Genomic DNA, 40,981 nt, shown 5'->3' with positions numbered 1-40,981 from the left:
CAGCAAAGCAAGTAGATTTTTTAGAGACAGACGAATAGAAACATTAGAGTAAAACAGTTAGTGTTCATGACACTAGCTGTTTTTTTGCCTTCAGGCTATAATGTAAGAGGAAATCGACATATTGGAGGACTACACAGATGAAGACTATGGATACAACAGAAATAGTAGAACTATTAGATGCGAACGAAGACCTATACATTATTGATGTTCGTGAAGATGATGAGGTAGCACAAGGCATGATCCCTGGTGCTCAACACATTGCTCTTGGGACAATCCCTGAGCGCTTAGGTGAATTAGATGCTTCAAAGCCATACATTATCGTTTGCAAAGCAGGCGGTCGTTCAGCAAATGCTTGTGCATACCTAGAAACGCAAGGCTTTGACGTAACAAACCTTGAAGGTGGCATGCTTGCTTATGATGGAGAGTTAGAATTTAAATAATGGCATACTAAAAAAGAAAGAGCCTTTCAATATTCGCTCTTTCTTTTTTTGTGCTTATTTTTTTAGTGAGTTGATGATAAGGCTAAAATTTTTTTCGAAATTATTGTACGGATTATCATTTTTTAGCCCCTGAGTCTTTAAATTATAACTGGCAAAGTTTAATCCGGCACCGTAAACTTGTAATGCGCCATTCGCAAGATCACCTTTCTGAAGAAGTTCAATACCTTCCTTTAGGAAGTTTTCGCTTTCATCGAAGTGACATTCAGTAATGTTTTTATCCCCACTGTGAAATAATTTTAAGTTTTCGATGATTTTATTCGCTGTCTCTTCACTTATTGAAGCGTCTACATTGATTAATATTTGGTTTATCGGTTTTACTAGCTGAGCATATAGGCTGTCATAATTTTCACATGTTTCAGCAATTGCGTTTCTTAGCTTTTTTGTGTCCATCGTCTCTTCGCCTACCTTTTTAATTTTGTCCTACCTTACATTGTATTAACTCCAAAACTTATCTAGCATGCCAGTTTTAATTTTCTTCGTTTTGGGTACTTATCAAAAGATCGCATCTAGCATTGATATTCTTACGCGTGAATATTCAGAAATGTGTTACAATTAAATCTATTAAGGAGGGATAATTATGTACCAAACGATTGCACCCCCAAAAATGTCTTTACAGTAGAATCGACTGTTAAGGCATTCAATAAAAGCTTGCTAATTCTCAATAGATTCTACTGTATATCGAAGACTATATACATGTAGAAAGTAGGAATTAGAAATGAGCGGAAAACTATCTTTTATTTTATCAATGATGATTTTTGGCGCTGTCGGTGTTTTTGCAAAATACATTAAGTTGCCTTCGAGTGAAATTGCCTTTTGGATGAGTCTCATCGGCTCTTGTTTTTTACTGTTGATTTTCCTTTGTAAAAAAGAAAGGTTTACGAAAACAACTATTTTGCAAAATAAATGGCCATTGTTACTTTCGAGCTTTGCCTTATGCGGTAATTGGATTTTCCTTTTCCAAGCGTACAAGGAAACAACCATCGCAAATGCAGCGCTAAGTTACTATTTTGCTCCAGTACTAGTGATTTGTTTATCACCTATAGTTTTGAAAGAGAAAATAGTAGTAAGAAAAATTTTTTACGTTTGTGTTGCTCTTGTAGGACTGTATTTTATCGTTCAAAGTCAAATTACCGAAACGAGCGAACATTATATCGGTATTGTATATGGGCTTATTGCAGCTTGTTTCTATACAATAGTTACATTTACCAATAAGTATATTCATGGATTAAAAGAGCCTGATAATACGATTATTCAACTTGCTTTAGCTGCGCTATTCCTTGCTCTTTATCTTATTGGGACAAATGGGTTTCAAGTCATGCAAATCGATATAAAATCAATTAGCTTACTTATAGCATTGGGCATTGTCCACGCGGGGATCGGCTTCTATCTGTTCTTTTTCGGAATGCGTCATCTAAAAGGGCAAAGTATAGCTATTTTAAGCTATATTGATCCACTGACATCATTAGTGATTTCGACGATGATTATAGGAGAAAAAATGACGAGCCTACAAATAATAGGCGCTATTCTTTTGCTCGGTGCAACATGTCTGAGTGAAATAGATAAAACAAAGCTAATGTTACAGCAATAATGATTGTAGGCGTTTAAGCAGACATTCGACTTAATAGAATATTTGACGAATGTCGAACACGCCCTTGTGAGTGATGTTTACGTAAAAGTTAAACATTGACACAAAAACCACTTTGCCGTAAATTTAAAATAATTGCATAAAAGCATTAGGTGCCCATTGCGGGAGAATAGGGAATAAAGTGAAAAGCTTTAGCGGTCCCACCACTGTAAAAGGGAGTTTCATAGAGAATACCACTAGCATCGCTGGGAAGGTTCTATGAAATGTTGAAATTGAGCCAGGAGACCTGCCTATCTGCTTCCGTTATATAGACGATGGAAAAGTCTGTAGTTTATTTGTTATGGAATAAACTACAGGCTTTTTATTTTTTTCTCTAAATCATTCTTCGAGTAACAAGGGCAAAAAAGAAAGGGGAAATTTTCATGCAATTATTACAACAAACGATTCAAAACATTCAAAGTGCTGACCACAAAATGATGGAGAAGGCAAGGGAACGCATAGATGCACTTTGCAAGCCTCCTGGAAGCTTGGGGAAACTGGAGGCTCTTGCTGTACAACTATCCGGAATTACAGGAGACCTATTTCCTGCGATTGATAATAAGACGATAATTGTCTGTGCAGCAGATCATGGTGTTTGTGATGAAGGGGTAACACCTAATCCACAAAATGTGACGGTCTTTCAAACATTAAATTTTCCTAGAGGAGGAACAGGTGTCTGTGCTATCGCAAAAATCACAAATGCAAAAATTGTCACAGTAGACGTTGGTGTAAAAGAGGATATTCCACATGATGCTGGTGTTATCATAAAAAAAATTAAATATGGCACGGACAATATGGCAAAAGGTCCTGCTATGTCAAGGGAAGAAGCCATTCAATCTATTGAAGTAGGAATTGAAGTAGCTACGGAAGAAATAAAAAAAGGGGCGAATGTACTTGGGACAGGCGAAATGGGTATTGGTAATACGACGCCAAGTGCTGCAATATTATCGGTTCTTCACGAATGTCATCCAAATGAAGTGACAGGCTTTGGTGCAGGAGTAGGACCAGGGGGGATAGCACATAAAGTAGAAGTCATTCACAATGCTATTGCATTAAATAAACCAAATCGCGATGATGCTATTGATATTCTTGCAAAGGTTGGTGGATTAGAAATAGGCGCTATGGCTGGAGTGATACTTGCAGCAGCTGCACATCGTAAACCAGTTGTTATTGATGGCTTTATTTCTACTATTGCTGCACTTATTGCATACGAACTCGAACCAAACGTAAAAGACTATATCATTCCATCTCATGCCTCTGAAGAACCAGGTGCAAAAATTGCTGCTGAAATGCTCGGAGTTGAACCGATGTTGCAGATGAATATGCGATTGGGCGAGGGCTCTGGTGCAGCTTTAGCCTTTCCTATTTTGGACGCAGCTTGCTCTATGATGAAAAATATGACTACTTTAGAAGAAGCTATGATGCTATTGAAAAAGTGATTTATTACCATTTCATTAGGTGCGCACTGCAAAAAAAGGAAGGATGTTAGTGGAATTTGGAGATTCCATTAAGCGGATTGAACATTTTAAGAAAAAATATTTAAAACAAGCCCAAATCTGATATTTGGGCTTGTTATTATGCAACAGTATAACTATGCTCGACTCAACTTCCGTAACGGTAAACGCCATTTCTTCATGTATGAAAGTATTCTTAGTACTGTGATCACTCCAAATAATACATATAAAAAGATATCCCCTGTAAAAAGTTGAAGTCCGATGATAAGCCCGGCTATTGCTGCCCAAACACCATAGATTTCATCACGGAGGACTAATGGTTGTCGTCTAGCTAATAAATCGCGAATAATTCCACCACCTGACCCTGTTAAGACAGCAGCTACAATAACGGCACTAATAGGCATGTCGAGCTTCACAGCATAAAGGGCACCTTGAATCGCAAATGCCGATAATCCAATAGCATCAGTGAAATTGCCCCAACGATGCCAATGCTGAATAAGCCGATGTGGAAATAAGAAAAAAATTGTGATGGCTGCAATGGCAATTTGGAACATCATATCCTGCCCCCACAGTGTTGTTACAGGTAACCCTATGAGTAGATTTCGTATAGCTCCACCGCCGAAAGCAGTTACGATACCGAGTATATAAACACCGAATAAATCGTATTCTTCCTCCATTGCAATTATTGCCCCGGAAATAGCAAAGGCAATTGTTCCAATGATACTAAAAACCTCCCAAGCCAACCCTTTCACCCCTTAAGTGAATAAATCATTTCATGTAGTTTTAAATTAGATTCCATACTAGGAATCATTAAAGTCTCCTTTTTTGTATCTAAGAGTATTTACAAAGGAAATCATCGACTTATGATTTAGAATTATCAGATATTAAATATCAAGAGTATTGATCAGGAAAAAATAGGTTTATTATTGAGCGATAAAGGATTTTTTTGTTTCTATTTTGCTATTATATTCCTATTTTAACTGATTGTAGCGTAGGGCTACTCGACGCTCGCCCGCAGGAAAGCGAGTAGCCCGTAGCGGAAATCAGCCTCTTTGAATTAATTCGGATGTATAAAAATGGTTAATCAACATACCTAATTAAATATCTTATTATAGCAGAAAAAATAGATGTAGTTTGTAATTTAGCTTAGCGCCAAAATGCAATTAGAAACACAAGCAAATTTTGCAGGCAAGCTCACAAATTGTTAAGATAAGATTTGAACAAATGTGAAATGGAGAAGAACATAATGACTTTTACAACGAATTTATCAGAAGAAACACTAGCATTAGCTGCTAAAATAGAAGAAAAGGTACGCCCTTTTCATGCAAAGGTAGAAGACATGGCGTTCTTCAATCAACAAAAAGTGCTTGCTGCGTTCCGTAAGCATCAAGTTAGTGATTATCATCTGCACCCGTCTAATGGTTATGGCTATGATGATGAAGGGCGTGACAATCTAGAACGTGTTTATGCAGAGGTCTTTGGAGCGGAGGCTGCTATTGTACGTCCGCAAATTATTTCTGGTACACATGCAATCACACTTAGCTTATTCGGAGTGCTACGTCCTGGTGATGAATTACTTTATATTTCCGGGCAGCCGTATGATACATTGCAATCAATAGTCGATGGTGGCGATAAGGATACTGGCTCGTTAAAAGATTATAAAATCGGTTATAGCCATGTGGATTTAATCGATAATCAAGAGATCGATTGGGAAGGTGTTGCAGCTGCAATTACAGCAAACACAAAAATGATTGCTATCCAACGTTCGAAGGGCTATGCAACACGCCCATCCTTTACCATTTCGCAAATTGCAGAAATGTGTGCAAAGATCCGTGGATTAGCACCGAATGCAGTTATTTTCGTCGATAATTGCTACGGAGAATTTGTTGAGGCACAGGAACCAACAGAGGTTGGGGCTGATTTAATAGCAGGCTCGCTCATTAAAAATCCTGGTGGAGGCTTAGCAAAAATTGGTGGTTATATTGCGGGTCGTGCAGATTTAGTAGAGAAATGTGCTTATCGTATGACATCACCAGGTATTGGTGCTGAAGCAGGAGCAACATTAAATACGCTTAGTGATTTCTATCAAGGATTTTTCCTTGCTCCACATGTTGTATCTCAAGCATTAAAAGGTGCCATTTTCACGGCTGGTATGCTAGGAGAAATAGGCATGAATACATCACCAAGGTATGATGCTAATCGTACAGATTTAATTCAATCGGTTTCTTTCCAAACGGTAGAACAAATGATTGCTTTTTGCCGTGAAATTCAAGCGAACTCACCTATTAATGCGCATTATGCACCAGAGCCAGCGTATATGCCTGGCTATGAAGATGATGTCATCATGGCAGCTGGAACTTTCATTCAAGGTTCAAGCATTGAGCTTACAGCAGACGGTCCTATTCGTCCGCCATTTACAGCATTTATTCAAGGTGGGTTAACATACGAGCACGTAAAATTTGCAATTTGTAGTGCTGTTCAGAAAATCCAAAAATAAGTAACGAAAAACTATTCAAAACTTCCATTTTGAATAGTTTTTTTCTTATGGATGAAAAGTTGAAGATGACATTTGTTAAAGTGTATTCCATTTATATTAGTTGATTGGAGTGAAGCGGCTCATCGGACGCCCCCAGGAAGCTCTGCTCTGCGCGAAAGCGAAGCGTCAGCGGCAAATGTTTTATCTGTGCGAAAGCGAAGCGTCAGCAACAAAGCGCCAAGCCGGGACGGAAATCAACCCCACGTTAGGATATTAAGTTTAGTTTTTTACAATTTTTCATCATTTCAAAAAAATATTTTAATCCATGTCAGGAAACCTTACATGAACGGTTGACAGTGTAAATTTTTCGTTATATTATTAGCAGGTATTGGAGGGGACTTAAATGAGTCGTGAAATTAGACGAACTATGCCGTTATTATCTATGAATATCGTAATGCAATTGACAGAGCTTTCGGCACGTCAGATTCGTTATTATGAAGAACACCATTTAATTGAGCCGCACCGAACAGAAGGCAACCGTCGAATGTTTTCATTAAATGACGTCGATACACTGCTGGAAATTAAAGATTATTTGGATCAGGGTATGAACATGGCGAAAATTAAAAAGCTGTTCGCTAAAAAGAATGAACCTGTTTCAACAGAAGAACGTGATTTAAGTGACTCAGAATTACGTCACATCATGCGTGAAGAAGTGCGTCAAGCGCAGCGCATGCAAAAATCATCCATCCGACGTGGGGATTTATCTCGATTCTATTAATAAAAAGCAACATCATTCATTTCTTTATTAATAGAGTAGAGTAATGATAAAAAGCTAGACAATTTATAGGAGTGTGGAAAACTGTGGGTAAATACACTAAAGAAGACATTAAACGTCTAATCGAAGAAAAAAACGTAAGCTTTATACGTCTACAATTTACAGATATTCTTGGCACAATCAAAAACGTTGAGATTCCTGTAAGCCAACTAGACAAAGCACTAGAAAACAAAATGATGTTTGATGGCTCATCCATTGAAGGCTTCGTACGTATCGAAGAATCAGATATGTATTTATATCCTGATCTAGATTCTTTCGTAGTGTTCCCTTGGACTTCTGAAAAAGGGAAAGTAGCACGTTTCATCTGTGATGTATACACTGCTAAAGGCGAGCCATTTGCTGGTGACCCACGAAACAACTTAAAACGTATCCTTAAGAAAATGGAAGATATGGGATTCTCAAGCTTCAATTTAGGACCTGAGCCAGAATTCTTCTTATTTAAATTAGATGCAAAAGGTGAACCGACATTAGAAGTGAACGACCACGGTGGTTACTTCGACTTAGCACCAACTGATCTTGGCGAAAACTGCCGTCGTGATATCGTATTAGAGCTAGAAGAAATGGGCTTTGAAATTGAAGCGTCTCACCATGAGGTAGCTCCTGGACAACATGAAATCGACTTCAAATATGCAAACGCAATCACAGCTTGTGACAATATTCAAACGTTCAAATTAGTTGTTAAAACAATTGCACGTAAACACGGTCTACATGCTACATTCATGCCGAAGCCATTATTCGGTGAAGCGGGTTCTGGTATGCACTTTAATGTTTCGTTATTTAAAGGTAAAGAGAATGCATTCTACGATGAATCTACTGAATTAGGCCTTTCTGAAACAGCAATGCAATTCATGGCAGGTGTGCTTGGCCACGTTCAAGGCTTCACAGCTGTGACAAATCCAACAGTTAACTCTTATAAACGTCTTGTACCAGGTTATGAAGCGCCATGTTATGTAGCATGGTCAGCTCAAAACCGTTCACCACTTATCCGCATCCCATCAGCACGTGGTCTTTCAACTCGTGTAGAAGTACGCTCTGTGGACCCATCTGCTAATCCGTATTTAGCGATGGCTGTTATTTTAGAAGCTGGTCTTGAAGGGATCCGTCGAAACTTAACACCACCAGCTGCTATTAATCGAAACATCTACGTGATGTCTGATGAGGAGCGTAAAGCGAATGGTATCGCAAACTTACCACCAGCACTTGATGATGCTTTAGCATTACTTGCTAAAGATGAAGTAGCTCAAGCAGCTTTAGGTGAGCATATTTATGCAAACTTTAAAGAAGCAAAAGAAATCGAGTTCGACATGTATCGTACAACAGTACACCAATGGGAACGCGATCAATATTTAAAAATGTATTAAAAATATTAACCGAGTACCTAGTAAAGGTGCTCGGTTTTTCTTATGAAATGAGCGTAAATAGTAAATAATAGAAATAGGCATTTTCATAAGAGAGTGCTATTGAAAAATATGCGATGAGGTATTTTTAACCTCATCGCATATTTATTAATAGCCCATATGATGATGACCCATATGATGATGGTCCATGTGATGGTGATGATGTCCCATATGGTGGTGGTGATGATGCGGCATATGGCAAGGTTCAGGTGGCATTTCACAAAGTGTATGAGTTTCGCAACATTCATTCACTACAGACTCAGTGCATGGGAAATGATACTGATGATCAATCATATGTTTATTAACTGTTGTTACATGTGCTGGCTGTATATGTGGTACAACTGTATGGATGTAGTTAGTGCGTACAAAATCCTCTGGTGGACAACAATGTGGTGGCTCAAATTGAGTTGGACATGTAATCGGTGGACAACAATGTGGACCTTTTGCATGATGATGGTGATGCATATGTTGCATGTGATGCATATGATGCATACGTCTATCCATGGTAAAACCTCCTGTTTTGATAAGTTGTGGTTCATAATTAACATATGAGATGAAAGACAGTATGGTCTATTTGTATGCCTATTAAGGGCTGGTTAAATCTCTTAGGCAATTAAAATAGGTATGATTAATGGAGAGTTTCGCCAAATTTCAACTTCTTTTAGACTTCAGCTACTGTAAAATTGAGCTTTGTTGAAAGGGAATGGTGCAAAGAAGAAAGGCTGATAATATTAGCAGAGAATAATAATAATATTAAAATTTTAGATTGAATAAAAATGCATTTTGTTGTAGAATTAACCGATGTATTGTAGGTTTACGATATTTTTTAAGTTCATAAAAATGAATGATAGTAATTATTCTAAAAGACTTAATGCATAGAAATTTTGCATTGCGGATGTTAATTATAAAAAGTAGTGTTTGGGCATTCCTTTATTACTTTTTAAAGGAATGTTTTTTTTATTTTACCCTCCATTAACTGCTCGTAAATGCCAGATTGATGAATGAAACACTTTATACTGATATACATTTCTTGGTGGTTTTACAGTACCTAACAAGCATGATGTATAAAACTTCGAAAAAATCTAAAGAAATGAGGCTTTAAATGATGAAAAAATATCCTACTTCTTCATACTTTTTCTTCATAATTCCGTCTATTATTGGTGTCCTATTATTTATGACACCAGTCTTAACGGAAGATGGATGGAAAATTCCAATAGCTATTTTAGCAAATTTATTAGCAGGTTTTGTTGCGCCTATTATTAGTTACTTCACTATAATTATATTTGCGATTTCGGCAATTGGTTCACTCGTTGTCAAGTTTATTCCTCGAAATCATGCAAAAGAGCCTAGTATTTTAGATGCGTTATTTTATGTAAATTGGTTTTGGACAATAATAAGAGTTATCGGTTTAGTATTTGCTTCAATGGTTGTCTTTGATTTTGGACCATCAGCGATAAATAATGAAAATACGGGTGGATTATTGATGAATCCAGACGGTGGTTTAGTAACATTTTTATTTACGATTTTCTTATTTGCAGGCCTACTATTACCGTTTTTAACAAACTTCGGCTTGCTTGAATTTTTTGGAACGATGATGGTGAAAATCATGCGTCCTCTCTTTAAAAGCCCAGGTCGTTCATCGGTTGATGCACTTACTTCGTGGGTTGGTGATGGAACAATTGGTGTTCTGATGACGAGTAAGCAATATGAATTGGGGAACTATACGAAAAAAGAGTCAGCCATTATTGCAACGAGCTTCTCTGTAGTATCTATCACATTCTGTATCGTAGTATTAGATACAGTGCATTTGTCACGCTATTTTATTCCATACTATTTAACGGTTGTACTTTGCGGTCTTGTGTTAGCGATCGTTATGCCGCGAATTTTTCCGCTTGCTAACAAAGAAGATACTTATATCGACGGTACACCAGTTGATTTATCACGTGAAGAGTTACCAGAAGGCTATAATTCTGTGTCTCATGGCTTAGAAAATGCTTTAGCCGTTGCGCACGCCAATCGTGACCCACGCCAATTTTTGAAAGATGGAACTAGAAATGTCTTGGATTTATGGGTTGGTGTAGCACCGATTGTTATGGCATTTGGTACGGTTGCTCTAATGCTTGCTGAATTCACCAATATTTTTGCATTTTTAGGAAAGCCGTTTGAACCTATTTTAACAGTACTTGGTTTACCAGAAGCAGCTGAGGCAGCACAAACGATGGTTGTTGGCTTTGCTGACATGTTCTTACCTTCAATTTTAGGAGCAGGAATTGAGGCTGACTCTACTCGATTTGTGATTGCTGTCGTTTCTGTGACACAACTTATTTATATGTCTGAAGTTGGCGGCCTTATTTTAGGTACAAAAATTCCACTGAAATTTTTAGATCTAGTTGTTATTTTCTTAATACGTACGATTATTTCACTACCAATCGCAGCATTAGTTGCACATATACTCTTTTAGACTAAAAAGGCAATTGTTCGAATTTTACTAACGCGAACAATTGCTTTTTTCTATAGTAAAGTGCGCGCGAAAAAGGAGAATATCTACAAAAAGAATAAATAACAGTGAACAAAATACAACTTGCACATAAATTCGTGGAGTTGGGAAAAACTACGTTTAAAGTGATACCGAGGTGACAAAATGGACAAAATTTTTTCTCTCTGCTTAAGTTCCTGTTATTTGTTATTTTCTCAACCAAGTGATGCCTATATCAATGATTCGCTCAGTCCTTATGAAGAAGTTTATCCTGAGATAGGCTATAAAACGGTTGAAGCAGCTGCCTCCGATTTTGAACGGCACTTTCATCAAGGACTAAAGCTACCACTTCGAGTACCTCCTATTAGTTTTACACATCATTTTGGTCGGTTTAATGATCTTGATGGTGACACGAACGATTTTTTTGAAGTTACATTTATTAATCATCAGCTTCCAGAGCATCATTATAAAATCACAGTTCGGCCTATTGAGTTTAAGTTACCTTCTAAAAGGGAAAATATAGTAAAGACATTTAAGTTGAAAAATGGAACGACTTCAATCTATATGGAAATTTCAGGTTTCAATGTACTTACTTTTGAAAGAGAAGATTGGCAATATATGCTATGGGTTGATAAAAGGGTTTCAAATAAGGTGACACCTGAAGTGTTAGTTGACATTGCCAATTCCATTGACTATACAACGCAAGAGGATGAACGGGGTTAATATAAAAAATGCCAAGACCTTTAATGTGGGCTTGGCATCATTTTCTTTTTGAAAGCATTCCGAAAAGCCTCTAGAATTATGCTGCATTGACAGAAGCATTTCGAATCGCCATTGTTATGATAGAGTAGAGTAATGCACTAAAAACTAATAAACCACTTAATAGAGCAATGCTAGATATATTTGATAGTAGGTCAAACAAAGGAGAATACCACTTGAAAATGATTGTAACAATCGGAATTAAGCCGAGTAACCCTATAAAAATGTAACCGCCAATAGTTCCTAATCGATAAAAGACAACATTCAATAAAAGGCCTGAGATTAGGAGGAACAGCAGTAATGCAGTGTCGAATGCCATCATTTGTAAAAAAGAAGGGGAATGGTCAAATAAAAAAATAGGATGGAGAGTGTAAATATCTTTTACATTTAATAGATTAGAAAAGTAAGCAGCTATTTTATGTGTACAAGTAATAATAAAAGCGCCTGTTAAACTCCATAAAATGAAAAATATTCCTATGTTGAACGTATATTGCATTCGACTTAAACCAAGCTTTAGAAAATAAGGTAACGTTATATTTAGTAACTTTGTTGCCATTATACAGTAGAAAAAATAAACAGGGAAAGAAATCGAGAAAGCGAAATAATAATTATCTAGTTTAAAAAAGGCATTTATGAAAAAGGTAAATCCAATAATGAAAAATAAATTGCACCAAAAAATTATATTTCTTTTTTTATAGCTTTGAAAAAGTACATAAAAACTACCTTTTACAGTGTTCATTTAGTTGACCTCGCTTTCTGCTGTTTACTCAAATACACTAACAGATCTTGTAGTGAAACACGTTCAGTGCTAATTTTTTCCCCATCGATGCATCGACCATTGGAGTAGATAATGGCTGTTTTTTCATTCATAAATGTATGTTTGTAAATAACCTCTAGACCATTAATTGCTTGCTCAACATCAGAAGAACTACCTTTTACTGCAACAATATGCTCATGCCATTCCTCCGCTGTTTTCTGAAGTAGTAATTGTCCTTCGTGTAAAATAAGTATTTCTTCAAATAGCTCACTTGCCTCATCAATTAAATGTGTAGATAAAATAAAAAGTCTTGGATTTTCAGTTTGTTGTTCAATCAATAAATCATAAAAAGTATTTCGGCCAGCTACATCAAGTCCGATATAAGGTTCATCAAAGATTGTAATCCCTGCGTTACTCGCAAAACCTGTAATAATGCCTAACGCAGACACCATTCCTTTTGATAAACTGCGAACCTTATCTTTTGGATTTAGAGCAAAAACTTCTAGTAGCTCCATTGCTAGATTCCCATCCCATTTTGGATAAAAGTAGCTATTCGCCTTTAACGTTTGTGCAATAGTCATTTCCTCTTGAAAATTTCCACTCTCTGCAACAAAACAAATATCACGCAGAGTTAAAGGTACATTGAAAACATTTTCTCCATTGACAGAGATGTTCCCATTAGTTGAAGCAATAAGCCCTGATAATAAATTTAAGAATGTTGTTTTACCAGCGCCGTTATGGCCCAAAAATCCAATAATTTTTGGTCCTTCAATTGTAAAAGAGATATTTTTTAAAGCTTCCTTATGTTTATATGATTTACTAACATTTTTCACTTCAATTTTCATAGGTTAACTCCTTTGAAACATATTTTGTAATTCTTCATCCGAAATACCTAATCTTATTGCTTCTTTTTTCAATGGCTCAATATGTTGCTTGAAAAAATTTTCCTTACGCTCCGCAATTAATATCTCACGAGCGTCAGTACTAACAAACATGCCGACGCCGCGTTTTTTATAAATTACGCCTTTGTCCACTAATTCATTCACGCCCTTTCCGGCTGTTGCAGGATTAATTTGATATTCCTTTGCAAATTCATTTGTGGATGGAATGCGATCTTCGACTTGTAGGTGTCCATCTAAAATTCCATCTTCTATTCGTTCGCGAATTTGTTGGAAAATGGGCTTTTCATTGTTTAAAGAGTGAATCACAATCCACCTCCTTGTGTTGATTGGTTAATTACTTGTGTAACTAACTATATAACGTTAGGATATTTTTGTCAATCCCATATTATGAAAAAATTAGTTGACTGAATGCATTCTTTAAGTTAATATAACTAGCGAATAAGAAAGAGGTTCATAGCGCATACCCTCTATAAAAAACTATGGATGACGTCATCTACGCCATATCCCAAAATGCGGATATGGCGATTTTTTTTATTAGGATTCACGCATAATGAACTTCTCACAACTTGAGGAGGCATTTTTATGGCAGGAAGAAATGAAGAACAAGGCTTACAGGATTTAACACTCCTTGGCAACCAAAATACAAAGTATTTATTTGAATACTCACCGGAAATACTTGAAGCGGTCGATAATTTGCATACGAAAAACGATTTTTTTGTGAAATTTAATTGTCCGGAATTCACGAGCCTATGTCCGATGACAGGGCAACCTGACTTCGCAACAATGTATATATCTTTTATTCCAGATAAAAAGCTAGTCGAGAGTAAATCATTAAAGCTCTATTTATTTAGCTTCCGTAACCATGGGGACTTTCATGAAGATTGTGTTAACATCATCATGAATGATTTAATTAAACTGATCGAGCCTCGTTATATTGAAGTGTGGGGCAAGTTTACGCCGCGTGGTGGCTTGTCCATTGATCCTTGGTGTAACTATGGTCGCCCGGGCACAAAATATGAAAAAATGGCGGAGCATCGTTTGATGAATCACGATATGTATCCGGAAAAGGTAGATAATCGCTGATGCTTTACTATTTAAATGGATTGTTTGTAGGCTTTTTAATTTTAGCTAATGTTTTAGCTGTTAAAGTGTTTAGTATAGGCGAATGGATGATGCTTCCGGCCGCGGCGATTTTAATCATTTTCACGTATCCGCTTATTGATGTAATTTGCGAGGTATATGGTAAGGAAGCGGGTGGGCGCACGGTCCGAACAGGGCTTATTGCACAAGTGTTTGCGGCATGCTTCATCGCTATTGCCATCGAACTACCACCTGCACAAGCCTTTGTTCATCAGCAGGAGTTTGAGACAATTCTCGGCGGGAGTATGCGTGTCATTATTGCAAGCCTTGTAGCCTATTCGGTCAGCGTTAATTTGGATGTAGTCATATTTAGTAAATTTAAAGAAAAGCATGGTAGCGGAAAGCTTTGGCTTCGAAACAATGTGTCTACGATGCTAAGCCAACTCATCGATACGGCATTATTTATATCGATAGCCTTTTATGGAATAATGCCAATTAAGGTGTTACTGACATTATTTATTACACAGTATATATTTAAATTTTTGGCGTCCATTGCTGCAACACCACTTGTTTATGGGTTAGTTTTCGTTGCGCGAAAATTTGATAAACGTAAAGGCTTAGAGCCATCTCATTATTGAGGTGTTCGAAGTGATGAAAAATTCCACGTTATTGTGATGAATTCATTTTTATATGAATACTTTGAATATTTATCGGAACAAAATCTTATTTTATCGGAACAATTTTAGCTTTTATCGGAATATTTTCTCGTTTTATCGGAACAATTTCAGTTTTAGATTTCTTGGGGATTAGTCACAGATGAGACCCTGGAGCGAAGCGGCTCATCTGATGCCCCCTGAAGTTTATTTCATTAACATAATAGATTTTCAACATCAAAAAGCCATCTCAGTACTGAGATGGCTTTTTGATAAGGTAAAAACGAAATGATTTTTATAATAGAAATAGTGTAAGAACTTGAAGAAAGGTTGAAGGTATTTGTGCTGTATATGGGACTATATATTCTTGAACAAGTCAATGAATCAAAAATATCCCGAATGAATATTGACTTACTAAATTAATGATTTTGGCTTCAGAAAGTTATTGAAATAATAAGCGGTCATGTCTAAATTGATGTGATTTTGGTGTCTCCTAAATAAAACTGAATGTTAATTTTATTGTAGAGAACGAAAATCTTGTTCGTTTACTATTTGTCGGCTGGCTTCCTTGCTTTGTAATGCATATTTAATCGTTGAATATTGTCAATGGGTTGCCGCAAATAGTATTTATCGCGCTCAAAACATTCTACTCATATACCATTTCAATCCCCCACATTCACACATGTTTGAAGGCATCCATCAACGAGATGCACCCTAACTTTTTTATGAGTAAAACCTTCGTAGTAAAATAAAATTGATATATAGGTTTGGTTATTTTATTAATAACTTGATGGGAGAGATGCGCATAATTCTTCTACGGAAGTTAATGGAACTCTCTTAAAAAAATCCCTCTTATTCCACGTTTATAGCTCCATTTTTGCATATGTGCCACGTTACGGCGATGCATATACTATGGATGAGAAGGGGGGAGGTGAGCGGTTATGAGAATTAACTGGATGATCCGTTTTCAGCATAAACCATTTTTACTTGCGCTATTTTCGTTGATTTTATTACTCGCACAACAAGTAGCAGCTATTTTTGGCTACGATTTAACGAGTGCAATGAGTGATCAGGCAATGACCATCTTAAATATCGTATTATCAATTTTCGTTTTATTAGGAGTTGTTGTAGATCCAACAACGCGGGGAACCAGTGATAGTCAACGTGCTTTAATGTATCGAAGACCTAGATAAACAGGGGAGTAAAAATAAATCAAAAGTGTAATTTTACATTTTGGATAATTGTGTTACAATGATAAAAAATTGATAAAGTAGGGAGGATGATTGAATGTCGCTTGAAATGGAGCAGAGGATTGCCAAGCTCGAGCAGGAAATGAAGGATTTACGGCATGAATTAGATGGCTTAAAGCGTCAGCAACCTGTTGAAAAAACAAGTGCCATGAGTGCCAAGAAATCCATGGTTGATCAATTTGCACCAAAACCAGCGCAAAACCTTAAGCCAAATTCAAACTTGGAACCAAAGCCAAAAATAATGACAAATCCAGAAAAAAAGGTGCAGCCACAGCGAACATTGGAAGAGCATATTATGTGGGCACTGCCAAAATTATTTATGGTCATTTTAGTGATGGGGGTGCTTTGGGGTCTTAAGCTCGTGAGTGATTATGGCTATTTATCAGACATGGTTAAAATTATCCTCGCCTACGCATTATCGCTTGCCCTAGCAGCGATAGCTTATGTGTTGGAGCGTAAAAAAATAGGGTCATCGGCCATAACAATTTCTTTATATGGCGGGGCGTTTATTGTTGGGATATTAACAACAGCCGCAAGTGCGATATTGTATGAAATCCTAGGTTTAACGATGGCACTTGTCATTGCCGTTGTTTATATCGGCTACGGTATTGTTATTAGCTATGTAAAGAAAAACGAAGTACTAACAATATTTGTAGCGTTTACTTCATTATTACTACCATATTTACTGGAATATATGGAATTTAGTCCTGTTATTATCTTAATCTATGTGGTTGTACTATTTATGATGCTACAATTTGTCATTCATCAACACAAGCAGAAATTGGCACTTTATATAGCAACCTTTTTCTCGGTGCTAGCTGTCAGTATTATAGCGTTTATGAACCATGACAATCGAGTTGTTTTTGCCATAGGTTTCCTTGTTGTTCTAACTATTTTTTACACGAGTTGGTGCCGTTTATATAATGCAGAGTCTAAATTGAAATATATTCATGTCGGACTCCAATTCAGTCTAGGAGCCTTTAGTTTATTGCTCTTGAACTTTATTATTAGACCAATTGAATATAGCGAAGCACTTTTACTCATAGTAGTCAGCTTGTTTGCGGCTTTAGCGGGTTATGGCTATAAGCAAAAATGGCAGGAGGCATTTGATAGTGCCGTAACACTCGCATTTATTACACTATGTAATACGCTACTAGTTATGAATTTACCAGGGGGAGTAGATCAATTGCTCATCCCGTTCATCACCTTTGCAGGCGTTATGATGAGTTTACGATTACGAGCAAGTATGATGAAGGTTGTCGGCTCATTTTCATTTACAATTACACTCGCTTTAAATTTTATTATTCATGAGCCGACACCATTCTTCAGCATAGATCACGTTAGCTTGATCATGCCGGGAATATATCTCCTAATTATTTATGTATATGCGAGACGTCCAAAAGAGACACTGACATCCTTTGAAAAGTTTATGAAGGAAATGTTTATGGTTGATATTGTAGCAGTTATTACGGCTGGTTATTTCTTATCCTATATCGGAAAGCTGGATGGAATTTACTTTGCAGGTGCTGGTAATATCCCACATCTAACGTATATGATCCTCGCTTTACTTTTCACGGGATCACTTTTAGTACCAACAAAATACAAAGGGCGTGCATTAACGCCAGTCCTTAGTGTATTTTTCGTTTTCTTCACAGTAATACTTGAAATTATTCCGTACAATATGCAGGGTGTCGAGTGGCTAAATATAGTAACAAGAATCGTGTATATTGCTGTAATCGTAGCAATTATGATTGATTTATTGATGAAGGGGCGCATTTATCAAATCTATCAAGAGCAAATAGAGAAACTTTTGGACCTGATTGTAAGTGCTGGCGTTGTGCTGACGATGATATCCATTTGGGGCCTCATATACCAACTTTCCTATAATATGTTGCTTGATTGGAAACTAAGCATTGCTTTTTCAACGATTACATTATTCCTGACAGCCAGTATTTCACTATGGCTTAGCACGGTGCGTAACTTACGAACATTACGCCTAACAGGTTTTGTTATCTTAGTGATAGCGTTTATTAAGCTTATATTCTTTGATTTATCAGCTCTAGACTTATTAATACGAGCTGTCCTGTTTATTTCGATAGGTGGGATTGGGATGTTGTTGTCGGGTAGGTTGTTACGGAGATAAATAATATAAATCTAAAGTATAGTATTTCAATAAAACAACATTAAAGCCGTTTACCTTTATTTTTGGTAAACGGTTTTTTATATTTTATGGTAACTTAAACGTAGTTCGCTTTACATCTTTTAGGGATGGGAAAATTTAAAAATAAATACAAATTCATGGGGAGAAGCGGTATTGTAAATGCTGTTTACATATGAAATAGTATAATTAGCACAGAAAAGAATCGATGAATGGGGAATTATAGTTACTATAAGTACTATTGTTTTAGTTTTTAAGACTAATATATTTTTTAACTTACTTACTAAAAAGTATGATCAGCATAAGGAGGGAGAAAATGCAACGTAAAAACAGAAAATTATTTAACAGTCAAGGGGGGTTCTCTTTAATTGAGGTTGTTGCTTCTTTAGTAATCATAACTATCATCTTATTATCCTTTTTCGGCTTACTCATTCAATCGAATAAAACAGGGAAAAGCTCTGAACAAATTATTGATGCTACCTATTTAGCGCAAAAGGAAATGGAGAAAATGTATAACTACTTTAAATCCACCACAATCGAAACTTGGGAATCTAATTTTCCGTACCTAGCTGAAAAGGATGAAGTGAATTCAATCGGTAATATCACTCAGTATAAAGTGACACCCTCTAATGCTAAAAATAAGGAAATCATAATAGTGAATGCTGAAAATATGTCGCATGATAATACCATTAGGATTACTATTGAAGTTTATGATTCAAGAGCGGAGATATTAAAAGCGAAAGTGCAAAATATCTTTAGTTTATAAGAAAAGAGGTGATTCGTATGTCTAGATTTCATAATGAGAGAGGCGTAACCTTACTAGAAGTTTTGGCTGTTACTGTAATAGCTACGCTCGTATCTCTTGTTGTTATGTCTATCTTAATGAACAGTAAGACTACAAGTGATAAACAAATGGAATCGACTATTCAATTATCTGACACAACCTATATTTTGAAAGTCGTTACTAAAGATACACGTAAATCTACGGAAATTCATAAAAAAGCTCTAGATGAGTATACAGAATATACATTAATAAGTAATCAAAATAATCAAAAATATACTTATGTCTATCACGAAAAGGATCGGACGATTACGAGAAATGATGAAATGATTGCAGCAAATGTGCTTGATTTTAACATTGAAGATAAACGGAGTCATGTAATTATTGATATTACAACGCCAAATAGTAAGCCTTTTTCATCAACTATCTATTTTAGGGGAGGCAGCTAGATGTTTAAGAATTTAAAACAAGAAAATGGCTATTCGTTACTTTTAGTAATTTTGACAATCGCTTTTATCTCAGTTCTTGGAATTACGCTTTTAACACTTACTGCTAATTCATTAAAGACGTCTGCTAATGAGCGAGATGACCAATCTGTATTTTACATTGCAGAAGGAGGGTTAAACAGTACGAAAAGTAAAGTAGAACAATTAGTTAAAATTACATACGATGAAAACAGAAAAAAATTCAATAAGCTACCTCTTTATAAAAGAAAACCGGAAAGATTTAAGTTAGATTTTATAGATGCATTTGAAAGTAGCTTAGAAAAAATCTTTGAAAAGAATCAATCAGCATATAATGATACAGTGACTTTTGATGAACAATTTAATGAAAACCCTATTGCAAATGTAAAAGTTATACAAGAAAACACAGAGCCGTTGCAATATAAAATAACGTCCGTTGGTACTATTGGAAAGAAAACGAGAACCGTAGCACAGACAATTACAATCAATTTAGGAAGCGGAACGGGTTCTGGTTTTTCGAATTCCGCTGCTATCCACGCTATAAAAGACATCGAACTTGGAGGCGGTAAACTTAATGGGGATGTTGTTTCTGACAGTGGAAAAATTAGTATTACACAAGATAGTACTAAAATTACTGGTAAGATTGGAACAACTCCAGATAAGTTTTCAAAGCTGGACTGGATGAATGTTACGAATGAGATTATAGGGAATATTGCATTTCCAAAGGATGTATTACCACCTTTCCCGGATAATGAATTTACTAGTTTAAGCACAAAACCATATACAAATTCAGTACAAGTTACCATCGATGGAATGCAAACTCAACTCTCATTAGATGATAACTCAATTATGATTGATGGTGGAGAAAATGGAAACATAAATGGGTATCAAAACTTTAGTGGTACTCTCCCGCTTACTCAAGATATGTACTTGAAAACGCTTTCGGTTTCTTCGGACAGAAAGTTAACTATAGATGTAGGTAATTCAGACAAAAATTTATATATAGATAACTTTGACTTCTTTCAAGGGCATTTAAATATTACGGGAAGTGGTAGATTAACTTTGTATATTAAGAATGCTTTTAATTTAAAGGGAAGTTCGAGTATGAATAATACAGGAGACATAGGGCAGTTAAGTGTATATTATACAGGTACTTCGTTAATGGATTTTACTGGTGATACAAAAACAAAAGGCTCCATATATGCTAAGTCGGCCGATATAAACATAAATGGTTCTGGTAGCGTGCAAGGGAATCTGTATGCAGGTGGATCAAATATCACTGTAGAAGGAGGAGCGTATAATCACGGCTTATATATTTATGCACCCGACGCAAAAGTCACAATGAAAGGATCAGGAGAAGTTATAGGAGGAATAATGGCTTATACAGTAAATACCAGTGGAGGTTCAACTGTTACTTACAAACAAAAAATGATTGAAGATACAATATCAAATGGTGGTTTAGTATTTGAAGAAAATGATAATTTAACAATTTCTAATAGTATGCTTGAAGTAGAATAAATATCACGGAGCATGAATAGGCATATTTATCTCATCTATCAAGGACGAATTTGAGCTATTGTAAGTAAAGGCGTTGTATAACGCTGTTTAGAATCCGATTTCTGACTTTTATACAATATTATACTAAGTTTGTCTTCTTAGTAATGACATTATTTCTACAACTAAATAATTAGCTTTAGAGAAGTTTATAGAGCAATGCTGCCTATGACGATTAGTGGAATGGGGTTCATACTAGTGAGGCGGTATTGAGAAAGTAATAGAAAAGGGTTATTTAGAGAGTCTGTAATCAAATCAGATTTTCTAAATAACCCTTATTTTAATTTTGGTTAAAACTTTTATGAATATAATTTAGGCTATTACCACGGACTGCAGTTAGAATTGTTCGTTTGCAGAAATGCCGTCATAATTATGTTTTGTTTTGAATAGAAAAAGCTTTTAAGCATATTAAGTGTAGTACTATCTCTTGTTGAAAATAGAAAGGGTTTACTATTTGAATTCAACTGCAACCATTCTAATGATTTATCTTTGATACCCAAACTTAATAGTCTTTTCTGTCTAGAATGGCTGATTCAAAAAGCGTGTATCGAAAGTTGCGTAAGGATATATACCCTGATTTTATAGTCCATAAAACACATTAACAACATTTCAATAGTGATTACAATTTCATACTTATAAAATGCAAGTTCACTAAATTTTAACTATTTTCGGGACGTAAGACTCATTTTAAAATGTAATTTGTGTTGTATTGTGAAAGCATGGATAAAAAGTAATTGTAATATGTGAGTAAATAGACATTTGTTTTTTGACTATATTTGTAAAGGTGATGGGGCTATGAAATTATACTTGAAGTTAGGCGCAATGGTAGCTGTTCTAATCATCTTATTAACAGTTTGGGTACCTAATATAATCGTAGATCGAGCACTGGCTAGAGGTGATGAATCTACAATCGGTGGGATAGCAGTGAAGGATTTAGAGGATGGTGATATTGAAAATGCTTTACAAGATGCCATTCATACTTGGCAAGACACTCCTGTTAGCGTAGAAGGGGCCAATATTACGATTTCACTGGATCCAAAATTGTTTGTATTTGATGTAGAGAGTTCTATGGCTGAATATCATAGTTTAACAGACAAGTCTTGGTTTGCTTTTTGGGAGCAAGGACAAGCGGTACATATACCCTTACATGTGGAAGTAGATCATCAGGTGAAGAAGCAGCTTGAGGCTACTGGTGTATGGGAGGTTGAAGCGACCTTGAATGCGATTATCACTCAAGTTTCCTCTTTAAAAAGTCATAAAATCACTGCAACAGTTGCAGATACTCATTTAATAGAAGCGGAGCGTTTGGCTCTATCGATTGAGAAAATACCTACAAATGCAATAGGTGTTGATAAATTAACGAATACGCTAAATGATTCTATTATTTTACCGGAAGTGCCGTTTTCTTATTTAACAACGATAGAAGAAAAATATGACGAAGCAAATAGTGAAGCCATTAATTTCGTAGCCTCCATGCTTTATCATGCTGCTCTTCAAACCGATTATGAGATTTCAGAGAGACATTCCCAAGAAGAGAAGCCAAATTATTTACAGCAAGGTTTGGATGCGAGGGTAAATCGTGCGTTAGATAAAGATTTTCAATTTATAAACCGTTCTGATCAATCGAATAAGTTAAAACTCACAGTAGAAGGTGATTCTTTAAAAGTGGAATTACTAGCTCAAAAAAAAGAAAAAGAAATCTCTGTTCGAGTTAGTAAAGATAAGATCATACAACCACGGGTCATAATTCGCTATTCTAAAGACTTACCAGTAGGCAGCGAAGAGGTTCTCCAAGAAGGTCAAGATGGCGTAAGGGTCGAAGTTTATCGCTCGGTTTTAGAAAATGGTAACACTACGGAGGAACTAGTCAGCCGTGACTATTATCCACCAGTTAATAAAATCATTGTGAAATCTTCAAGACAGCCTGATGTTCCAGAAAATGATAGTGAAAAAATAGAAACTATCGACTCGAATGATCCTGATTTAAACATGGATTTAGACGGAGATGGGTTACCAGATACACAATCTGAAAATGAAAAATCCGGCAATAATGCTGCAGAAACCAATAAAGATACATCTGCAAATACGAATACTTCAAAAGACCCAAATGATCCTGAGATTGTATATGGCTACTATGATAAAGGTGGGAATTTTATACAAACAAGCCCATAAAGAGAGGAGCAACCGTGAATGGTCGTAAAAACTGGGCGAAAGCGCTTAGGTGATTTACTTGTTGAATCTGGAGTAATAACAAATGTGCAATTAGAATTTGCGCTTACTAACAAAACAAAAGATGAGAAATTAGGCGATTTTCTCATAAAAGAAAATATTTTAACCGAGCAACAGTTAATCGAAGTACTAGAGTTTCAGCTAGGAATCCCGCACATTCATTTGAATCAATATTCAATAAGTCCGGACTTACTTCAACTTGTTCCAGCTGAACTCGCTAAACGAACAAATATTATTCCAATTCGTCGTGAAAAAAATAAACTTTTCATCGCGATGGCTGACCCGATGGATTATTTTGCGATTGAGGAAGTACGTATGGCGACAGGCTGCCAAATCGAAACAAGTATTGCAGCTAAGGATGACTTATACCGTACCCTAACGAAATACTATGATTTACAAGAGTCTATGGAAGCTGCATTGCTCGACATTGGCGCGACAGTTGCTGAAACACAAGAGGAAATTGAACGAGAGGATTCTCCGATTGTTCGATTAGTTAATCAGATCATTGCGAACGGAGTTGCCCAACGAGCGAGCGATATCCACTTTGACCCACAGGAGACGGATTTAAGGGTTCGCTATCGAGTAGACGGTGTATTGAGAACCGAGCGCTCGTTACCGAAACATATGCAAAATATAATATTAGCACGTATCAAAATTATGGGTAATTTGAATATTACGGAAAATCGAATTCCTCAAGACGGACGTATTAAAACGAATGTTAATTTCAAGCCAGTAGATATTCGACTTTCGACTCTTCCGACTGTTTATGGAGAAAAAGTCGTGATGCGTATTTTGGACTTGAGTAGTGTAGCCAATTCTATTGACAAGCTTGGCTTTACAGAGCAAAACGAAGTCCTTTTCCGAAACATGATTGACAATCCTAATGGTATTTTGCTAATAACGGGCCCTACAGGATCAGGGAAATCATCTACATTATATGCGGCCTTAAGCGACTTGAATGAAGAAGATGTAAACATCATTACAGTAGAAGATCCAGTGGAATATCAGCTCGATGGTATAAATCAAATTCAAGTGAAAGAAGAAGTAGGTTTAACATTTGCGGCTGGATTGCGTTCCATTTTGCGTCAAGACCCAGATATAGTAATGATAGGTGAAATAAGGGATTTTGAAACAGCGCAAATAGCAGTACGTGCCTCGTTAACAGGGCATTTAGTTTTAAGTACGTTACATACAAATAGTGCAGTTGAGTCAATTTCTCGACTACAGGATATGGGAATAGAACCGTTTTTGTTATCCTCTTCACTAGTAGGGATTATGGCACAGCGCTTAGTACGACGAATTTGCCGAGACTGTGGAGAAGACTATACTTTTACGAAGCATGAATTGGAAATAATGCATAATAACGGCATTGATGGAGTTACCCATGGAAGACGTGGAAGAGGCTGTCCTTCGTGTAATCAAACAGGATATCGTGGACGGATGGCTATTCATGAAATTTTACCAATCGATCGCAATATTAAAGAAATGATATTAAGTCGAAGTAGCGATAGTGCGATGCGTGATTATATGAAACAAGAAGGCTATTACACATTACTAGTAGATGGGTTGTTAAAAGTAGTAGAAGGACAAACAACCACTTCAGAAGTATTGCGTGTAGCAAATGCAGATTAGGATGTGAATCGTTCATGACAACATGTAGAAATATTAATGAGCTATTAACACGCGCATTTGAAGAAAAAGCGTCTGATCTTCATTTAACAAAGGGCATCCCACCTGTCTATCGTATCCATGGACAACTAGAACAGTATGGGAGTGAACTCCTAACTTCTGAAGAATTACAGACAATGGTGAAAACTATTTTACCTGAGCATAAATTACAAGAATTTCAAGATAAAGGGGAAACTGATTTTAACTATTCATTGCCTGGGAAATGTCGCTTTCGTGTAAATGCTTATCATCAACGACATGAAGTGACAATAGCTGCCCGTTTGATTGAAGCAAAAATTCCTTCCATTGAATCGTTAAATATGCCACAGATACTGTATCAATTAGCAGAAAAACCACAGGGTCTTATTTTAGTAACAGGTCCAACAGGTTCTGGTAAATCTACAACGCTTGCTGCAATGATTGATCATATTAATGAAACAAAATCAAAGCATATTATAACGCTTGAGGACCCAATTGAATATTTACATACACATAAAAAATCCATTATCAATCAACGTGAAGTAGGGGTTGATACTCAGAGCTTTGCCAATGGTTTGCGTGCTGCTCTTCGTCAAGACCCTGACCTTATTTTAGTAGGCGAGATGCGTGACTACGAAACGATTTCAACAGCTATCACAGCTGCAGAAACGGGCCATTTAGTGATGGCGACATTACATACAAGTAGTGCTCCGACTACGATTGACCGTATAATAGATGTTTTTCCACCACATCAGCAGGGACAAATTCGTGTGCAACTAGCCAATGTTTTAGTGGGCATTATTTCACAGCGTTTATTTGTACGTAAGGGTGCCAAGGGGCGAATTGCTGCTACTGAAATATTAGTACAAGCACCATCTATTTCAAATTTAATTCGAAATGAAAAGGTTCATCAAATTCCTACTGTTATGCAGACGAGTAAAGCTTTAGGTATGCATACTTTGGAATCTTCTATGCAGCAACTAATCGCCATGGGGGAAATTTCTTTGGAAGACGCAAGGCCATATATGAATGCGGGGGATTATAATTGACCGTTTTTCGATATAGTGGACGCACAAAAACAGGTGCACACAAAAAAGGAAATATTGACGCGACCAACAAAATAGTGGCACTTGAAAAATTACGAGCGCAAGGCATTAATGCCCGTGAGTTGGAAGAGTCTAAAAGCATTTTACACAAAGACTTAAATATTGGCGGTAAAGTAAAGCATCAGGATTTCGTTATTTACTGTCGTCAATATGCAACACTAATCCGTGCTGGCGTTTCAATTGTAGAGGCAACACATATTTTAAGTACACAAACGAAAAGTAAAGCATTAAAAAAAGCATTAGAGCAAGTAGAAGAAGATATACGTGGGGGTACAGCGTTTTCAGATGCAGCCGCCAAGCATCCAAAGGTTTTTCCAGTAATGTTTATTAATATGATGCGCTCTGGTGAGGCAACAGGGAATATCGATGAGACGCTAGAGCGTTTAGCAGGGACACTTGAAAAACAATTCAAAATTAAGAAGAAAGTACAATCAGCATTAACATATCCCGCAATTTTATCTGTGCTGACAATTGCTGTAGGTATGTTTCTAATGATATTTATCGTTCCGACGTTTATGGCTACTTTTGATGAAATGGACATGGAAATGCCAATGCTAACTGTTGTTGTTGTCAGTATTTCAGATTGGTTAATAGCATACTGGTATATTGCAATTGGGATTCTCATATTGTCGATTCTTCTATTTCGATTTTTCTATAAAAATAATAAGCAATTTCATTACAATGTGAACTATGCATTATTACGGTTACCTGTATTTGGTATTTTAATGCAAAAAAATGTAATATCTCGCATGACTAGAACCTTATCATCTCTGTTCAGTAGTTCGGTGCCCATTCTACATGCACTGACAATTGTTGAGAAAGTTGTAGGGAATCCAGTTGTAGGTAAGGTTGTACTGGAGGCAAGAGATAACCTAGAAAAAGGCGGTACATTGTCTGAGCCACTAGAAAAAAGTTGGCTATTCCCGCCTTTAGTAACCCAAATGACATCTATCGGAGAGAAAACAGGTTCTCTTGATTATATGCTCGAAAAGATAGCGGATTTTTATGAGGAAGAAGTGGATCGCTCCGTTGATACATTAAAATCGCTCATAGAACCATTAATGATACTCGTTTTAGCAGCGGTTGTAGGAGTGATTGTTGCAGCAATTTTCCTACCAATGTTCGCATTATACGAAAATATGTAAGCGTACTAACTTTTAAGGGGGTGGTATAGAAAAGACGGTAGTAGTTGTTGTTGTAGAGGTACATATTTTCGGACTAATCATAGCAATTTATAAGGAGGAACAACGATGTTCAAAAAAATCATGAACAAAAAACTGTTAAAAAATCAAAAAGGTTTAACATTAATCGAGCTATTAGCAGTAATCGTAATTCTAGCGATTATTGCGGCTATTGCAATTCCTGCGATTGGGAATATTATTAATAATTCTAAAGACAAAGCAATCCTTTCAGATGCTGCTGGTTTACTTTCAGGTGCAAAAATTGCTATTGCTGATGGAGCTTGTAGTGAAACAGTTAAAGAAATTACCTGTGGAAAAGATGTACTTGCCGACGTTTTTGAGGGTAAAGATAAATTAATTGATAGCGATAAAGTAACGTATGATAAATCAAAATCGGAATATAGAATAAGTTATGGTGAATTAGTAAATATTGTAAATGTGAAAAAATTTACTATCACTGGTTTTACAGCAGGCAAAGATACTTCTATAACTGATAAAACTTTAAATAAAGTTATGAGTAAGTAATTGATCTTTCAAAGAACATCCAATTCGCGAATTGGATGTTCAAATGAAAGATTAATATATTCGATTTTTGTTATAAAAATCAAAAAGGAGGCATCTTTTCACATGTTTACAAAAAAGAAAAAATCGCATGTGTCGATTGAAATAAAGGATTATATATTACGTGCGATTGTGGCAAAAGGTGCTGATCCGTCGCAATGGAAAGGCTATGAAATGCCATTAGCGCAGGGAATTGTTGAAGGATCTGTTATTCATGATGAAATGGAATTGTTTGATGTAATGAAAAATAATGTGGCAAAATGGGCAGGCAAAAAGCAAAATGCGCGTATTTTTGTACCGGATACTTCCGTTTTGTTGAAGAGCTTTGAGCATCCTGATGATATAGAGTGGAATGAATTAAAAGGGTATGTGGAGATGGAGCTTGGTCAGTCCATTCATCTTCCATTCCAAGATCCTCTTATTGATGTATATGACCCAAAACCTAGCGATGGGCAGGCCATGCTATTTGCAGCACCTTCAGAAGAAGTGACGAAAATGATTGGACTTTTACTCGATGCTACATTAGATCCGCAAGTAGCAGATATCCGTGCATTGTGTAATATTCGTCTGTTAGAGTATTTGCAGTTAATAAAGGATAATCGAACTTATTTAATAGCGGATTGGTCCATCAATGAATTGTCGATTAGTATTTTTTCATATGGTCAGCTTGAATTTTTACGGTATCAATCATTTGATACAGATTTATCGGAATGGAAGTTTGAAGAGATTGAGGAGTTTAGTTTTTCTTATCGTTTAGATGCAGAAGATGATTATCGTATCATACTTACCGATCAAATGCTTGAAATCGATCGTATCATGAATTTTTTTAAGTTTTCCTTACATAAAGGTGAGAAAAGTGTCGATGAGATTATCATTTTAGGAGATAATCCATTACTACCTACGATTAAAGATTTGTTAGAAAATAATTTTTCGACACCGATTATTATGTTAAATGATTCAGTCATTCAGAAATCATTCCCTCAATTTTCAGAGGAATTTGCAAGCTTAATTGGACTTGCATTAAAGGAGGTTAACTAATGGTACCAGAAATTAACCTCTTGCCGAATTTGGAAAAGAAGCATTCAACCCCTACTTCAATATATATAGTATTTATTATTCTTATTGGTATGATAGTAGGATATATGGTTTTCTTGTTTTTCCAAGCAAAAAGTGATCTTACAAAATTAAGTGCGCAGGAAGTGGAGCTTTCATCCCAACACGAACAACTTCAAACTGAGTTAGATGTAAAGAGAAATGTGAACAAAGGCTCATTGGAACAATCTGTACAATTTGTGGAAAAAGTCTCGTATCCAGTGACCCCCTTAATGGATGAAACCCAAGTATTGTTACCGGAGCAAACGTATTTAAGGGATTATGTATTTGGTGAAAAAAATGTTGAAGTTACGGCTGATTTTGAAACAATGTCAGCCATATCATCTTATTTAGAAAAGCTAACGGCAAGTCCCTATTTCAATGATATACAGGTTGATACTATTGCTAATTTTGATGTATCTATAGGAAATCAAGAGGAAGAAAGTGCGAAGAACAAGTTTAAGGAAGTGCCACGTTATTCGGCAACTATTTTATTAGGAATTGATTTTAAATTTCTCGCTGGAGGTAGAGAATCATGACTAGTAGTAAAAATTCAACGATTCTTATCTTAACAGCTTTCATTGCAGCCATTTTATTTGCGCTATATTACTATATAGTAACACCTAAATTAGAAGAAGTAGATGCGAAGGAAAATTCAATTAACTCCCTTCAACAAGAAATGTCTACAATTCAGAAGCAAATTGCTTTAATTGAAGAGAATGGCAAATCAGCTAGTACAAGTAATTTAACATTGCGTAAAAAGGTACCTCAAACTCGAGCTATTGAAGAGGTAATTCGAAATATTGAAGAGATTGAAGCGGTGACGGGAACACGGGTAGAAGCTATGGACTTTAATAATTATGATTCGCTCGTAATGGATTCTACTATGACAGATCCCAACTCGACAAATTCTGAGGAACAGGCTGAACCAAAGCAACCTGCAAATGAAGCTGAGGAACAAGCTGTTGCTAAAAATGATGAAACGCCTGAAACGAAAGATAAAATACCAACTGCAACTTTCACTAAAGACTCCTTACCAAAAGAATTAAAACTAGTAACATTTAATGTTGATGTTGACGCATTAGACAATAAAGCAATGGTTGAGTTTATAAAAGAGATTGAAAAAATTGATCGTGTCATGAAAATTGATGCAATCGATTTCACATCAACTGGAGAGGAAGCAAAATTCCAGGAGGATGCAGATACAACCTTAAAATCAACCATACAAGTAACGACGTTCTATTATGAAGGACAACTGTAAATTAGATGGCGCGCATACTTCAAATGTATGGGCGTCTATTAGTATAGGAGGACATAAAAATGGAGATTGCTTATACAATTACTGTTTTCATATTTGGGCTCGTTTTAGGCTCGTTTTTTAATGTAGTTGGCTTACGTGTGCCCTTGAAGGAGTCCATTGTGCGTCCACCCTCGCATTGCACTTCTTGTAAGAGACAGTTGACGGCGCTTGATTTGGTGCCTGTTTTGTCTTATGTATTTTTAGGAGGAAAATGCCGTAGCTGTGGGCAAAAAATTTCTTGGATTTATCCATTGATGGAACTTATAACAGGCGTATTATTTGCCTTTGCTTATTGGAAATTAGGCTTTAGTGCAGAATTTTTCGTAGCACTATTATTTATTTCATTATTAGTCATTATTGTTGTATCGGATTTTGCGTATATGCTTATTCCTAATAAGGTACTACTATTCTTTTTGCCTTTGCTAGTTTTAGGGCGCGTCATATCGCCTTTGTCTCCGTGGTGGGACAGTATAGTTGGTGCTGTTGTAGGATTTGGCATATTATATTGTATAGCTATCCTATCAAGAGGTGGAATGGGTGGAGGCGATATTAAATTATTCTTTTTACTTGGTCTTGTACTTGGGACAATACATGCACTTCTGACGCTATTTATAGCCGCTGTGATTGGCATGATTGTTGGAATAGTTGTGTTAAAAGTACGCGGACAGGGAAGAAAAACGCCTATACCATTCGGGCCGTCTATTGCTCTAGCGGCTATTATTATCTATTTCTATGGGGATGCGTTGATGGATTGGTATCTCGGGTTTTGGTAATTAATCAGGGGTGCCCTCAATGGTTCATCGTCTTCATCAATCAGGCTTTTTCAGGCAGAGTTAATGCGAGATCAATCTTGTAGATCATGGAGGGGATAAGATGAAACCAATTATCGGTATAACAGCCTTTGTAGAGGATGATTTGTCCTCAAGATTAAATGCCGCCTACAGCAAAAGTATAATTGAGGCTGGGGGTGTTCCACTAATAATTCCGCTTGGAGTGGAAGAGGATGTAGCACAAATTTTATCGTTGACGGACGGATTATTACTATCGGGCGGACATGATGTACATCCATTTCTTTTTGGTGCAGAACCTACACCAAAATTAGGGAAGGTTCATCCAGAAAGGGATTCCGTAGAACTTTCCTTAATTGAAGCCGCCTTTATTCGGAAAATGCCGATTTTCGGAATTTGTCGAGGGATTCAAATGCTAAATGTTGCGTTTGGAGGCACGGTCTATCAAGATATTGAGAGCGAGTATCACAGTCGGAAATTAATAAAGCACATGCAACAAGCGGCACGGGGCGTTACTACACATCATGTTCATCTAACACCTGATACATTATTAACAACGATGATCGAGGAAGAAAAAATTGCGGTGAATTCATTTCATCATCAGGCAATAAACGTAGTAGCAGAAAAATTGAAAGTGGTAGCCAAATCAAGTGATGGTATCATTGAAGCGGTAGTACACGAAGATTTACCATTTTGTCTAGCAGTACAGTGGCATCCTGAGGAGCTAGCCATTGCAGGAGATGAAGTATCCAAGAAATTATTTACTGCATTTGTAAAGGCAAGTTTGAAGTTTAAGATAGAGGCATAAAACTTGATAAGCGTTTAATGGCATAGATTTTTTTACCTAAGGGCAAGATAACCTTGGTGATAAACATGAAAAAATAGAGTTAGTGTATATAAGTTGATTGGAGTGGAGGCTGGGCGACTCCTTGGGGATTAGCGGCTCATCGGACGCCCCCAGGAAAGCGCCCAGCCGGAACGGAAATCAACCCACGTTATGGAGATGAGCTGATTTAAGTAACTAAAGGCTTTGCTAGGTGTAGAAATCCATTTTAAAGTGGGTTTTTTTAATGTTTAAAATAACACTCAAAAAATAAGAAAAAGAGGTATATGCCCATTTGTGAACATAAAATCCTCTTTTTATACTGTACTATTGAGATACTTTTAATGTACACGACGATAAAGACCTACAACATGTCCCAAAATAGAAACTTGGTCTACGATAATTGGCTCCATTGTTGCGTTTTCAGGCTGTAAACGGAAATGACTTTTTTCCTTAAAGAAACGCTTTACAGTTGCCTCATTCTCTTCAGTCATTGCTACGACAATATCACCATTATCAGCAGTTGCTTTTTGTTTAACAATCACTAAATCTCCGTCTAAAATGCCAGCTTCAATCATTGATTCACCCATAATTTCTAGCATAAATAACTGATCTTCACTTGTACCATAAATATCTGGTAGTGGGAAATATTCATCGATATTTTCAACAGCAGTTATCGGAGAACCTGCAGTAACCTTCCCAACAAGTGGGACATGTATAACATGTTGCTTTTGAATAGAATCCTCTGGCTCTAGAATTTCAATGGCACGTGGCTTAGTTGGGTCGCGTCGAATCAAGCCTTTTTGCTCTAAACGAGCTAAATGTCCATGAACTGTAGAGCTTGAAGCAAGTCCAACTGCTTCACCAATCTCACGTACAGATGGTGGATACCCCTTTGTGCGCACCTCTTCTTTAATGAAATCTAAAATGGCCTCTTGTCTTTTCGAAACTTTTTTCATGATTGCTCACCTCTTTTTTCTAATCATTCTACTTATTAGTAGTATAGCAGAATGCGAACACTTAAGCAAACATAGGTTCGAAAAGTGTTTGACAAAAACGTTTGTTCGCATTATTATAAGAACGTATATTCCGAACAAACATTCTCGAAAGGGGTTATAAACATGAACTGGTTTAAAAAAAATCCACATATTACAACTTTATTAGGAGCTTGTCTACTATTTACAGCATATCTTTTTATAACAGACCCAGGCGAGGTTACATACGCTGAAATTGAAATCGAACATGGTGATAGCTTATGGTCGTTAGCCGAACAATACCGTGGTAAAATGAAGTCGGATGAATGGATTAAGCTTGTTAAGGCAGAAAATGAATTATCGAACGTACGAATTATTGCAGGTAAATCTCTAGTGATTCCAGTAGTGGGTGACGACCAACCAAACCCTATAAATTCAATTGAAATTGCGAGAAATGTAAAATGATAACTAAACAACAATCGGCTGTTGTCTATTGCCGTGTGAGTACAGAAAAAGAGACACAAAGCTCCTCGTTAGAGCGTCAGGAGGAGGAGCTAGTACGCTATGCTAAAGAGCAGGGTTACGAAGTGAAGCGTGTTTTTAAGGATAAGCATAGCGGCTATGATGTGGAACGAGAAGGTTTACTAGAAATGCTTGATTTCATAAAAGAAAAAGAAGTTACAGCATTATTTGTGCAGGATGAGACACGCTTAGGACGTGGAAATGCTCGAATGGCCGTGTTGCATTTATTGCAGAAAACTGAAACGAATGTTTTCTCTATGCGAGACGCGGGACCTGTACAATTAAATGAAATGGATACGATGCTCCTAGAAATTTTAGCAATTGTAGAGGAGTACCAGCGCAGAATCCATAATGCTAAAATACGTCGTGGCATGCGTCGTGCTGTTGAAAATGGCTATCGCCCTGAAAACAATTTATCTAATCGAGGGAATCCAAACGGTCAAGAACGCAAGGATGTACCTGTAGAGGAAATTGTAAATCTTCGTAATCGAGGTTTTACCTTTGAGGAAATCGCTTTAACACTTAGAGGTCTTGGCTTTGAGGTAAGTAAAGCTACTGTACATCGGAGATATCGGGAGCATCAAGAGGAAAGATTGCAAAAATAAAGTGACGTTTAATCAGTGGGAGTTTTGTCGTCCCGCTGATTTTTTTATTGTTAAGGAAATTATAAATCTTATACGAGGAGGAAGCTTGGTGGAATTCAATAATCGGGAATTATTAAACGCATTTTACAAGATTATTTCAGTGGTTTTTGGGAAATTCATCAAGAGAAGTCTCCCAGATCCTATCGGAAAGATATTGGGGAAACGATTCAAAAAACGATTCGATGTGGTTCAAGAAGTCTAGGCTATATTCATTACGAATGCTGGGGTTGTTCTGGTGATGCCAAATTAGTATTTATTTCTCTTGTAAAAGTTGATTTTGCAATAAATGTGGAAAGAAGTATACAGATGATTGGTCAGATAAACAACAGGAATTAGTGTTCAATGTGTCTCATAGTCGTATGGTATTTACGATTCCAGAGGAGCTTCGAAATGTGTTATTTCAGGATAGGAAAAAGTTGTAGGAGTTAAGTCGATTAGTTGCTCAAGAATTTGAATATTACTACTAAAATCGTTCTAAAAAGCGTCGACTAAAGCCCAGAATTATCACAGTCATTCATACGTTTGGGCGAGATTTAAAGTTTAATCCGCATATCCATGTACTTGTCACAGAAGGAGCGATAGAAGTCCAGCGATTAGATTGGATTCCTTACGAATATTTAAGAAAATCGTGGCAGAAGGTGGTACTAGATTCAATGAAGCTGTGGTATCCAGAGAATCTAGCTGTTCAGAATATAATCAATGAATTATATAAACGTTATACCAAAGGATTTAATGTGAATGCTGAAAAGAAGATGAAGAATGCGAAAGGAGCAGCTAAATATATTGGAGAATATCTTATACGTCCTGCCATCGCGGAATATCGGATTATTGGCTATGACGGTAAAGAAGTAATCTTTTGGTATGAAGATCATCAAACAGGAAAACGAGTAACGGTGAAACAGTTGGTATTTCGTTTTCTTTACAATTTAATACAGCGCATTCCCCCCCCCAAGCATTCATTTCCTAAATATCGAGAAACAAATAATAGAAAGGGATATTGTGCAGAGTATTCCAGAATATAAAGATGGAGAGGTTATAAAAATAGAAGAAATAGACGTTATCTGCCGTTTTAGAAATGACGCAAAAAGTAAATTAAGACGAGCGTTTACCAAAAGTGATTGATGGGTATAAAGGGTTGATCATATTAGCGGATTTACTGAAAATGTAGAAAACGAATGAGTCAAATGGTACGCTTTAATAAATTATACGAAATGGTTTTTTGTAGAAACTATTACAAAAGTTTTATATTCAGTATTGACATTCCAGAAGCTGTGTTTTTAAAATGGAATTAGAATATTTTTTATTTTTTAAAATATTTTATGAATGAGGTGGTTGGTTGAGGCAATGGAGTAAAATTTTTATTTATATTTCAATAGTAGTAGATCTTTACTAGTTCTATCTGTGAGTAGTATATTTGCTGCTCCAATAACAACTTCAAAAGAGGATTTAAAGAGGTTGGAAACTCTAGAAACTAGAAGGGCGGAAGAAGAGGCTAATTTCCAAATGGGTGTTGGACTCTCTAATGAATTAAGAGATGGTTATCTAAAACGGGAAAGATTACCGTAAGATGATAGACTTTGTAGCGTGGTGCGAATACCGAATAGCGGAATAAGATTATTCAAGAGATCGATTTACGGAAGCCCTCTTACGTCTCGATGATATTCAAAAACAATTTAACAAAACAGATATTGCTATTGAGGTATAAATTCTGGCTGCAGAAATCATAGAAAGTCCCTATAATCCTAAACGAAATCCCTCAACAGCTGAAAAGATGTTAAATGATGCTGAGCAAGAAACCGTAGGAGATGACAGAATAGCTGTTGCTAATCTCGTTTTCAAAGCTGGTAAACAAAAGGAAAAACGTAATTTAAGAGCAATAAAGCTAATAGTACATAATACAAAAGAGAAAAAGTTCAAAAAGAAGAGCACTATTGATTACTCTATCTCTCGTGAAATTAAGAAAAAGCATAATGAAAACCTAGCAAAAATATATCGTCTTTCTGCTTTTTCTCACGTAAGGAAGGTAACTATACTGAAGTGTATGCTAAATTAAGTAAATTGGTTAATGAGTATACAGGAGAAAATCCTTATATTTACTTTACAGAAACAACCACATTAGAGGATAAAAAGCATTGGCATTAGCAGCACAGGGTAAGAAAAATGAAGCTATTGTTAAATTAAAAGCGACCCTACATGTGGAACAGCAGCTCTTCAAATGGCGCTGTCTAAGATCGGACACACAGTTCCTTTAGATAAGTTAGTAAAAACGGCTGGGACAAATGAAGAAAGAACTACAATGTTAGGATTAATAGCTGCTTCTCAACAATAGGGTGTGTAAGCGTATGGATTGGAAATTGGTAAATCAGAGCTCTCTAATGCGCCATTACCGGCTATTTTTTTACTGCATGATCACTATTTAACAGTCACTGCTGTTTCAAAAGAAGAGGTCATTATGTATGATCCATTAGTAGGAAGGATGAATAAATCCATATCTGATTTAGATGCACTTTGGGATGGGAAACTGATTCTTTTTGCTAATAAATAAGTAGAGGCTTCTTAAAATCTATCGGTAGTTAGAGCTCTCTCAGTAGAGGAAAGTCAGCAGTTAAAAGGACAAATACTTATGTGGAAATCAGGGTGGTAATCCAGGATGCAATAGTGCTCCTTGCGTGAATTATGAAAAATTGAGTCCTGAAGCAGATGGGGAAATGGACGGGATGATTTATACAAATGAAAGAGTACGAGGAAATAATAAATCCAAACAGCATCTTTACTTTTTAGTGGGAACGACAATGTACATATTAAATACCCTTTATATTATAATTCTCAAGGTTCGACGACGGACAGTCCGTTTGGTCCAGGATGGCAGGCAGGCAAATTATTCAGATCATGTGGAATTAATTAGTGGAAATATACAGAGGTTAACTAGTGACGGTAGTCGGCTTATGTATAGTCGCAATATTGATTGTACATTTACAGCACCTCCAGGTAGATTTGAGAGCATCACACAGCATAACGATGGGACGATTACAATTTCGAAGAAAAATCTTGAACAATGGAAATTTAATGATAAAGGTCAGATTATCAGTAAGCTAAATTCTAATGGAAATGGAGTTATACAGGAAAATCTTGTTCGATTCACGGATACAAATGGCATTGCAATGTCTGTTTCTTATGGTGAATTTATGTATGAGGATGCGAAATATTTAACAAAAATTGAATTTGCAGATAAACGATCTATAAGTTATGGATATTCTTCTACCTTTTTTTCCTCTGTTATTGATAACGAAGATGATTGATCCATTAAAAGGGGAAACCAGCTATACGTAACAGAATTAGGAAATAAAGTTCAATATAGCTATGGATGCTTCCGGAAATCGTATAGCTATAGTCGATGCCCCTGGAAATAAAACATTTTAAACGTATAACGACAAAGGGCAAGTAGCAAAAGTTACTGATGCATTAGGACAGGTAACAAAAGTATGCCTATGATTTAAAAGGAAACCTCCTTACGATTACAAATCCGGTAAGTAAAAGTATGACTTAGATGAACGCGGTAACTCAGTGTAATGGATTTTGCAGGAGCAACCTCCCGATATGATGGATAGCTACTTCGAGAAAGTAGTCCATTGGGTCATACAATTACGTATGAATACGATAACTTAGGGAACCGAACAAAATATGCTTATGATTTTTATGGACATGTTATTCAAAATACTTATCTGGATGGTTTATCAGAGACCATACAGTATGAAGTACAAAGATTTATGTTGAAAGGGGGATAAAAATTGAACAAGAAAGTGATACGATCAATATTTATACTAATGCTTATTAGTACTCTCATTTTAGAGAATCTTTCGTTTGCTCTTCCCGCATCCGCAAACGAAAACTTAGACAACACTGCTGACGCTGCTGCTGACGCTGCTGCTGACGCTGCTGCTGACGCTACTGCTGACGCTACTGATTTTCTTGATGAACTAGCGATGTCAGGTGCAACTGGCGAAGGACTAAAAGAAAAGATTGCCCAAAAGGTGATGGAGGAAGTTGCCAAAAGAACTGTAAACAATGCCGGTGAAATACTCTTGAACGCAATGAACCAAGACAAATTGGCGGAAGCTGTTGGCGGTGGAATAATTTTTGACGGTGTAGAAGTTTATGGATACATCAGCGACATGATCAAAGCGTATACCGACTATAATGCCGCAGGGGAAGATCGATTTGATGAGGCAGATGCAAGCAGAGAGATGTTTAGTGCCTCATTTCAAGCTCTCAGTTTCGCGTTGAAAAAAGCTGTTCCCGGTTTAGGGCATATGGTCGCCCTTTATCTTGACACAGGTAGTAAACTGCTGGACGGACCGGTGAAGGATACTATTCAGATGATAAAGAACAGACGCATACAGGACATAACTATTGCAATAAGCGCTGGGGATGGAAGCCCTGACTCTTTTGCCGAAGATTTGGCTGTGGCATATGGACTGTATGACGAATATCTTCAGCTAGTAGCAGAAAGAGACGCGTTGAGTTCGTCCTTGGATTCTGATGAAGCTTACATAAAACTTTACGATGCACTTACTGGCAATAATAGCTGGGAAGACGCAAAGAGCCGACTCAATGAAATCAACTCTGAATTTGGAGATATACAAAAAGTTTTCGACGACTTAGCCAAAGCGATTGAGAAAGGCGGATACAAGCAGAGCGAGTTCGATAAACTGCCGCAATATTTGCAGGATTTTATCAAAAAATTATGCAACGATGCCTTTGTCGATATAGGGGATATTTTTGACGAAGGGAAAGGTACCACAAGTCCATTGTCCATCAATTTAGATGGCACCGGTATTGAAACCATACCCTTGCGGAACGGAGTGTATTTCGATCACACAGGAAACGGGTTCAGGATAAAAACCGGATGGGTCGCTCCGAACACCGGGCTACTGGTGCATGATATCAACGGCAACGGCAAAATAGATAACGGTCTTGAACTTTTTGGCAACAATACGCGCTTGAAGAACGGCAAATTGGCAGCCAACGGATTTGAAGCCTTAAAGGACTTAAACGAGAGTTCCGACGGCATTTTTGACGAGCGAAGCACTGCTTACCATGAGTTATACCTGTGGTTTGACTATAACAGCAACGGCAAAACAGAACCGGATGAACTTATTTCCTTAAATGATGCGGGTATTATCTCTGTTGATTTGAACTATGTCAATTCGGATTTTGTAGATGCCAACGGCAATACATTTAAGCAGATTAGTACCGCTGTCTTGGCGGACGGTACGGTCGTTGATATGGTAGATATCTGGTTCGTTCGTGATGTACAGGACTCCAAAGCGGTCGACCGGGTAAGAGTAAGTGATGACATAAAAGCCTTGCCGCAAATAAGAGGTTTCGGTACAACATATAGTTTGCAACAAGCTATGATGTTTGATAGTAGCGGTCAGCTTCAAGTCCTTGTGGAGCAGTTTGTTGCGGAAAAGGATGAGGCAACGCGAAGAAATCTTGTTCCTCAAATTCTTTACAAGTGGACAGGTAAAACTACCAACTTAGCGGCTTTAGAAGCGCTTTATGGAGAAAAATATACAGGCGGCACAGGACCTAACGCTACGGCGGTTCTCAACAGAGGCTTTGACAAAGTGGCTGATGCTGTATATGAGATATTAATGGCACAGTCGCATTATTGTTACCTGTACGGGAAGATGGAGATGATCGGCGGCACTGATAGTGAACCGATATTCGATTTATCTTCGACTGCTAATGAAATAATAAGCATGCTTTCCGACGATCAATACGCAGGGGAAAAACTATTGGTCGATTTCATCACTAACATGTATAAGCTAACCATGCTTGATTCAGTTGAGCTTAAAGGGTTCATAAACACTTTTGACGCTAAGAATGATCGTTACAGGCTTATAGCCGAAATGACAACCAAAAACATTGTTTTTGGAACAGCTGGAAATGATAATCTGGAGGGTACAAACGGAGATACGGCATTTATAAGCGGCCCTGGCAACAACACATTTACCAGCGGCAATGGCGATGATACTTATTTCTTTGCTCATGGCATTGGCGTAAATACGATTACAAACACAGGTGGGAATAACACAATTATTCTATCCGACGTAAATCCAGACGATGTGGACATTAAGAAAACTATCGCCAAGGACAAGGGCAAACAAAACGTGGAAATAACCTTTGCAGGGAGCTCTGGGAAGATTATCCTTCAAGATTGTTTCTATGACACTGGCTATACGCTTGTTTTCTCAAATGGAAGCACCATAGATTTGTTTCCAGTTGTGAATGTTGCTACAGCAAACGAATTGCAAAGCATTGCTAATGATATGTACGGCAACTATCGGCTAATAGCTGACATCAACTTGGATGGGGTAGATTGGAAACCGATTGGCACTTCATCTGCACCATTTTACGGACGGCTAGATGGCAACGGCTATACCATCAAAAATCTGGACATAAATCTGCCTAGCCAAGACTATGTAGGCTTGTTCGGCTATAGTAAGGCTGCCATTATGAATCTCACGATAGAAGGCGCAGAAGTTAAGGGCAGGAACTATACGGGGATTCTTAGTGGATATAACGCTGGTCGGATTGAGGGCATCATGGTCAACGGAATTGGAACGCTGAACGGCAGCAGTTACGTGGGCGGTCTAGCCGGTTACAGCAACGGAATCATAAAGGCCAGTGAAGTAAACGGCATAGCGACGCTAAAAGGCACAAGCAGCTATGCAGGCGGATTCATAGGACAAAATGCGGGAACCGTCGAGGAGTCTCTGGCAACTAATATCTCAATACTGAACGGACCTAATTATGTAGGCGGCTTCGCCGGAAGCAACAGTGGGACAATTACAGACAGCAAGGCCAACGGCCTATCCATATTGACCGGACCCGATAGCAATGTAGGCGGCTTTGTTGGATATATGAATGGGGGCGTAATAAAGAAATCTTACGCCACTGATGCGGTGAAAGGTTCTAGCTATGTGGG

At 37.0% G+C, this 40,981-nt stretch carries 38 protein-coding genes, 2 pseudogenes and 1 riboswitch; of the genes and pseudogenes, 33 read left to right on the top strand and 7 right to left on the bottom strand.

Annotated elements, in window-relative coordinates; genetic code table 11:
* The first annotated feature begins 137 nt into the window (after nt 1-137).
* Nucleotides 138-440 (top strand): rhodanese-like domain-containing protein, encoded by a 303-nt coding sequence (locus ACFXN8_RS20530; protein WP_386847467.1) that lies wholly within the window; start codon nt 138-140, stop codon nt 438-440.
* 54 nt (nt 441-494) lie between these two features.
* Here the strand turns inward: ACFXN8_RS20530 and ACFXN8_RS20525 are convergent, their stop codons facing one another.
* The gene (locus tag ACFXN8_RS20525) at nt 495-890 is read right to left on the bottom strand and encodes a hypothetical protein (RefSeq protein ID WP_386847466.1); all 396 of its coding nucleotides are present in this window, start codon (nt 888-890) and stop codon (nt 495-497) included.
* A gap of 325 nt (nt 891-1,215) precedes the next feature.
* On the opposite strand from ACFXN8_RS20525, the gene ACFXN8_RS20520 reads away from it, so the two are divergent.
* A complete protein-coding gene (locus ACFXN8_RS20520; RefSeq protein WP_386847465.1) occupies nt 1,216-2,088 on the top strand; it encodes a DMT family transporter in 873 nt (290 codons plus the stop codon).
* 130 nt (nt 2,089-2,218) lie between these two features.
* A riboswitch (cobalamin riboswitch) is annotated at nt 2,219-2,393 on the top strand.
* Between the two features lie 114 nt (nt 2,394-2,507).
* A complete protein-coding gene (gene cobT, locus ACFXN8_RS20515) occupies nt 2,508-3,563 on the top strand; it encodes a nicotinate-nucleotide--dimethylbenzimidazole phosphoribosyltransferase (protein ID WP_386847464.1) in 1,056 nt (351 codons plus the stop codon).
* 152 nt (nt 3,564-3,715) lie between these two features.
* On the opposite strand, the gene ACFXN8_RS20510 is transcribed toward cobT, so the two are convergent.
* Nucleotides 3,716-4,321, bottom strand: a complete 606-nt coding sequence (locus tag ACFXN8_RS20510) for a trimeric intracellular cation channel family protein (protein WP_386847463.1) — start codon at nt 4,319-4,321, stop codon at nt 3,716-3,718.
* 503 nt (nt 4,322-4,824) lie between these two features.
* Here ACFXN8_RS20510 and ACFXN8_RS20505 point away from each other — a divergent pair.
* The 3 genes from ACFXN8_RS20505 to glnA all read left to right on the top strand — a co-directional run bounded on the left by ACFXN8_RS20505 (nt 4,825) and on the right by glnA (nt 8,250).
* Nucleotides 4,825-6,075 carry a methionine gamma-lyase family protein gene (locus tag ACFXN8_RS20505; protein WP_386847462.1) on the top strand — a complete coding sequence of 417 codons (1,251 nt, stop codon included), beginning with the start codon at nt 4,825-4,827 and terminating at the stop codon, nt 6,073-6,075.
* A 382-nt stretch (nt 6,076-6,457) separates the two neighbouring features.
* Entirely contained in the window at nt 6,458-6,832 is a 375-nt protein-coding gene (locus ACFXN8_RS20500) for a MerR family transcriptional regulator (RefSeq protein WP_386847461.1), read from the top strand.
* Nucleotides 6,833-6,915: 83 nt separating this feature from the next.
* Nucleotides 6,916-8,250: a type I glutamate--ammonia ligase gene (gene glnA / locus ACFXN8_RS20495; protein WP_370075106.1), complete on the top strand. Its 1,335-nt coding sequence runs from the start codon at nt 6,916-6,918 to the stop codon at nt 8,248-8,250.
* Nucleotides 8,251-8,394: 144 nt separating this feature from the next.
* Here the strand turns inward: glnA and ACFXN8_RS20490 are convergent, their stop codons facing one another.
* Entirely contained in the window at nt 8,395-8,790 is a 396-nt protein-coding gene (locus ACFXN8_RS20490) for a CotD family spore coat protein (RefSeq protein ID WP_386847460.1), read from the bottom strand.
* A gap of 601 nt (nt 8,791-9,391) precedes the next feature.
* Here ACFXN8_RS20490 and ACFXN8_RS20485 point away from each other — a divergent pair.
* The gene (locus ACFXN8_RS20485; RefSeq protein WP_386847469.1) at nt 9,392-10,747 is read left to right on the top strand and encodes a YjiH family protein; all 1,356 of its coding nucleotides are present in this window, start codon (nt 9,392-9,394) and stop codon (nt 10,745-10,747) included.
* A 180-nt stretch (nt 10,748-10,927) separates the two neighbouring features.
* Nucleotides 10,928-11,485 (top strand): hypothetical protein, encoded by a 558-nt coding sequence (locus ACFXN8_RS20480; RefSeq protein ID WP_376069507.1) that lies wholly within the window; start codon nt 10,928-10,930, stop codon nt 11,483-11,485.
* Between the two features lie 76 nt (nt 11,486-11,561).
* On the opposite strand, the gene ACFXN8_RS20475 is transcribed toward ACFXN8_RS20480, so the two are convergent.
* The 3 genes from ACFXN8_RS20475 to ACFXN8_RS20465 are packed head-to-tail and all read right to left on the bottom strand — an operon-like array spanning nt 11,562 to nt 13,486.
* Nucleotides 11,562-12,260 (bottom strand): hypothetical protein, encoded by a 699-nt coding sequence (locus ACFXN8_RS20475; RefSeq protein WP_386847459.1) that lies wholly within the window; start codon nt 12,258-12,260, stop codon nt 11,562-11,564.
* Nucleotides 12,257-13,123, bottom strand: a complete 867-nt coding sequence (locus tag ACFXN8_RS20470) for an ABC transporter ATP-binding protein (protein ID WP_376069513.1) — start codon at nt 13,121-13,123, stop codon at nt 12,257-12,259. The genes ACFXN8_RS20475 and ACFXN8_RS20470 overlap by 4 nt, the downstream gene beginning before the upstream one ends.
* Before the next feature lie 3 nt (nt 13,124-13,126).
* Nucleotides 13,127-13,486: a GntR family transcriptional regulator gene (locus ACFXN8_RS20465; protein ID WP_386847458.1), complete on the bottom strand. Its 360-nt coding sequence runs from the start codon at nt 13,484-13,486 to the stop codon at nt 13,127-13,129.
* A 276-nt stretch (nt 13,487-13,762) separates the two neighbouring features.
* Here ACFXN8_RS20465 and queF point away from each other — a divergent pair, with 276 nt between their 5' ends.
* The 17 genes from queF (at nt 13,763) to ACFXN8_RS20380 (ending at nt 31,832) form a co-directional block, all read left to right on the top strand.
* Nucleotides 13,763-14,263 (top strand): preQ(1) synthase, encoded by a 501-nt coding sequence (queF, locus tag ACFXN8_RS20460; RefSeq protein WP_049668571.1) that lies wholly within the window; start codon nt 13,763-13,765, stop codon nt 14,261-14,263.
* Nucleotides 14,263-14,898: a queuosine precursor transporter gene (locus tag ACFXN8_RS20455; protein WP_386847457.1), complete on the top strand. Its 636-nt coding sequence runs from the start codon at nt 14,263-14,265 to the stop codon at nt 14,896-14,898. Before queF ends, ACFXN8_RS20455 begins: the two co-directional genes overlap by 1 nt.
* Before the next feature lie 956 nt (nt 14,899-15,854).
* Nucleotides 15,855-16,106: a phage holin gene (locus tag ACFXN8_RS20450; protein WP_370075099.1), complete on the top strand. Its 252-nt coding sequence runs from the start codon at nt 15,855-15,857 to the stop codon at nt 16,104-16,106.
* 94 nt (nt 16,107-16,200) lie between these two features.
* Entirely contained in the window at nt 16,201-18,306 is a 2,106-nt protein-coding gene (locus tag ACFXN8_RS20445; RefSeq protein ID WP_386847456.1) for a DUF2339 domain-containing protein, read from the top strand.
* Between the two features lie 331 nt (nt 18,307-18,637).
* Complete coding sequence (locus tag ACFXN8_RS20440) at nt 18,638-19,087, top strand: type IV pilus modification PilV family protein (RefSeq protein WP_386847455.1); 450 nt, start codon at nt 18,638-18,640, stop codon at nt 19,085-19,087.
* A 17-nt stretch (nt 19,088-19,104) separates the two neighbouring features.
* Nucleotides 19,105-19,551 carry a type II secretion system protein gene (locus ACFXN8_RS20435; RefSeq protein WP_386847454.1) on the top strand — a complete coding sequence of 149 codons (447 nt, stop codon included), beginning with the start codon at nt 19,105-19,107 and terminating at the stop codon, nt 19,549-19,551.
* The gene (locus tag ACFXN8_RS20430; protein ID WP_386847453.1) at nt 19,552-21,084 is read left to right on the top strand and encodes a pilus assembly PilX N-terminal domain-containing protein; all 1,533 of its coding nucleotides are present in this window, start codon (nt 19,552-19,554) and stop codon (nt 21,082-21,084) included. It begins immediately after the preceding gene.
* Between the two features lie 831 nt (nt 21,085-21,915).
* Nucleotides 21,916-23,292 (top strand): G5 domain-containing protein, encoded by a 1,377-nt coding sequence (locus ACFXN8_RS20425; protein WP_386847452.1) that lies wholly within the window; start codon nt 21,916-21,918, stop codon nt 23,290-23,292.
* A gap of 18 nt (nt 23,293-23,310) precedes the next feature.
* Entirely contained in the window at nt 23,311-24,981 is a 1,671-nt protein-coding gene (locus ACFXN8_RS20420; RefSeq protein ID WP_386847451.1) for a GspE/PulE family protein, read from the top strand.
* Between the two features lie 14 nt (nt 24,982-24,995).
* On the top strand, nt 24,996-26,045 hold the full coding sequence (locus tag ACFXN8_RS20415) for a type IV pilus twitching motility protein PilT (RefSeq protein ID WP_386847450.1): 1,050 nt from the start codon (nt 24,996-24,998) through the stop codon (nt 26,043-26,045).
* Nucleotides 26,042-27,247, top strand: coding sequence for a type II secretion system F family protein (locus ACFXN8_RS20410; protein WP_386847449.1), 1,206 nt, complete (start codon nt 26,042-26,044; stop codon nt 27,245-27,247). The genes ACFXN8_RS20415 and ACFXN8_RS20410 overlap by 4 nt, the downstream gene beginning before the upstream one ends.
* A 105-nt stretch (nt 27,248-27,352) precedes the next feature.
* Nucleotides 27,353-27,808 carry a prepilin-type N-terminal cleavage/methylation domain-containing protein gene (locus ACFXN8_RS20405; protein ID WP_386847448.1) on the top strand — a complete coding sequence of 152 codons (456 nt, stop codon included), beginning with the start codon at nt 27,353-27,355 and terminating at the stop codon, nt 27,806-27,808.
* A 102-nt stretch (nt 27,809-27,910) separates the two neighbouring features.
* Nucleotides 27,911-28,882, top strand: a complete 972-nt coding sequence (pilM, locus tag ACFXN8_RS20400) for a type IV pilus biogenesis protein PilM (protein WP_386847447.1) — start codon at nt 27,911-27,913, stop codon at nt 28,880-28,882.
* The gene (locus ACFXN8_RS20395; RefSeq protein WP_386847446.1) at nt 28,882-29,475 is read left to right on the top strand and encodes a PilN domain-containing protein; all 594 of its coding nucleotides are present in this window, start codon (nt 28,882-28,884) and stop codon (nt 29,473-29,475) included. The genes pilM and ACFXN8_RS20395 overlap by 1 nt, the downstream gene beginning before the upstream one ends.
* Entirely contained in the window at nt 29,472-30,197 is a 726-nt protein-coding gene (locus ACFXN8_RS20390; RefSeq protein WP_386847445.1) for a potassium transporter, read from the top strand. The genes ACFXN8_RS20395 and ACFXN8_RS20390 overlap by 4 nt, the downstream gene beginning before the upstream one ends.
* Nucleotides 30,198-30,256: 59 nt before the next feature.
* Nucleotides 30,257-31,009, top strand: a complete 753-nt coding sequence (locus tag ACFXN8_RS20385) for a prepilin peptidase (protein WP_386847444.1) — start codon at nt 30,257-30,259, stop codon at nt 31,007-31,009.
* Between the two features lie 100 nt (nt 31,010-31,109).
* On the top strand, nt 31,110-31,832 hold the full coding sequence (locus ACFXN8_RS20380; RefSeq protein ID WP_386847443.1) for a gamma-glutamyl-gamma-aminobutyrate hydrolase family protein: 723 nt from the start codon (nt 31,110-31,112) through the stop codon (nt 31,830-31,832).
* Between the two features lie 356 nt (nt 31,833-32,188).
* Here ACFXN8_RS20380 and lexA read toward each other — a convergent pair whose 3' ends face one another.
* Nucleotides 32,189-32,806, bottom strand: a complete 618-nt coding sequence (gene lexA / locus ACFXN8_RS20375) for a transcriptional repressor LexA (protein ID WP_376069561.1) — start codon at nt 32,804-32,806, stop codon at nt 32,189-32,191.
* Nucleotides 32,807-32,968: 162 nt separating this feature from the next.
* On the opposite strand from lexA, the gene yneA reads away from it, so the two are divergent.
* From yneA to ACFXN8_RS20330, 8 genes and pseudogenes are all read left to right on the top strand, one after another.
* The gene (yneA, locus tag ACFXN8_RS20370) at nt 32,969-33,286 is read left to right on the top strand and encodes a cell division suppressor protein YneA (RefSeq protein WP_376069564.1); all 318 of its coding nucleotides are present in this window, start codon (nt 32,969-32,971) and stop codon (nt 33,284-33,286) included.
* The gene (locus ACFXN8_RS20365; protein WP_386847442.1) at nt 33,283-33,948 is read left to right on the top strand and encodes a YneB family resolvase-like protein; all 666 of its coding nucleotides are present in this window, start codon (nt 33,283-33,285) and stop codon (nt 33,946-33,948) included. The genes yneA and ACFXN8_RS20365 overlap by 4 nt, the downstream gene beginning before the upstream one ends.
* A 359-nt stretch (nt 33,949-34,307) precedes the next feature.
* A pseudogene (locus ACFXN8_RS20360) lies at nt 34,308-34,409 on the top strand (hypothetical protein); the annotation flags it as partial.
* 78 nt (nt 34,410-34,487) lie between these two features.
* Nucleotides 34,488-35,009 (top strand): transposase, encoded by a 522-nt coding sequence (locus ACFXN8_RS20355; protein WP_386847468.1) that lies wholly within the window; start codon nt 34,488-34,490, stop codon nt 35,007-35,009.
* Between the two features lie 749 nt (nt 35,010-35,758).
* Nucleotides 35,759-36,040, top strand: coding sequence for a hypothetical protein (locus ACFXN8_RS20350; protein WP_386847441.1), 282 nt, complete (start codon nt 35,759-35,761; stop codon nt 36,038-36,040).
* A 123-nt stretch (nt 36,041-36,163) separates the two neighbouring features.
* Nucleotides 36,164-36,532, top strand: a pseudogene (locus tag ACFXN8_RS20345) (cysteine peptidase family C39 domain-containing protein).
* Between the two features lie 124 nt (nt 36,533-36,656).
* Nucleotides 36,657-37,286: a hypothetical protein gene (locus tag ACFXN8_RS20340; protein ID WP_386847440.1), complete on the top strand. Its 630-nt coding sequence runs from the start codon at nt 36,657-36,659 to the stop codon at nt 37,284-37,286.
* 489 nt (nt 37,287-37,775) lie between these two features.
* Nucleotides 37,776-40,981 (top strand): GLUG motif-containing protein (locus ACFXN8_RS20330; protein ID WP_386847439.1); only part of this gene is annotated, 3,206 nt, incomplete at its 3' end.

Origin of the sequence: Lysinibacillus sp. NPDC059133 (assembly GCF_042755925.1) — a bacterium.
Classification (GTDB): domain Bacteria; phylum Bacillota; class Bacilli; order Bacillales_A; family Planococcaceae; genus Lysinibacillus.
The sequence above is the reverse complement of the archived record's forward strand: the minus strand, read 5'-3'. Positions and strand labels throughout refer to the sequence as shown.

Excerpts from the sequence above, each read along its gene's own strand:
- ACFXN8_RS20530 (WP_386847467.1), top strand. The coding sequence starts at position 138 with ATGAAGACTATGGATACAACAGAAATAGTAGAACTATTAGATGCGAAC.
- ACFXN8_RS20525 (WP_386847466.1), bottom strand. The coding sequence starts at position 890 with ATGGACACAAAAAAGCTAAGAAACGCAATTGCTGAAACATGTGAAAAT.
- ACFXN8_RS20520 (WP_386847465.1), top strand. The coding sequence starts at position 1,216 with ATGAGCGGAAAACTATCTTTTATTTTATCAATGATGATTTTTGGCGCT.
- cobT (WP_386847464.1), top strand. The coding sequence starts at position 2,508 with ATGCAATTATTACAACAAACGATTCAAAACATTCAAAGTGCTGACCAC.
- ACFXN8_RS20505 (WP_386847462.1), top strand. The coding sequence starts at position 4,825 with ATGACTTTTACAACGAATTTATCAGAAGAAACACTAGCATTAGCTGCT.
- ACFXN8_RS20500 (WP_386847461.1), top strand. The coding sequence starts at position 6,458 with ATGAGTCGTGAAATTAGACGAACTATGCCGTTATTATCTATGAATATC.
- ACFXN8_RS20490 (WP_386847460.1), bottom strand. The coding sequence starts at position 8,790 with ATGGATAGACGTATGCATCATATGCATCACATGCAACATATGCATCAC.
- ACFXN8_RS20485 (WP_386847469.1), top strand. The coding sequence starts at position 9,392 with ATGAAAAAATATCCTACTTCTTCATACTTTTTCTTCATAATTCCGTCT.
- ACFXN8_RS20480 (WP_376069507.1), top strand. The coding sequence starts at position 10,928 with ATGGACAAAATTTTTTCTCTCTGCTTAAGTTCCTGTTATTTGTTATTT.
- ACFXN8_RS20475 (WP_386847459.1), bottom strand. The coding sequence starts at position 12,260 with ATGAACACTGTAAAAGGTAGTTTTTATGTACTTTTTCAAAGCTATAAA.
- ACFXN8_RS20470 (WP_376069513.1), bottom strand. The coding sequence starts at position 13,123 with ATGAAAATTGAAGTGAAAAATGTTAGTAAATCATATAAACATAAGGAA.
- queF (WP_049668571.1), top strand. The coding sequence starts at position 13,763 with ATGGCAGGAAGAAATGAAGAACAAGGCTTACAGGATTTAACACTCCTT.
- ACFXN8_RS20455 (WP_386847457.1), top strand. The coding sequence starts at position 14,263 with ATGCTTTACTATTTAAATGGATTGTTTGTAGGCTTTTTAATTTTAGCT.
- ACFXN8_RS20450 (WP_370075099.1), top strand. The coding sequence starts at position 15,855 with ATGAGAATTAACTGGATGATCCGTTTTCAGCATAAACCATTTTTACTT.
- ACFXN8_RS20445 (WP_386847456.1), top strand. The coding sequence starts at position 16,201 with ATGTCGCTTGAAATGGAGCAGAGGATTGCCAAGCTCGAGCAGGAAATG.
- ACFXN8_RS20440 (WP_386847455.1), top strand. The coding sequence starts at position 18,638 with ATGCAACGTAAAAACAGAAAATTATTTAACAGTCAAGGGGGGTTCTCT.
- ACFXN8_RS20435 (WP_386847454.1), top strand. The coding sequence starts at position 19,105 with ATGTCTAGATTTCATAATGAGAGAGGCGTAACCTTACTAGAAGTTTTG.
- ACFXN8_RS20430 (WP_386847453.1), top strand. The coding sequence starts at position 19,552 with ATGTTTAAGAATTTAAAACAAGAAAATGGCTATTCGTTACTTTTAGTA.
- ACFXN8_RS20425 (WP_386847452.1), top strand. The coding sequence starts at position 21,916 with ATGAAATTATACTTGAAGTTAGGCGCAATGGTAGCTGTTCTAATCATC.
- ACFXN8_RS20420 (WP_386847451.1), top strand. The coding sequence starts at position 23,311 with ATGGTCGTAAAAACTGGGCGAAAGCGCTTAGGTGATTTACTTGTTGAA.
- ACFXN8_RS20415 (WP_386847450.1), top strand. The coding sequence starts at position 24,996 with ATGACAACATGTAGAAATATTAATGAGCTATTAACACGCGCATTTGAA.
- ACFXN8_RS20405 (WP_386847448.1), top strand. The coding sequence starts at position 27,353 with ATGTTCAAAAAAATCATGAACAAAAAACTGTTAAAAAATCAAAAAGGT.
- pilM (WP_386847447.1), top strand. The coding sequence starts at position 27,911 with ATGTTTACAAAAAAGAAAAAATCGCATGTGTCGATTGAAATAAAGGAT.
- ACFXN8_RS20395 (WP_386847446.1), top strand. The coding sequence starts at position 28,882 with ATGGTACCAGAAATTAACCTCTTGCCGAATTTGGAAAAGAAGCATTCA.
- ACFXN8_RS20390 (WP_386847445.1), top strand. The coding sequence starts at position 29,472 with ATGACTAGTAGTAAAAATTCAACGATTCTTATCTTAACAGCTTTCATT.
- ACFXN8_RS20385 (WP_386847444.1), top strand. The coding sequence starts at position 30,257 with ATGGAGATTGCTTATACAATTACTGTTTTCATATTTGGGCTCGTTTTA.
- ACFXN8_RS20380 (WP_386847443.1), top strand. The coding sequence starts at position 31,110 with ATGAAACCAATTATCGGTATAACAGCCTTTGTAGAGGATGATTTGTCC.
- lexA (WP_376069561.1), bottom strand. The coding sequence starts at position 32,806 with ATGAAAAAAGTTTCGAAAAGACAAGAGGCCATTTTAGATTTCATTAAA.
- yneA (WP_376069564.1), top strand. The coding sequence starts at position 32,969 with ATGAACTGGTTTAAAAAAAATCCACATATTACAACTTTATTAGGAGCT.
- ACFXN8_RS20365 (WP_386847442.1), top strand. The coding sequence starts at position 33,283 with ATGATAACTAAACAACAATCGGCTGTTGTCTATTGCCGTGTGAGTACA.
- ACFXN8_RS20350 (WP_386847441.1), top strand. The coding sequence starts at position 35,759 with ATGTTAAATGATGCTGAGCAAGAAACCGTAGGAGATGACAGAATAGCT.